The 57671-nt window shown below is 71.8% G+C and carries 47 protein-coding genes and 2 pseudogenes (1 of these 49 only partly in view); 25 read left to right on the plus strand and 24 right to left on the minus strand.

Going from position 1 to position 57671, the window contains the following annotated elements; all coding sequences use genetic code 11:
- Positions 1-160: 160 nt before the first annotated feature.
- On the minus strand, positions 161-1558 hold the full coding sequence (locus ACIBJH_RS45890; RefSeq protein WP_399122972.1) for an aminotransferase class V-fold PLP-dependent enzyme: 1398 nt from the start codon (positions 1556-1558) through the stop codon (positions 161-163).
- Positions 1559-1713: 155 nt separating this feature from the next.
- Here ACIBJH_RS45890 and ACIBJH_RS45895 point away from each other — a divergent pair, with 155 nt between their 5' ends.
- Complete coding sequence (locus tag ACIBJH_RS45895) at positions 1714-3630, plus strand: AMP-dependent synthetase/ligase (RefSeq protein WP_399122973.1); 1917 nt, start codon at positions 1714-1716, stop codon at positions 3628-3630.
- Positions 3631-3993: 363 nt separating this feature from the next.
- Here the strand turns inward: ACIBJH_RS45895 and ACIBJH_RS45900 are convergent, their stop codons facing one another.
- The gene (locus ACIBJH_RS45900; protein WP_399122974.1) at positions 3994-4818 is read right to left on the minus strand and encodes a methyltransferase domain-containing protein; all 825 of its coding nucleotides are present in this window, start codon (positions 4816-4818) and stop codon (positions 3994-3996) included.
- Between the two features lie 248 nt (positions 4819-5066).
- Here ACIBJH_RS45900 and ACIBJH_RS45905 point away from each other — a divergent pair, with 248 nt between their 5' ends.
- The 4 genes from ACIBJH_RS45905 (at position 5067) to ACIBJH_RS45920 (ending at position 9644) form a co-directional block, all read left to right on the plus strand.
- The gene (locus tag ACIBJH_RS45905) at positions 5067-6443 is read left to right on the plus strand and encodes an NAD(P)/FAD-dependent oxidoreductase (protein WP_399122975.1); all 1377 of its coding nucleotides are present in this window, start codon (positions 5067-5069) and stop codon (positions 6441-6443) included.
- Positions 6444-6490: 47 nt separating this feature from the next.
- Positions 6491-8734: an FUSC family protein gene (locus ACIBJH_RS45910; RefSeq protein ID WP_399122976.1), complete on the plus strand. Its 2244-nt coding sequence runs from the start codon at positions 6491-6493 to the stop codon at positions 8732-8734.
- A 29-nt stretch (positions 8735-8763) separates the two neighbouring features.
- A complete protein-coding gene (locus ACIBJH_RS45915; protein WP_093630992.1) occupies positions 8764-8943 on the plus strand; it encodes a hypothetical protein in 180 nt (59 codons plus the stop codon).
- A 251-nt stretch (positions 8944-9194) separates the two neighbouring features.
- Positions 9195-9644 (plus strand): cyclic nucleotide-binding domain-containing protein, encoded by a 450-nt coding sequence (locus ACIBJH_RS45920; RefSeq protein WP_399122977.1) that lies wholly within the window; start codon positions 9195-9197, stop codon positions 9642-9644.
- Between the two features lie 10 nt (positions 9645-9654).
- Here ACIBJH_RS45920 and ACIBJH_RS45925 read toward each other — a convergent pair whose 3' ends face one another.
- Together ACIBJH_RS45925 and ACIBJH_RS45930 are read right to left on the minus strand one after the other, a co-directional pair.
- Positions 9655-10965 carry an MFS transporter gene (locus tag ACIBJH_RS45925; protein ID WP_399122979.1) on the minus strand — a complete coding sequence of 437 codons (1311 nt, stop codon included), beginning with the start codon at positions 10963-10965 and terminating at the stop codon, positions 9655-9657.
- A gap of 80 nt (positions 10966-11045) precedes the next feature.
- Positions 11046-11657 carry a LysE/ArgO family amino acid transporter gene (locus ACIBJH_RS45930; protein WP_399122980.1) on the minus strand — a complete coding sequence of 204 codons (612 nt, stop codon included), beginning with the start codon at positions 11655-11657 and terminating at the stop codon, positions 11046-11048.
- A 69-nt stretch (positions 11658-11726) separates the two neighbouring features.
- On the opposite strand from ACIBJH_RS45930, the gene ACIBJH_RS45935 reads away from it, so the two are divergent.
- Positions 11727-12623 (plus strand): LysR family transcriptional regulator ArgP, encoded by an 897-nt coding sequence (locus tag ACIBJH_RS45935; protein WP_399123043.1) that lies wholly within the window; start codon positions 11727-11729, stop codon positions 12621-12623.
- 94 nt (positions 12624-12717) lie between these two features.
- Here ACIBJH_RS45935 and ACIBJH_RS45940 read toward each other — a convergent pair whose 3' ends face one another.
- A complete protein-coding gene (locus ACIBJH_RS45940) occupies positions 12718-13431 on the minus strand; it encodes a TetR/AcrR family transcriptional regulator (RefSeq protein WP_399122981.1) in 714 nt (237 codons plus the stop codon).
- A gap of 100 nt (positions 13432-13531) precedes the next feature.
- Here ACIBJH_RS45940 and ACIBJH_RS45945 point away from each other — a divergent pair, with 100 nt between their 5' ends.
- Positions 13532-14752: a saccharopine dehydrogenase family protein gene (locus ACIBJH_RS45945; protein WP_399122982.1), complete on the plus strand. Its 1221-nt coding sequence runs from the start codon at positions 13532-13534 to the stop codon at positions 14750-14752.
- Positions 14753-14758: 6 nt separating this feature from the next.
- Here the strand turns inward: ACIBJH_RS45945 and ACIBJH_RS45950 are convergent, their stop codons facing one another.
- The 9 genes from ACIBJH_RS45950 to ACIBJH_RS45990 form a co-directional block, all read right to left on the minus strand.
- On the minus strand, positions 14759-16585 hold the full coding sequence (locus tag ACIBJH_RS45950; protein WP_399122983.1) for a sensor histidine kinase: 1827 nt from the start codon (positions 16583-16585) through the stop codon (positions 14759-14761).
- On the minus strand, positions 16582-17280 hold the full coding sequence (locus tag ACIBJH_RS45955) for a response regulator (protein WP_399122984.1): 699 nt from the start codon (positions 17278-17280) through the stop codon (positions 16582-16584). Before ACIBJH_RS45955 ends, ACIBJH_RS45950 begins: the two co-directional genes overlap by 4 nt.
- Positions 17281-17298: 18 nt before the next feature.
- Positions 17299-18048, minus strand: coding sequence for a L,D-transpeptidase family protein (locus ACIBJH_RS45960; RefSeq protein ID WP_399122985.1), 750 nt, complete (start codon positions 18046-18048; stop codon positions 17299-17301).
- Between the two features lie 41 nt (positions 18049-18089).
- Complete coding sequence (locus ACIBJH_RS45965; RefSeq protein WP_399122987.1) at positions 18090-19514, minus strand: M1 family metallopeptidase; 1425 nt, start codon at positions 19512-19514, stop codon at positions 18090-18092.
- A gap of 165 nt (positions 19515-19679) precedes the next feature.
- Positions 19680-22049 (minus strand): glycoside hydrolase family 65 protein, encoded by a 2370-nt coding sequence (locus tag ACIBJH_RS45970; protein WP_399122988.1) that lies wholly within the window; start codon positions 22047-22049, stop codon positions 19680-19682.
- Positions 22046-22819 carry an HAD family hydrolase gene (locus ACIBJH_RS45975; protein WP_399122989.1) on the minus strand — a complete coding sequence of 258 codons (774 nt, stop codon included), beginning with the start codon at positions 22817-22819 and terminating at the stop codon, positions 22046-22048. Before ACIBJH_RS45975 ends, ACIBJH_RS45970 begins: the two co-directional genes overlap by 4 nt.
- Before the next feature lie 2 nt (positions 22820-22821).
- Entirely contained in the window at positions 22822-23697 is an 876-nt protein-coding gene (locus tag ACIBJH_RS45980) for a universal stress protein (protein ID WP_399122990.1), read from the minus strand.
- Positions 23698-24184: 487 nt separating this feature from the next.
- Positions 24185-24865 (minus strand): helix-turn-helix domain-containing protein, encoded by a 681-nt coding sequence (locus tag ACIBJH_RS45985; protein ID WP_399122991.1) that lies wholly within the window; start codon positions 24863-24865, stop codon positions 24185-24187.
- Positions 24866-24871: 6 nt separating this feature from the next.
- On the minus strand, positions 24872-25957 hold the full coding sequence (locus ACIBJH_RS45990) for a zinc-dependent alcohol dehydrogenase family protein (protein ID WP_399122992.1): 1086 nt from the start codon (positions 25955-25957) through the stop codon (positions 24872-24874).
- A 646-nt stretch (positions 25958-26603) separates the two neighbouring features.
- Here ACIBJH_RS45990 and ACIBJH_RS45995 point away from each other — a divergent pair.
- Entirely contained in the window at positions 26604-27119 is a 516-nt protein-coding gene (locus ACIBJH_RS45995) for a nitroreductase/quinone reductase family protein (RefSeq protein WP_399122993.1), read from the plus strand.
- Positions 27120-27393: 274 nt separating this feature from the next.
- On the opposite strand, the gene ACIBJH_RS46000 is transcribed toward ACIBJH_RS45995, so the two are convergent.
- Complete coding sequence (locus tag ACIBJH_RS46000; RefSeq protein ID WP_399122994.1) at positions 27394-28233, minus strand: universal stress protein; 840 nt, start codon at positions 28231-28233, stop codon at positions 27394-27396.
- Between the two features lie 193 nt (positions 28234-28426).
- Here ACIBJH_RS46000 and ACIBJH_RS46005 point away from each other — a divergent pair, with 193 nt between their 5' ends.
- The 3 genes from ACIBJH_RS46005 (at position 28427) to ACIBJH_RS46015 (ending at position 31039) form a co-directional block, all read left to right on the plus strand.
- Positions 28427-29329, plus strand: coding sequence for a universal stress protein (locus tag ACIBJH_RS46005; protein ID WP_399122995.1), 903 nt, complete (start codon positions 28427-28429; stop codon positions 29327-29329).
- Positions 29330-29372: 43 nt separating this feature from the next.
- Complete coding sequence (locus ACIBJH_RS46010) at positions 29373-30356, plus strand: Acg family FMN-binding oxidoreductase (RefSeq protein WP_399122996.1); 984 nt, start codon at positions 29373-29375, stop codon at positions 30354-30356.
- 425 nt (positions 30357-30781) lie between these two features.
- Positions 30782-31039, plus strand: coding sequence for a DUF1876 domain-containing protein (locus tag ACIBJH_RS46015; protein ID WP_399122997.1), 258 nt, complete (start codon positions 30782-30784; stop codon positions 31037-31039).
- A gap of 331 nt (positions 31040-31370) precedes the next feature.
- On the opposite strand, the gene ACIBJH_RS46020 is transcribed toward ACIBJH_RS46015, so the two are convergent.
- Positions 31371-34688, minus strand: a complete 3318-nt coding sequence (locus ACIBJH_RS46020; protein ID WP_399122998.1) for a glycosyltransferase — start codon at positions 34686-34688, stop codon at positions 31371-31373.
- Positions 34688-35320, minus strand: coding sequence for a hypothetical protein (locus ACIBJH_RS46025; RefSeq protein WP_399122999.1), 633 nt, complete (start codon positions 35318-35320; stop codon positions 34688-34690). The genes ACIBJH_RS46020 and ACIBJH_RS46025 overlap by 1 nt, the downstream gene beginning before the upstream one ends.
- Before the next feature lie 158 nt (positions 35321-35478).
- On the opposite strand from ACIBJH_RS46025, the pseudogene ACIBJH_RS46030 reads away from it, so the two are divergent.
- Positions 35479-36582: pseudogene (locus ACIBJH_RS46030) on the plus strand (ABC transporter ATP-binding protein); the annotation flags it as partial.
- 139 nt (positions 36583-36721) lie between these two features.
- Here ACIBJH_RS46030 and ACIBJH_RS46035 read toward each other — a convergent pair.
- Entirely contained in the window at positions 36722-37393 is a 672-nt protein-coding gene (locus ACIBJH_RS46035; RefSeq protein WP_399123001.1) for a CBS domain-containing protein, read from the minus strand.
- Positions 37394-37718: 325 nt separating this feature from the next.
- On the opposite strand from ACIBJH_RS46035, the gene ACIBJH_RS46040 reads away from it, so the two are divergent.
- The gene (locus ACIBJH_RS46040; RefSeq protein ID WP_399123002.1) at positions 37719-38069 is read left to right on the plus strand and encodes a DUF488 domain-containing protein; all 351 of its coding nucleotides are present in this window, start codon (positions 37719-37721) and stop codon (positions 38067-38069) included.
- Between the two features lie 30 nt (positions 38070-38099).
- On the opposite strand, the gene ACIBJH_RS46045 is transcribed toward ACIBJH_RS46040, so the two are convergent.
- Positions 38100-39773 (minus strand): FAD-binding dehydrogenase, encoded by a 1674-nt coding sequence (locus ACIBJH_RS46045; protein ID WP_399123003.1) that lies wholly within the window; start codon positions 39771-39773, stop codon positions 38100-38102.
- A 17-nt stretch (positions 39774-39790) separates the two neighbouring features.
- Positions 39791-40417 (minus strand): TetR/AcrR family transcriptional regulator, encoded by a 627-nt coding sequence (locus tag ACIBJH_RS46050; RefSeq protein ID WP_399123004.1) that lies wholly within the window; start codon positions 40415-40417, stop codon positions 39791-39793.
- Positions 40418-40519: 102 nt separating this feature from the next.
- Between ACIBJH_RS46050 and ACIBJH_RS46055 the strand changes: the two genes are divergently transcribed.
- From ACIBJH_RS46055 to ACIBJH_RS46070, 4 genes are all read left to right on the plus strand, one after another.
- Entirely contained in the window at positions 40520-40810 is a 291-nt protein-coding gene (locus ACIBJH_RS46055) for a hypothetical protein (RefSeq protein WP_399123006.1), read from the plus strand.
- Positions 40807-41436, plus strand: coding sequence for an alpha-ketoglutarate-dependent dioxygenase AlkB (locus ACIBJH_RS46060; RefSeq protein ID WP_399123007.1), 630 nt, complete (start codon positions 40807-40809; stop codon positions 41434-41436). Before ACIBJH_RS46055 ends, ACIBJH_RS46060 begins: the two co-directional genes overlap by 4 nt.
- Before the next feature lie 158 nt (positions 41437-41594).
- Entirely contained in the window at positions 41595-42344 is a 750-nt protein-coding gene (locus ACIBJH_RS46065; protein WP_399123008.1) for an MBL fold metallo-hydrolase, read from the plus strand.
- A 9-nt stretch (positions 42345-42353) separates the two neighbouring features.
- Positions 42354-43589: a DUF4032 domain-containing protein gene (locus ACIBJH_RS46070; protein WP_399123009.1), complete on the plus strand. Its 1236-nt coding sequence runs from the start codon at positions 42354-42356 to the stop codon at positions 43587-43589.
- 5 nt (positions 43590-43594) lie between these two features.
- Here the strand turns inward: ACIBJH_RS46070 and ACIBJH_RS46075 are convergent, their stop codons facing one another.
- Positions 43595-44626 (minus strand): LacI family DNA-binding transcriptional regulator, encoded by a 1032-nt coding sequence (locus tag ACIBJH_RS46075; RefSeq protein ID WP_399123010.1) that lies wholly within the window; start codon positions 44624-44626, stop codon positions 43595-43597.
- Positions 44627-44808: 182 nt separating this feature from the next.
- On the opposite strand from ACIBJH_RS46075, the gene ACIBJH_RS46080 reads away from it, so the two are divergent.
- From ACIBJH_RS46080 to ACIBJH_RS46090, 3 genes and pseudogenes are all read left to right on the plus strand, one after another.
- Positions 44809-45594, plus strand: a complete 786-nt coding sequence (locus ACIBJH_RS46080) for a TIM barrel protein (protein WP_399123011.1) — start codon at positions 44809-44811, stop codon at positions 45592-45594.
- Positions 45595-45714: 120 nt separating this feature from the next.
- A pseudogene (locus ACIBJH_RS46085) lies at positions 45715-45987 on the plus strand (Gfo/Idh/MocA family oxidoreductase); the annotation flags it as partial.
- Positions 45988-46217: 230 nt separating this feature from the next.
- Entirely contained in the window at positions 46218-46682 is a 465-nt protein-coding gene (locus ACIBJH_RS46090; RefSeq protein ID WP_399123044.1) for a Gfo/Idh/MocA family oxidoreductase, read from the plus strand.
- Between the two features lies 1 nt (position 46683).
- Here the strand turns inward: ACIBJH_RS46090 and ACIBJH_RS46095 are convergent, their stop codons facing one another.
- Positions 46684-47565 carry a universal stress protein gene (locus tag ACIBJH_RS46095; protein WP_399123012.1) on the minus strand — a complete coding sequence of 294 codons (882 nt, stop codon included), beginning with the start codon at positions 47563-47565 and terminating at the stop codon, positions 46684-46686.
- 176 nt (positions 47566-47741) lie between these two features.
- Between ACIBJH_RS46095 and ACIBJH_RS46100 the strand changes: the two genes are divergently transcribed.
- The 5 genes from ACIBJH_RS46100 to ACIBJH_RS46120 all read left to right on the plus strand — a co-directional run bounded on the left by ACIBJH_RS46100 (position 47742) and on the right by ACIBJH_RS46120 (position 54969).
- Positions 47742-48275 (plus strand): RICIN domain-containing protein, encoded by a 534-nt coding sequence (locus ACIBJH_RS46100; protein ID WP_399123013.1) that lies wholly within the window; start codon positions 47742-47744, stop codon positions 48273-48275.
- Positions 48276-48430: 155 nt separating this feature from the next.
- On the plus strand, positions 48431-50107 hold the full coding sequence (locus ACIBJH_RS46105; protein ID WP_399123014.1) for an FAD-dependent oxidoreductase: 1677 nt from the start codon (positions 48431-48433) through the stop codon (positions 50105-50107).
- Positions 50104-51561 carry an ATP-binding protein gene (locus tag ACIBJH_RS46110; RefSeq protein ID WP_399123015.1) on the plus strand — a complete coding sequence of 486 codons (1458 nt, stop codon included), beginning with the start codon at positions 50104-50106 and terminating at the stop codon, positions 51559-51561. The genes ACIBJH_RS46105 and ACIBJH_RS46110 overlap by 4 nt, the downstream gene beginning before the upstream one ends.
- A complete protein-coding gene (locus ACIBJH_RS46115) occupies positions 51558-51908 on the plus strand; it encodes a UBP-type zinc finger domain-containing protein (protein WP_399123016.1) in 351 nt (116 codons plus the stop codon). The genes ACIBJH_RS46110 and ACIBJH_RS46115 overlap by 4 nt, the downstream gene beginning before the upstream one ends.
- 88 nt (positions 51909-51996) lie before the next feature.
- On the plus strand, positions 51997-54969 hold the full coding sequence (locus tag ACIBJH_RS46120) for an AAA family ATPase (RefSeq protein ID WP_399123018.1): 2973 nt from the start codon (positions 51997-51999) through the stop codon (positions 54967-54969).
- A 3-nt stretch (positions 54970-54972) separates the two neighbouring features.
- Here ACIBJH_RS46120 and ACIBJH_RS46125 read toward each other — a convergent pair whose 3' ends face one another.
- Both ACIBJH_RS46125 and ACIBJH_RS46130 read right to left on the minus strand, forming a co-directional pair.
- Entirely contained in the window at positions 54973-56160 is a 1188-nt protein-coding gene (locus tag ACIBJH_RS46125) for an SGNH/GDSL hydrolase family protein (protein ID WP_399123019.1), read from the minus strand.
- A 41-nt stretch (positions 56161-56201) separates the two neighbouring features.
- A protein-coding gene (locus tag ACIBJH_RS46130) for a glycosyl hydrolase family 95 catalytic domain-containing protein (RefSeq protein ID WP_399123020.1) crosses the window boundary here: on the minus strand, positions 56202-57671 show its 3' portion. The gene runs 897 nt beyond the window's last position; only the last 1470 of its 2367 coding nucleotides appear in the window; the start codon falls outside the window, past its right edge; the stop codon is at positions 56202-56204.

Genomic DNA, 57671 nt, shown 5'->3' on the forward strand with positions numbered 1-57671 from the left:
CGGCTCGGCGGCTCGGCGGCTCGGCGGCTCGGCGGCTCGGCGGCTCGGCGGCTCGGCGGCTCGGCGGCTCGGCGGCTCGGCGGCTCGGCGGCTCGGCGGCTCGGCAAGCTACCGGTCCGTCGTCCCGCTCTGCCTCCCAGCCATCACGCCGTCACCTCACTCAGCACCCCGCCCGGTCGGCGAGGCCTGCCGCCGTCGGTACGCGGTCGCGGTAGGTGTCCGCGACGAACTCCAGAAACGTTTCGACGTCCCTGGGCTGCGAGGAGACACCCACCGAGACCCGTACGGCGCCCGCGGACGGCAGGCCCAGCAGGTCGAGGTACTCCTCCAGTGAGCGCATCGGTGTGCGGGCCGCCGAGCGCAGGCTGCGCAGAGGGAGGGCGAAGGCGGCCTCTCCGGCGCCCGGGTTGCAGAAGCAGCCGAAGCGGAGCGAGATGCGGCGCTCGGCGCTGTCCTGGGCGACGACGCGTTCGTCGATCACCCGGCCGTCCGCGCCGAGCAGGTTGAGGGCGACGGTGCCGCCGCGTGCGGGGCCGCTGTCGGTGGGGCCGTAGACCCGGGCCATCGGGGAGCCGTCGCTGTGCCGTAACTTCGCGATGCCCGCGAGGAGTTGGCCGGTGAGCCGGGCGACGTGGTCGTGCACGCGGTCCATTCCGATGGCGTCGATCCACTCCAGGCCTGCCGTGATGTCCGGTATGGAGAGGAAGTTGACGGTGCCGTCCTCGAAGGCGGCCTCGCCGTCCGCGAGGACGTGCCACTGCGCCTGGGCGCTCGCGGCGTAGATGGTGCCGCCGGAGAACCAGGGCCTGCGCAGCCGGGCGAGGGCCTCGCGGCGGACGATGAGGCTGCCTATGCCGGTCGGGTAGCCGAACACCTTGTACCAGCTGACCACGGTGAAGTCCGGGTGGTAGCGGAACAGGTCGAGGGGGTTGGCGGGGACGAACGCGGCGGCGTCGAGCAGGACGTCGTAGCCGTGTTCCCGCGCGGTGGCGATCCAGTCCAGGGAGTGCCGTACCCCGGTGAAGTTGCTCTGCGCGGGATAGGCGAGGAGTCCGCGGCGGCGGGTGCGGGCCGTGAGTGCGGTGTGCAGTCGGTCCTCGTCGACGGCCAAGTCCTGGCCGTGGACCGGAACGTACTCGGTCCTGGCGCCGGCGGCGCGGGCGTACTCCCGAAGCCCGTTCACCGAGTTGTGGTTGTCGAGGAGCATCACCAGTCGGCTGCCCGGCGCGAAGGGGTAGGACTCGCCGACCAGGCGCAGCGCGGCCGTCGCGTTGGCGGTGAACACCACGGTGTATTCGGCCGGGTCGGCCGAGAAGTGCCGCAGCACCGCCGCGCGGGCCTCGGCCAGCAGGTCGCCGGAGGCGCGGGAGGCGGGGCTCTCCGAGTGCGGGTTGCCGTAGACGCCTCGGGTGATCCGGGCGGCGCTGGCCAGAACCAGTGAGCTGGGGGCGAGTCCCGCGCCCGTGCAGTCGAGATAGGTGTGTCCCTCGGCGTCCAGATAGCCGAAGTCGTGCGCCCTCAACTCGTCGAGATCCACCGTGCCCACGTCCTCGTACACCCCGCTTTGTCAGGTCGGTTCCACTCAACCACCAAACTCCGTAAGGCCACTTCCCTGTTCCCCTCACCAATCGCTCACACCTGGGCTACATTCGAGCACCGTCGATAACAGCAATGATCGGCAGAGTCACGCCCCGTACAACCCAGGAGCAGCGCATGCGCGACTTCGCCGTCGCTCCACCCCCCACCTCCGCCCTGTCCACCCTCACCGGCGGCCTCGCCGACAGCGTCTTCGAGACCGCGGCCGTCAATCCCACCCTTCCGCTGATCGCGCGCAGGCCCGACCCCTCCTCCCCCGTGTGGGAGGAAGTGACGGCGGTCGAGCTGCGGGACGAAGTCGTCGACGTGGCCAAGGGGTTGATCGCCTCCGGGATCTCGCCGGGCAGCCGGGTCGCGATCATGGCCCGCACCCGTTACGAGTGGACGGTGCTCAGCCACGCCCTGTGGGCCGTCGGCGCCGAGGTGGTGCCGGTCCATCCGACGTCCTCGCGCGAGCAGGTCGAGTGGATCCTGCGGGACGCCAACTGCGTGGCCGTGGTGGTGGAGGACGAGCAGGGCATCATGACGGTCGGCACGGTGTGCGCCGCGCTGCCGCTGCTGCGGCACGTCTGGCAGCTGGACTCCGGGGCGCTGCCCCAACTCGTGGAGCGGGGCACGTACATCCCGCAGACCACGGTGGACTCGCTGCGCCGGATCGTGATGCCGGACTCGACCGCGGTCGTCGCCTACACCTCGGGCACCTCGGGCCGCCCGATGGGCTGCGCGCTGAGCCATCGGAGCCTGGCCAGCCCCTGCGACACGCTGCTCTCGGGCTGGCCGAACACGGCTGCGTCTCCGGGGGAACAGCCGGCCGTGCTGGCCTTCCTGCCCTTCTCCCATGTGTACGGCCTGATGATCCAGGGGCTGTGCACGCGCGGCGGCTGGCTGATGGCCCACGAGCCGGAGATGACCGAGGCGGCGCTGGTGTCGGGGCTGCGCTCCTTCCGGCCCACCTACCTCTACGCCGTGCCGTCGGTCTTCGAGAAGATCTACAAGAACATGCTGCGGACGGCCCAACAGCTGGGCCGCGGCGCGCTGTTCGAGCGGGCCGCGGCGACCGCGCGGGAGTTCGCGGCGGCCGAGGAGCGGCTGAGACTCGGCCGGGGCTCGGGCCCCGGACTCGATCTGCGGCTGCAACACGCCGTGTACGAGCGGACGGTGTACCGCAAGCTGCGCGCGGGCCTGGGCGGCCGGGTGGTCGGCGGCACGTCGGGCGGCTCTCCGCTCAACCGTGAACTGTCCCTGTTCTACGCGGGCATCGGCATCATGGTGCACGACGGCTACGGGCTCACGGAGACCGCAGGCGGGATCACCATGCAGCCGGCCGGCCGGGAGAAGATCGGCACGGTCGGGCAGGCACTCCCCGGCACCGAGATCCGGGTCGCGGAGGACGGCGAGATCCTGGTGCACGGCCCTTCGGTGTTCCAGGGCTACATCAACGACGAGCGGGCGACCCGGGCGACCATGCACGCGGGCTGGCTCGCGACCGGGGACATCGGGCGGCTGGACACCGAGGGGTATCTCACGATCACCGGCCGCAAGAAGGACATCATCATCACCAGCAGCGGCAAGAGCGTGGCGCCTGCCGCGCTGGAGAACCGGCTGCGCATGCATCCCTTGATCCATCAGGCGGTGGTCGTCGGCGACGACCGTCCTTGTGTGGGGGCGCTGCTGACCCTGGACCCGGAGTTCGTGGCGCACTGGCAGGCCGGTCTCGCGATGCAGAGCGACGCGCGGGGCCGGGAGGCGCGTGAGGAGAACGCGCTGCGGGAGGAGATCACGCGGGCCGTGGCGGCCGCCAACAGCCCGGTGGGGCGCGCCGAGTCGATCCGGGTGTTCCGGGTGCTCCCGCAGCCGTTCGACGTCGCGGGCGGGCTGCTGACGCCGTCGATGAAGCTGCGCAGGGACGCGATCGTGCGGAAGTACGCGTTCGAGATCGACGCGATGTACCAGGCACGCGCGCGTGCCCCGCGCCTGCCTACGGCGGACGAGCAGGTCACGGGGTGGGAGGACGCGGACAACGTGTTCCGGTGAGGTCACCGGAACACGGGGGCACTCGGGGCGGTGAGCCCGCCGGTAGCGCGAAGCCAGGACTGCGAGCATCGGTGACCGGCGACAACTCGGCTGGGCCGCCACGCCTCAGGGCCTGAGCCGGGCCCCGCGTCCACGACGGGCCCCGCCGGACAGCCCCCGGGTCACCGACCTGCGGTCACTCCGGACGGTGGGCGACGACCGCGACCGTGGCGCTGCGGCTGCCAGGCGGACAAGGGCGGCGACACGCTGGAGGCGTCGGTGTCCGACGACACCGCGCCGGAACCCCCGCACCTTTGGGATCCGCGCCACGCCCCGCGTCCACGACGGACCCCGCCGAACGGGCGCCAGGTCACCGACCGCAGGTCACTCCGGGCGGTGGGCGACGACCGCGAACATCGTCACGGACATGTGCAGCGCGCCCTGTTCGGCGGCCTCGGTGAGGTCGGCGTAGGCGCGGTCGCGCTGGGCCTCGGTGAGCGCGCCGCGGCGCACGGCGGACTCGCCGAGCATGCGGATCAGGGGCCAGACGACCGAGCGGTGGTCCTGGAGCAGTGCCTGCGAGCCGCGGTCGTCGACGACGAATCCGGCCGCGCTGAGCTGGCCGACGAGCCGGCGTCCCGCGTAGGGGTTGGCCGCGCCGGTGAGGGCGCCCGAGGTGAGCGCGGCCATGATCTCCGGGTCGCCGGGGTGCAGGATCGTGGTCGCCCAGTCGGTGTCGAGGAGGGCCACGCGCCCGCCGGGGCGCAGTACTCGGGCCATCTCGGCGACGGCCTTGTCCGGTTCGGCGAGGTGCTGGAGGACCCGTTCGCACCAGACGACGTCCACGGAGGCGTCCGGCACGGGCAGGGACAGTGCGTCGCCGTCCGTGAAGCGGGCCGGGTTGCCGGCCTCGGCGGCGCGTTCCTGGGCGATCGTCCGCAGTCCGGGGTTGGGTTCGACACCGAGCGCCGAGCCGCTGTCCCCGACCGCGGCGGCCAGTTCGCGGGTCGTCGAGCCGGTGCCGGACCCGATGTCGAGGGCGCGTTCCCCGGCACGCGGGTCGAGTGCCTCGTGCGCCCAGGCCCGCAGCCGTCGTACGCCGGGATTGGTCTCCTGTATGTCGAGCGCGGCCACCAGCCGCGTCACGTTGCCGGGGTCGATGTTCTGGGTGCGGAAGCCGGACCCCGGCTCGGGCTGAGTGTGCGACATGGCGTGCACTCTACGGTCCGAAGCGGTCGCCCAAGAGCGGGTCGAGACCGGTTCACGTACGCCATTTGTTCACGCGCCCGGGGCGTACGCCGGGCGTCGGCGGGGCATGCTGGTGCCCACGCGTTCGTCTGCCTGCCGCGCTCAGCTGGCGGAACGGCTCCCGGCACGATGGGATCGATGTGGTGCGAAGCAGCGATCCAGGGGCAGGCGGACGACGTCGAGGCAGACCGCCTGGAGCCGCAGAAGGGATGAACACCGTGACACGACCGAGGATCCTGGTGGTTGGCGCAGGCTTCGCAGGAGTCGAGTGCGTTCGCCGTCTGGAACGGAAACTGAACACCGACGAGGCTGACGTCGCCCTGGTGACGCCGTTCTCCTACCAGCTCTATCTTCCCCTGCTGCCGCAGGTCGCCTCCGGCGTCCTGACCCCGCAGTCGATCGCCGTCTCGCTGCGCCGCAGCAAGAAGTACCGCACCCGGATCATCCCGGGCGGTGCCATCGGTGTGGACCTCAAGGCCAAGGTCTGTGTGATCCGCACGATCAACGACGAGATCGTCAACGAGCCCTACGACTACATCGTGCTGTCCCCCGGCAGCATCACGCGCACCTTCGACATCCCCGGGCTGACGGATAACGCCTTCGGGATGAAGACCCTCGCCGAGGCCGCCTACATCCGCGACCACGTGATCACGCAGCTCGACCTCGCGGACGCGAGCGACGACCCGGCGGAGAAGGCCTCGCGGCTGCAGTTCGTGGTGGTGGGCGGCGGATACGCCGGCACCGAGACGGCCGCCTGTCTGCAGAAGCTGACGCACGCCGCGGTCAAGCGCTACCCCCGGATCGACCCGGGGCTGATCAAGTGGCACCTCATCGACATCGCGCCGAAGCTGATGCCCGAGCTGGGCGACAAGCTCGGCAAGAGCGCGCAGGAGATCCTGACCAGGCGCGGGATCGACATCTCGCTGGGTGTCTCGATCGCCAAGGCCGGGCCGGAGGAGGTCACCTTCACCGATGGGCGCGTGGTGCCGACCCGGACACTGATCTGGACGGCGGGTGTGGTCGCCAGTCCGCTGATCGCCACGCTCGGTGCGGAAACGATTCGGGGGCGGCTCGCGGTCACCGCCGACATGAGCCTCCCCGGGCACGACGGGGTGTTCGCGCTCGGCGACTCCGGCGCGGTGCCGGACGAGGCCAAGGGCGGGGAGGGCGCGATCTGTCCGCCGACCGCTCAGCACGCGATGCGCCAGGGCAAGGTGGTCGCCGACAACGTGATCGCGACCCTGCGCAACCAACCGCTGAAGCCGTACGTCCACAAGGACCTCGGGCTGGTCGTGGACCTCGGCGGCAGGGACGCGGTGTCCAAGCCGCTCGGCATCGAACTGCGCGGCCTGCCCGCCCAGTTCGCCGCCCGCGGCTATCACTGGGCGGCGCTGCGCACCAACGTGGCCAAGGTCCGCGTCGCGACGAACTGGACGCTGAACGCGCTGGCCGGCGACGACTTCGTGCGCACCGGCTTCCAGGCCCGCAAACCGGCCACGCTGAAGGACTTCGAGTACACCGACTCGTATCTCTCGCCGGAGCAGGTGCGGGACCAGGTCGAAGGGGCCGGGACCCAGGAGCCGTAGCATCGGTGGTACGGATCTTGAGATGACCCCGGGGAGAGTACGGCGGCGTGAGGGCAGCGGGACGGGCGGCGTGGGCACGGGTGCGGTATCGCGTCGCGGCGTCCGATCCCGGACTGCTGCGGCTGACGGCCGGGCTGCGGACGGTGGCCTCGATCGCGCTCACGCTGACCGTGCTCTCCCTGCTGCACGCCTCGGTGCCGCATCTGGTGGCCGGGGCGATGTCGGCGATGGTCTCCACGTTCGCCATCCGCGAGAAGCAGCGCGCGGGGCAGGCGGTGACGCTCGCGCTCGGTCTGCCGGTGGCGCTGGCCTCGGTGTCATTGAGCGCGCTGCTGAACTCCCGGGTGGTCGCCGGTGACGTCTTCTTCGTCCTGCTGATCTTCGGCGCGGTCTACAGCCGCCGCTTCGGCGACCGCGGCACCGCGCTCGGCCTGATCGGCTTCCAGATCTACTTCCTGTCCCTGTTCATCGGCGCGACCGTCTCCACTCTGCCCCGGCTGTACGGCGTGATCGGCGTGGCCTTCGTGTGCAGCGCGCTGGTGCGGTTCGCGCTGGTGCCGGAGACCCCGACGGGGACGCTGGACCGGCTGCGGCGGGCGTTCCGGGCCCGGTTCGCCCAACTGGTCACCGCGCAGCTCGCGTTGCTCGACGCCGGTCCGGACGACATGGAGAAGGCCCTCGACCACGTACGGGAAGGGACCGCGCGGCTGCACGAGACGGCGCTGCTGATCCAGGGGCGACTGGAGGACGGGACCTCCGACGAGGCGGTGGCCCGGCTGGTGCAGCGGCGGATCGCCGACGCGGAGATCGCCGCCGAGCGGCTTGGTCTCCTGCTGCTGACCGCGCGCAGCGCCGAGCGGGGGCACACCCTGACCCTGCATCTGCCGGGCGCGCCCGTCCCGTCGACCGGCCGACTGCCGGTGCGGGACGGGACGACCGACACGCTGCGCCGCGAGCTGGAGGCGCTGCGCCTGCTGGTGCTGCGGCCCGTGGGCGCGGACTCGGGCACCGGACTGGCCCAGGTGCGCAACCGGCTGCTGGGCTATCGCGAGGAGGAGAACCTGCCGTCGGCCTCCGATGCCGTGCAGGACGTGTTCCGGGGCATCGGCGAGGCCGCGCGTGCCGTGCTGGGGCTGCGGATCGCCGTGGACGGGCCGCAGGACGAGTCCGAGGACACGCCCGCCACGACCCGCTCGCGCGAGGAGCTGGACGCGGAGGACGTCGCCATCGCGAGCAGCGAGGAGGCGGAGGACGCGGAGCGCACGGGGTTGCGGCGGCCTACGACACGGGCGGCCGTGCAGGTCGCCGTCGGGTCGTCGCTGGCGATCATCGGCGGCGAGTTCCTGTCCAGTCAGCGCTGGTACTGGGCGGTGCTGACCTGCTGGATCGTGTTCCTCAACACCTCGTCCACGGGCGAGATCCTCGTCAAGGGCTACCGGCGGCTGCTCGGCACGGTCCTCGGTGTGGTCGCCGGTATCGGGCTGGCGGGCCTGGTCGGGCATCACACGTGGACGGCGTTCGCGCTGGTGCTGCTGTTCATCTTCGCGATGTTCTACACGGCACCGCTGTCGTACACCCTGATGTCCTTCTTCGTCACCGCGATGCTGGGCCTGCTCTACACGCTGCTGCACACCTACAGCGCGTCGGTGCTGGTGCTGCGGGTGGAGGAGACGGCGCTCGGAGCGGCCTGCGGGGTGGTCGCGGCGGCGCTGGTGCTGCCGGTGCACACGGACCGTCGTACGAACGAACTCCTCGGGACCGTGCTGGCTCGGCTCACTGACGTCACCGAGGCGGCCGTCGACCAGCTCAGCGGTGGCGCCCCGGCCGAACTCCTCGACAAGGCAAGGGACTTGGACCAGGCCCTGGCCGACCTGAGCGCCTCGACGCAGCCGCTGACGCACCCGATCACGCCGTTGCGGGCACGCCGGGACACGGCCCGGTTCGTCGTCGCGCTGCTGGAGACCTGCGCCTATCACGCACGGTATCTGGCGGCGACCGCCGAGCTGCTGCCGACGCATCCGTCGATCGCGGCCGATCCCCGGCTGCGGGAGGCGGGGCACCGGATCGTGCACAACATCGGGGTCATCGGCGCGCATGTCGCGGACGGGGACGCAGTGGGCCTGATCGAGACCGGGCCGAGCATCGCGTCCCTGCTGCGGCCCGGCACCCCCGGGACCCCGCGCTACGGCCGGGTCACCGACCGCGTGCTGCGGCATCTGCAGCGCCTCGACGAGGCCGTGGTCGGTCTGGCGCGCCCGCTCGGTGTGCCGATTCCGGCGCCGGCGAAGTGAACTCCGCGCGCCGGGGGTAGACGTTCGGCATGACTGATGTCGTGGACTCGGGTGAATTGTTGCGGCGCATCCAACGGGCCCGGGCCTTCGCCGCCCAGGAGGCGCACTCGTGGTCGGAACAGGGTGACCCCGTGCGGGAGGTCGCCTACGAGGCCGTTCTGCGGGTGCTGGACGAGATCGTGGCCCCCGGCCGGCATGCCGCGAAGTGAAACCGGTCACGCGACCGGTTCAGCTGGGTACGAAATGCCCGCTGATGGTTTACGGTTCATTCATACGTGGTCACGGAGTCGACCGTACCGTCCTCCGCCGCCACCGCTTAACGGCCCTGGCTGGTCTCCCCCGTCCAGCCAGGGCTTTTTCATGCCCCGATTCCGTCCCCCGAGGTGCCCGGGACGTCGACAGCGGCTGAAATGGGCGTAGGGAGAATTCCGGAACCGCTGCCGGCGAGGAGCCCCGAGCCATGACCAAAGCGATAAAACTGCTGACCGCCCTGCCCCAGACCCAGCGCGAACGGCTGATGGAGCTCGCGCAGGAGGTGTCGTTCGCCGAGGACTCCAGGATCTTCGAGGCGGGCGGCACGGCCGACCGTTTCTGGGTGATCCGCTCCGGCGCGGTCTCGCTCGACCAGCGGGTGACACCCCAGCAGCGGGTGACCGTGGGCACTCTCGGGGCGGGCGACCTGCTCGGCTGGTCGTGGCTGTTCCCGCCCTACCAGTGGGACTTCGGCGCGGAGGCGTTCAGTGCCGTGCGGGCGTACGAGTTCGACGCGGCGGCCGTGCTCGCGCTGTGCGTGGAGGATCCGCTGCTAGGGCTCTCCCTGGTGCGGATCGTCGCGGAGATCCTCGCGCACCGGCTGGAGCTGACCCGGGGCAAGCTGATGGAGCACTACACGCTCCACGGGCACGTCTGAACGCGCGGCCTCAGATGCGGTAGCGGCGCAGCGCCGGGACCGCGAAGGCCAGGGTCAGCATGATGACCACGACCAGGATGCCGCCGCCGGCGACCGCCGTGCGGGGGCCGAAGGCCGAGCCCGCCGTGCCGTGCAGGACGTCGGCGAGGCGAGGCCCGCCCGCCACCACGACGGTGAAGACGCCCTGCATACGGCCGCGCATCTCGTCGGTGGCGGCGGACAGCAGGATCGCCCCGCGGAACACCATGGACACCATGTCGGCGACCCCGGCGGCGGCCAGGAACGCCACACCGATCCACAGGTTGCTGCTCAGCCCGAACCCGGTGATGGCCGCGCCCCAGGCGACGACCGCGCCGATCACCATCCAGCCGTGCCGCCGCGCCCGCGAGAACGTGCCGGAGAACAGCCCGCCGACCACCGCCCCGATCGGGATCGCCGCGAACAGCATGCCGAGCGCGAGGCCCTCGCCGTAGGGCGCGTAGGTCTGAGCGGCGAGCTGCGGGAACAGGGCGCGGGGCATGCCGAAGACCATCGCGACGATGTCGGCGAGGAAGGACAGCAGCAGCACCTTGTGCAGCGAGATGTAGCGGAACCCGGCGACGACCTCGCGCCAGCCCGCGCGGCGCGGTGTCGCGGACTCCAGGGGCGGCAGCGAGGGCAGCCGGACGACCGCCCAGAGGGTGACGCACAGGGCCAGCGCGTCGATGAGATACAGCTCGGGCAGGCCGATGACCGGGATGAGGGCGCCCGCGAGGAGCGGTCCGACGACCTGGCCGGTCTGCATGACGGTCGAGCCGAGGGCGTTGGCGGCGGCCAGCTGCTCGGCGGGGACCAGACGGGCGATGGAGGCGTTGCGGGCGGGCGCGTTGAGACCCCAGAAGGCCTGCTGCATCGCGAGCAGCAGCAGCAGCGCGGCCACCGATTCGAGGCCGGTGACGGCCTGGAGCCAGAACAGCACCGAGGTGACGGCTATCCCGCTGTTGGTGATCAGCAGCAGCTTGCGGCGGTCCATGCTGTCGGCGAGCGAGCCGCCCCACAGCGCGAACACGATGAGCGGCAGCAGGCCGGCCATGCTGGCGGCGCCGACCCAGGCGGAGGAGCCGGTGATGTCGTAGATCTGCTTGGGTACGGCGACGGCGGTGAGCTGGCTGCCGACGGCCGTGACGATGGTCGAGGACCACAGGCGGCGGTAGGCGGGGATGCGCAGCGGGCGGGTGTCCATCGCCCAGCGGCGCCAGCCACGCCGGGGTGTTGTGGCGGGTTCCGTGTCCTTCTGGGCCTCGGGTTCGGTGCCGCTGTCGGTGCTCTCGCTGGTGTCCACTGGCTTCCTGGTTGCTCGCTACATCTAATCGACCAGGGTTCACTATCGCAGCACCGGTTGTGGCTGCCGAATCCGTGATCTCACGTTCCGGCGACGAGAGTTGCGCCGAGACCGATCATCGTGGCGGCGACCAGACCGTCCAGGACCCGCCAGGCCGAGGGCTTGGCGAGGAAGCGGCTGAGCAGGCGGGCCCCGAACCCGAGCGCGGTGAACCAGCACGCGCTGGCGCACACCGCGCCGAGTCCGAAGGTCCAGCGCAGCGGGCCGCGGTCGGCGGCGATCGAGCCGAGCAGGAAGACGGTGTCGAGGTAGACGTGCGGGTTGAGCCAGGTCATCGCCAGGCAGGTGAGGACGGCCCGGCGGCGCGAGACGGTCGCCCCGCCCTCGGCGTGCAGGGCGGCGGGGCGGAAGATCCGGCGGGCGGCGAGGACGCCGTAGACGAGCAGGAACGCTCCGCCGATCAGGCCGACCGCCCTGAGCGCGCCCGGCCAGGCGACCACGACCGCGCCGACTCCGCCGACGCCCAGCGCGATGAGGAGGGCGTCGGACAGGGCGCAGATGCCGACCACGGCGAGGACGGCCTCGCGGCGGATGCCCTGGCGCAGGACGAAGGCGTTCTGGGCGCCGATGGCGACGATGAGCGAGAGGCCGGTGCCGAAGCCGGCGGCTGCTGCGGAGAAGGCGTTGGTCACGCCCTCGACGCTAGAGAGGTCGGCATCGGGAGTACAGCTAAAGATTCTTACGTAACATTAGCGATCGTGATGATTTCGGAGCTGCCCCTCGATCAGGTGCGGACGCTGCTCGCGGTGGTCGACGAGGGCACGTTCGACGCGGCGGCCACCGCCCTGCATGTGACGCCCTCGGCGGTCAGCCAGCGGGTGAAGGCCCTGGAGCAGCGCACGGGCCGGGTCCTGTTGCTGCGCACCAAGCCGGTGCGGACGACCGAGTCCGGCGAGGTGGTCGTGCGGTTCGCCCGCCAACTGGCCCGCCTGGAGCGGGACGCGCGCGCCGAGCTGGGGATGAGTGGGGCCGGCGAACCGACCCGGGTGTCGATCGCGGTCAACGCGGACTCGCTCGCCACCTGGTTCCTGGGCGCGCTCACCCGCGTCCCGCGCGATGTGCCGGTCTGCTTCGAACTCCGCCGCGAGGACGAGGACCATACGGCGGCCCTGCTGCGCGAGGGGCTGGTGATGGCGGCGGTGACCTCGTCGCCGGACGCGGTGCCGGGCTGTTCGGTGCGGGCGCTGGGGCGGATGCGTTATCTCCCGGTCGCGAGCCCGGAGTTCAGGGAGACATGGCTCGCGGGTCCGTTGCGGGACGCGCTGCCCGAGGCACCGGTGGTGACCTTCGACCGGCTGGACGACTTCCAGGACACCTTCGTACGGCGGCTGCGGCGCGGGCCGGGCGGGGCGAGCGCGGTACGGCATCTCGTGCCGACCTCGGAGGGGTTCGTCGCGTCCGTCGCCGCGGGGCTGGGGTGGGGCATGGTTCCGGAGATGCAGGCCGAACCGCTGCTGCGTGCGGGCGAGTTGGTGAACCTCGCGCCCTCGCGGGCGGTCGATGTACCGCTGTACTGGCAGCAGTGGAAGCTGGATTCGCCGGCGTTGGCGGCGTTGGCCGATGCGGTGGCCGCCAGAGCGGCGGGGACGCTGCGCTAGCTGGGCCAGGTGCGGTCGTCTGTCGTCTGCTGCGCCGTCGTGGCTGGGCGCGCCCACGCGGCGGAGCCGCATATCGACACAGCCCCGCGCCCCTTCAGGGCGTCTGTCGAACCGGTGACAATTGGGCTGCCACGCTGTCCAGCAGCATCTCCAGGGCCGTTGGGTAGGCGCTCTGGACCATACGGGTCGCCAGGAGCGGTGCCGCCTCCGCGATGCGCGGGTGCGTGCTGCGCGGCAGGCGGGCGTAGGTCGAGCGCCACATGTCCTCGTCCGCGCGGAGCGAGGCGCTCGGCAGGGCCAGGGACGCGGCGTCCAGGGCGGCGAAGGCCAGGGTCTGGTCGATGAACGCGTGGTAGATCCGGACGGTGTCCGGCAGTGGGAGGCCGGCCGAGCGCAGGACGTCCAACACTGCCTCGTCGGCGGCGAGTTCATTGGCACGGCCGGTGACGCGGCTCGCCGTGAGCTGGGCGGCCTGCGGGTGGGCGACGTACGCGGCGTGGATGCGCAGGCCGACGGCACGCAGGTCCGCCCGCCACTCCCCCGTCGGCTCCCAGCCCCGCAGCGCCTGTCCGACGAGGGCGTCGCCGATGGCCAGGGTCAGTTCGTCCATGCCCCGGAAGTAGCGGTAGAGGGTGCTGGGGTCGGCGTCCAGTGCGAGGCCGAGGCGGCGGGCGGTCAGTCCGGCGCTGCCGTGTTCGCGGAGCATGCGCAGGGCCGTGTCGACGATCAGTCGCTCGGACAGGACGGTGCCGCTCTTGGTGGGACGGCGCCGCCGCCGTTTCTCCTCCGGCACCACCGGTTTCGGCATCCCGGCCTCCTCATACGTCCTTATGCCAACGCCATTGACCTTATCCCGACGACCGGCGTTGTATCTCCGGAGAGATATCGGCACTGAAGGAGTTCTTGCCATGCGTGTACTGCTCGTGGGAGCCGGTGGTGTGGGTGGTGCGATCACCCGGATCGCGGCCCGGCGTCCGTTCTTCGACGCGATGGTGGTCGCCGACTACGACCTGACGCGAGCGGAAGCGGCGGTCGCCGCGCTCGGGGACGCCGGCGCCCGGTTCCGTGCCGAGCGGCTGGACGCGAACGACGAGGAGGCCGTCGTGGCGGCGCTGCGCGCGCACGAGTGCGACGTGCTGCTGAACGCGACCGACCCGCGCTTCGTCCTCCCCCTGTTCCGTGCGGCGCGGGCCGCCGGGGCGAACTACCTCGACATGGCGATGTCGCTGTCCCGGCCGCATCCGGACCGGCCGTACGAGGAGTGCGGGGTCAAGCTCGGGGACGCGCAGTTCGAGGACGCGGCCGAGTGGGAGAAGGCGGGTGCGCTCGCCCTCGTCGGGATGGGGGTGGAGCCGGGGCTCTCGGACGTGTTCGCTCGGTACGCCGCCGATGAACTCTTCGACGAGATCGAGGAGATCGGCATCCGCGACGGCGCGAACCTCACCGTCGACGGCTACGACTTCGCGCCCTCCTTCTCCATCTGGACCACGATCGAGGAGTGCCTGAACCCGCCGGTCGTCTACGAGGCCGGCCGCGGCTGGTTCACCACGGAACCGTTCAGCGAGCCCGAGGTGTTCGACTTCCCCGAGGGCATCGGCCCGGTGGAGTGCGTGAACGTGGAGCACGAGGAGGTGCTGCTGGTTCCGCGCCGGGTCGACGCGAAGCGGGTCACCTTCAAGTACGGGCTCGGCAACGAGTTCATCGAGACGCTGAAGACCCTGCACCTGCTGGGGCTCGACCGCACCGAGCCGGTGACCGTGGCGAGCGCCTCTGGACCGGTCGCCGTGTCGCCGCGCGATGTCGTCGCCGCCTGTCTGCCCGATCCGGCGACGCTGGGCGACCGTATGCGCGGCAAGACCTGCGCGGGGACGTGGGTGCGTGGCACGAAGGACGGGGCGCCGCGCGAGGTGTACCTCTACCACGTGGTCGACAACGAGTGGTCGATGACGGAGTACGGCTCCCAGGCCGTGGTGTGGCAGACCGCGATCAACCCGGTGATCGCCCTGGAGTTGCTGGCAACGGGAGCGTGGACCGGCTCGGGTGTGCTGGGCCCGGAGGCGTTCCCGGCCGGCCCGTTCCTGGACCTGCTGACGGCGTACGGCTCGCCGTGGGGTCTGCGGGAGCAGTGACCCGGCTCAACTTCCCTCCGGCGAGGGCGAGTCGGGAAGCCTCAGGGTGAACGTGGAGCCGGAGCCGGGCGTGCTCGCCGCCTCGACCGTGCCGCTGTGGGCGGCGATCAGGTCGCGGACGATGGACAGGCCCAGGCCGCTGCCCCCGGTGCGGCGGCTGCGGGACTGGTCGGCGCGCCAGAAGCGTTCGAAGACGTGCGGAAGGGCCTCGGGCGCGATGCCCGTACCGGTGTCGGTGACGGTCAGGACGGCCCGGTCGCCCTCGCGCCACGCGGTGAGGCTCACCGTGCCGTCGGCCGGTGTGTGGCGCAGCGCGTTGGACACGAGGTTGCCGAGCACCTGGCGCATGCGTACCGGGTCGGCGTCGAGCCAGAGGGTGCGGTCCGCCTTGGTGAGCAGGACGACACCGGCCGTGGCGGCGGTGACCCGGTACGCGGCGGCGACCTGGTCGAAGAGGTCCTCGACGCGCACGGGTTCGCAGTGCAGCCGCAGGGTCCCTGCGTCGGCCGCCGCGAGGTCCTGGAGGTCGTCGATGACGCGCTGGAGGACCATCGCCTCCTCGTGCAGCGAGCCGAGGAGCGCCGGGTCGGGTTCCACGAAGCCGTCCCGGGTGACCTCCAGCCAGCCCCGGATGTTGGTGAGCGGGCTGCGCAGTTCATGGGCGATGTCGCTGACCATGGCCTTGCGCTGGGCCTCCATGCGTTCGCGGCGATCGGCGAGGTCGTTGAAGGCCTCGGCCAGGATGCCGGTCTCGTCCCGGGTCCGCACCGGCACCCGGACGTGCAGCTCCGGCGGCTGCTGGGCCGCCTCGGTCAGCGCGCGCAGGGGACGTACGAGCCTCGTGGCGACGACCGCCGTCACCAGGACCGTGAGCGCCAGTACGGCCGCAGCCGCGCCGACGACCTTCGCCTTGTTCGCCGGGGAGACGTCGAAGCGGGGGGCGGTGGTGTCGCCGCCACCCAGGAACAGTTCGGCCACCGGCGCTACGTAGGGGTCGAGTTGGGCGCGGCGGGCGCTGTCGGTGCAGGCCTCCGCCTTTCGTATGTCGGCCGAGTCGCCCAGCTTGGAGTACGCGCCCGTGGTGTAGCGGGAGCCGAGGCTCTTGTCGAAGACGTCGACGCCGAAGTACGGGACCGTGAGGCTCAGGCCTTTCTGCAGCAAGCAGGGCTGGGCGCTCACGATCAGTTTCTTCAGCGCCTTGCTCTCGGTGACGGTCGGGGTGTTGAGCTTCCCGTCGGCGCACGGCGTGGGCACATTGTCGTTGGCGTCCTTGCCGTCCGCGTCGGTGAGGACGGGACGGCCGCTCGGCGTCATCGTGATGGTGGTGTCGATTCCGTTCTGTTTGAAGCACGCCTGACGGTCCTTGGCCAGCACCGCCAGCCGGGCCCGCTCCTTCGCGGTCAGCCGGTACGGTCCGACGACGCGGGGGTCGAGACCACTCAGCTGTGCGCCCGGTTCCGTGTACGTGTCGGTGTGCAGCGGGTCGACGTTCGCGGCGGCGCGGGGCGGCAGTGAGGTGCCGTGCGCCGCAGAGTCGGCGATGAGGGTGCGGTCGGTGGCGGTGAGGGCGATACGGCGGCCCATCTTCTTCGACAGTGCGCGGACGGTGGGGGCGACGCCCTTCCAGTCGGGGTGGGTCGCGGCGTATCCGCTGAGCTGCGCGAGGATGCGCATGTCGTCGGCGAGGTCCTGGCCCTGTTCCTCCTGGATGGCCCGGGTGGTGGTCTCCACCGCGAGCCAGGCCGTCGCCCCGACCGAGCAGAGGGCGATCAGCACGGTGGCGACGAGCAGCCGGACCAACAGCCGCTTGCGCAGCGGTATCCGGGGCCTCACGCGCGACCGCCGCGCAGCTTGTAGCCGACACCGAACACGGTCAGCAGCCGGGCCGGCCGGCGCGGGTCGGCCTCGATCTTCTTGCGCAGGTTCATGATGTGGACGTCGACGGCCCGTTCCGTGGACGCCCGGTCCAGGCCCCTGGTGTACTGCAGCAACTGCCGCCGGGAGAAGACCCGTTCGGGCTCGGCGGTCATCGCGAGCAGGATCTCGAACTCGGCCGGTGTGCAGTCCACCGGTGTCCCGTCGCAGCGCACCTCGTGCCGCGCGGGATCGACGGAGAGCCCCGCCGCCCGTACGACGGTGTCCTCCTGTCTGCCCTCGGTGGTACGGCCACTGCGCCGCAGGACCGTGCGGATGCGGGCCATCAGTTCGCGCGGGCTGTAGGGCTTGGTCATGTAGTCGTCGGCGCCGAGTTCCAGGCCGAGCAGGACGTCGTCCTCGGTGGAGCGGGCGGTCAGCATCAGGACGGGGATGTCGTCCTCACCGCGCAGGGCCCGGCACACGCCGAAGCCGTCGATCACGGGCAGCATGAGGTCGAGCACCACGAGGTCGGGCCGGAGTTTCCTGGCCGCGGTGATGGCGGCGGCCCCGTCGTGGACCACGGTCGCGGTGTGGCCTTCGGTCAGCAGGGAGCGTCGTATCAGCTCGGCCTGCATCTCGTCGTCCTCGGCGACCAGCACATGTGCGCACATTGGGCGGATCCTAGGCGGTCAGTGCGACAGGGAAGCGGCGTCGCCCATGACGACGACGGGATGCCGGGCGGGGTCCAGGGTGCGCAGCAGTTCCTTCATGTGGTCCTCGGCGATGCTGACACAGCCGTGGGTGGGGCCGCCGTGGTCGACGTGGATCCAGATGCCGCCGCCCCGCGAGGCGCCGAGGGGGCGGGTCCAGTCGAGGGGTGAAGTGCCGGGCTGCCGGTTGTAGTTGATGGCGATCACGTAGTCGAAGGACCCGGCGAGCGACTCGCCCTCGAAGCCGGTGCCTGGCGAGACGAAGCCCGAGCCCTGGTCGTACGTCAGCTTGGTGCCGGGGTCCTTGAGGAGTCCGCCCGCGTCCGTGAGCGAGTACACACCGATCGGTGAGTGCAGGTCTCCCGCCATGTGGTGGTCCGACCAGCCTCTGAGCGCGTTGTGCGCGGCCCAGCTCGCGGTCCGCTGCCAGCCGTCGTCGGTGCGCTCGTAGAGGGCGAGGGTGGAGACGGAGGAGTTGGCGCCACGGCCGGTGACCAGGACGACCTGCTCGGTGGCGGCGGGTATTCGGGCGAGCATCTTGGGCCCCACGCCCGGGAGTTGGCGGGGTGCGGCCTCGGCGGATATCGCGGAGGAGGGCGAGGCCGGAGGTGTGGAGGCGGGCGCGGAGGTGGCGGGCGGGTGGTCCGTGGCCGCCACCGCACCGCCGCCGCATCCCGTGAGAAGCAGGGACACGGCGACGAGTGCGACCGGGGACATACGAGTGATCATGAGTCGACGATGACCGACACATGTGAGGAACTCGTCAGCGCCTACGGCTTGGCCGGCTTGCCTTTCGTGTAGAGCCAGGTGTGGAACAGAACGTCCAGCTTCTTCCCCGACTTCTGTTCCGCAAGGCTGATGAACTGTGCGGTGGTGCCGTGCCCGTAGCGGTGTCCGCCCGCCCAGGCCCGCAGGATCGCGAGGAAGGTCTTGTCGCCGACGGCCAGGCGCAGTTCGTGCAGTGCCATGGCGCCGCGGGCGTACACGGGCGTGCCGAAGATGTTGGCGCCGCTGCCCGGGTCGCCGGGCGGGAACGCCCACAGGTCGTCGGTCGCCGCGCGGGCGTACAGCGCGTCGAAGGTCTGCTGGGCGGTCTTGCCGCCGTGCTGCTCGCTGTAGAGCCACTCCGCGTAGGTGGCGAAGCCCTCGTTGAGCCAGATGTCCTTCCAGGAGGTCAGCGAGACGGAGTCGCCGAACCACTGGTGGGCGTTCTCGTGCACGAGGGTGCTGAGGTCCGGCGCCGAGTCGTAGACCGGCCGCCCCTGCGTCTCCAGGGCGTAGCCGACGTCCGGGGCGTGGTCGACGATCGACCCGGCCGAGCGGAAGGGGTACGGGCCGAACAGCTTGCTCTCCCACTCCAGGACGGAGGGCAGCTTCTTCAGCACGGGTGCGGCGGCGGTGGCCTCGCGGGGGTCGACGGCGTTGTACACCTTGACCCCGTCCCGGGTGGTGTACTGCTCGACCTTGAACTTCCCGACCGTCGCGGTGGCGAGGTAGGCGGCCATCGGCTCCGGTGCGTGCCAGCGGAACGTGGTCTTCCCGTGAGCCGTGTTCTGGCTCTGGAGAACGCCGTTGGCGACCGCGGTGCGCCCCTGCGGGACGGTGATCGTGAAGTCGTAGGACGACTTGTCCTTGGGGTGGCTGTTCGCCGGGAACCACGTCATCGCGCCCTGCGGCTCGCCCGCCACGAAGGCGCCGTCGTCGGTGGCGATCCAGCCGTCCGCCGAACCGTCCGGGTCGGTGACCTGCTTGGGGACGCCGTTGTAGGTGACGGCGATCTGGAACTCCTGCCCCTTGCGCAGGGCCCTGCGCGGGGTGACGACGAGTTCCTGTCCGTCGCGGCGGAAGCCGGCCTTGACGTGGTCGACGGTCAGGCCGGTGATCGTCAGGCCCTTGAAGTCGAGGTCGAAGCGGGTGAGCTTCTCGGTGGCGCGGGCGGTGAGGACCGCCTTGCCGTCGAGGCGGCGGCTCGCCGGGTCGTAACGGAGCGTCAGACCGTAGTGGGCGACGTGGTAGCCGCCGTTGCCGGAGAGCGGGAAGTACGGGTCGCCCACGCCGGACGAGCCGATCGTGGTGGCTCCGGCCGGCGCTGCGGCGGCGAGGAGGGCCGCGACGGCGACGGGGACGGTGGCCACGACGGCGCTGCGGCGGAGGACGGCGGTGCGTCTTGTGGACGGCTGCCGGAGGTGCGTCACATGCGCTCCTACAGAGTGAGGGGGGTGATCATTCGTCTCAGAGACTAGGCCGCCCGCTCCCTCGGAATCCCTCTTGTAGAGGCAAAGTCGTACAACCGCCGTGTCCCGCCCGCCCGGACCGACTGGGCACCCGGCGCGTGCCGGTCCTCCTCCCGGCGGTGACGGTCAGTCGCCGAGTACGAGCCGGCCCGTCTCCCCCGGCTGAAGGCAGACCGCGCGGCCGGGCAGCCGCACGTCGATCGGCGAGGCCTCGGAGGACGGTACGTCGATGTCCAGCCGCCCCCGCTCCAGCCGCAGCCGCACGCCCCAGTGGCCCTGATAACGCAGGGCGAATCCGTACGACGACAGTTCGGGCAGCGGCACCGGATCGAGCCACAGCGCCCCGCTGCGGGTCTCCAGTCCGGTCAGGCCCCGCTGCACAAGGTCGAGGGTGCCCGCCATGGCGCCCAGGTGGATGCCCTCGCCCGTCGTGCCGCCCTGCACGTCCGCGATGTCACCCCGCAGGGCCTCCTGGCAGAACTTCCACGCCTCGGCCCGCCTCGCCCGCGCCAGCACCCAGCCGTGGACGAGTCCGCTGAGGGTGGAGCCGTGGCTCGTGCGGCCCAGGTAGTGGTCGACCGTGCGCCGCCAGGTGTCCTCGTCCAGCCGGAGTCCCAACCGGCCGAACAGGCCCTGGAGTTCGGCCGGGGAGAACAGATAGCCGAGCATCAGGACGTCGGCCTGTTTGGAGGCCCGGTAGCGGTTGACGGTGTCGCCCTCGGCCTCCAGGATCCGGTCGAGGCGCCGGATGTCGCCGTACCGCCGCCGGTATCCCTCCCAGTCGAGTTCCTCCAGGTCGCCGTAGCCCTCGAACTGGCTGATGACGCCGTCGTGGAAGGGGACGTGGAGGGTACGGGAGACGTCCTCCCACTGCTCCGTCTCCCCGCCGTCCAGGCCGGTGCGCTCTACGAGTTCGCGTTGCCGCGGCTCGGGCAGGGACCGGAGCAGCTCCAGCGTGCGGGTCAGTACCCAGGCGGCGGTGACGTTGGTGTACGCGTTGTCGTCGAGTCCGGGCGCCGCCGCACCGGGATACGCGTCGTGGTACTCGTCGGGTCCGACCACGCCTTTGATCCGATGGCGCCCCATGGCCTCGTCGTAGACGGCCGCGTCCGCCCAGAAGCGGGCGATCTGCAGCAGCATCTCGGCGCCCTTGGTGTGCAGGAACTCGGTGTCGCCGCTGGCCTCGCAGTACTGCCAGACGTTGTAGGCGATCGCGGAGCCCACGTGGTGCTGGAGGTGTGAGTGGTCGGGCAGCCAGCGGCCGGAGTTGGGGTTGAGGTGGAGTCGCTGGGTCTCCTCGCGTCCGTCGCTGCCGCTCTGCCAGGGGTACATGGCGCCCTTGTGCCCCGCTTCCCGGGCGGCGGTGCAGGCCTGTTCGAGGCGCCGGTGGCGGTAGCGGAGCAGGGCGCGGGAGACCTCGGGGAAGTGCAGGTTGAGGTAGGGCAGGACGAACAGTTCGTCCCAGAAGACATGCCCGCGGTAGGCCTCGCCGTGCAGTCCCCGGGCCGGTACGCCGACGTCGAGGTCGGCGGTGTGCGGGGACAGGGTCTGCAGGACGTGGAAGAGGTGCAGTCGCAGGATGTGGCCGGCCTCGCCGTCCACGTCGAGGGCGGAGCGGCGCCAGAGCTGGTCCCAGGCCGTCAGATGGTCGTCGAGCAGATCGTCGAAGCCGGGTGCCCGGCCGACCCGGTCGACCGCGGCACGCAGCGGATCGCTGATCGCGGGGTCGCGGGAGGTGTGCAGCACGATCGTCTTGTCCACGGTGACCGTCCGGCCGTCCGCCAGGCTCAGACACACGTGCTGTGAGGCGCGCGGGCCCTCGTGGGTGGCCGTCACGGGCGCGTCGGCGTTCAGCCGGGCCGCCATGGCGAGCCTGATGTCCGAGGCGCGGGTGCGGCAGCGCAGCCACACCGTGTCCGGGGCGGCGGTTCCGGTGTGCACGTGGGTGAGATGACGCCCGTCCAGATCCCGGTAGCGCGCCACGCCCGCGTTGGTGACGCCGCCGTCCAGTGCCGCCTCCACGTCGAGATCGCCGGAGAAGCCCTCGGCGGTGAACTCGGAGCGCAGCGCGGCCACATGGGGGTCGCCCATGTGCACGAGCCGCTGCTGCCTTACGGACAAGATCCGTTCCCCGCCGAGGTCGAAGCGTGTCCGCCGCTCCAGCAGCCCGGAGGCCAGGTGGAGGCACTGACGGTGCTCGATCACCGGTGCGGTGTCCGGGGTGAGCCACGGCCCGCCGCGCAGCCGGAACCGCAGGGGCAGCCAGTTCGGCACGTTGACCATGTCCTCGTTCTCGACCCGGCGGCCGGCCACGTCCGAGGTGAGCCGGTTGTAGCACCCCGCCACATACGTGCCCGGGTAGTGCACCTCGTCCGCGTCGCACTCCGGAAGAGCGCCGCGGGTGGCGAAGTAGCCGTTGCCCAGCGTGCACAGCGACTCCCGCAGACGCTCGTCGGCGGGAACGTACCCCTCGTACTCCCAGGTCCAGTCCGTCACTTCGCCGATTCCTCCGTGCAGAGCTCTCCGAGATCCCGCACAACGATGTCGGCGCCGTGCCTCAGCAGCCTCTCGCCCGTGGCCCGGTCGGCCGCGCGGTCCACGCCGACGACGAGGGCGAACCCACCGAGGCGGGCCGCCTCCACGCCGGCCACGGCATCCTCGACGACGGCGGCACGAGAGGCGGGGACGCCGAGGCGGCGAACCGCCTCCAGGAAGAGGTCGGGCCGCGGCTTGCCCGGCAGGCCCAGCCGGGCCGCCTCGCCGCCGTCCACCAGCACGTCGAAAAGGTCCAGCACCCCGGCCCGGGTGAGCAGTTCGCGGGCGTGCCGGGACGCGGAGGCCGCGGCACGGGGAACACCGGCCCGGCGCAGGGCGCGCACCAGCCGCACGGTTCCGGGATACGCGTCGACCCCGTGCCTGCTCAACTGCTCGGTGAACAGGCGCTCCTTGTCGTCGGCGACCTCCCGCACCGTCTGCGGCGACGGCTCGATGCCTCGCGAGGCGAGGAACGCGGCGGCGCCGTCGGAGCGGGACTTGCCGTCCACGTGACGGAGGTAGTCGTCGCGCACGTCGAACGGCCCGCGCAGGGCCGGATCCTCGGGCGGGTGCTCGCGCAGGAAGGCGTCGAGCGCCGTCTTCCAGGCCGCGGCATGCACCCGGGCCGAATCGGTGATCACTCCGTCGGTGTCGAAGACGACGGCCCGCACGTCCCTCAGCACGGGGGACGGCAGGTCCTGGCACGTGGGGGCGGTGGGTCGGCGGCCCATCGTCACACCGCCTGCGGTACGACGGCCACCGGGCAGTCCGCATGGTGCAGCAACGTGTGTGCCACGCGGCCCAGTTGGAGGCCGAAGTGACCGGTCCGGCGCCTGGCTCCGACGATCACGAGGTCGGCGGCGGCCGTCCGGTTCAGCAGCACCCTGCGGGCCGAGCCCTCCACCGTGCCGCGGCGCACCCGCACACCGGGATGGTCCGCCGCGGGGTCGTGCAGCAGGGCGTCGAGCAGGGCGGACGCCCGCTCCTCGTGGTGGTGCGCCGGGTCCTCGGCCAGCCGCGGGTCGTCGGCGGTCTCGTGCGCCGGGCAGCGCCAGGCGCGTACGACGTCGAGGGTGCACTTGCGGGCCTCCGCCTCGCGGAAGGCGAAACGCACCGCTTCTCCGCCGGTCGCGGGTTCACCGGCACCGAGCAGGATCCGTTCGTGCGTGCTCTCCAGACCGGCCCTGTCACCGCGGACGACGATCACGCGGCAGTGAGCGCGGGCGGCCACCGCCAGGCTGACCGAACCGAGGAGCAGACCTGCCACTTCGCCACGTCCGCGCACTCCGGTGACGAGCGCGTACGCGTTGTGGCCTTCGCGTACCAGGGTGCTCGCCGCCTCGTCGGGGACCACCTCCGTGGACACCTTCACCTCGGGACGGCGTCGGTGGGCGCGTTCCGCCGCCGATCCGACGGTGTTGTCCGCCATGACCTGCCGGGAGGGGCGCTCTCGGCCGCCCGACGACACCACGCTCTCGTAGCGCTCCCACAGGGATGCGTACACCAGCCGAAGCGGCAGCCCGAGCCGGGCCGCTTCGTCCACCGCCCAGTCGACCGCGAGCAGGCTCCCGTCCGATCCGTCGACACCCACGACCAGGGGCAGTTCCATCGTCCTCGCCGCCTTTCGCCGGGCTGCGCAGCCGCACAGCAGAACGGTTCCGCTGCCCAGCGTCGCACCCCCCGTCCTGTCGTAGCAGGGGCGCTTCGGCCCCGGAAGTGACCGTTCGGCCCATGTGAGGTGCCCGCTCCACGGGTGATGACCACCGTGGCCGCGACGTTCCTCCCTCGGATTCGGGACCGATCGGCCCTCGCGCGGGACTGGCCCGTGTGTTGTGCCGAAGGTGACGGGAAGGGCCCGCAGAGGGACGCGGAGAGGCGGTCTTCGAGCCGCGCACCGCGCAATCAGGATCCGCGAGAAGCGGATGGACCCTTCCCGCCCCTTCGTGAACCCCGCCCATCTCCGTGTCCGTTGCACTGGACACAGAGATGGGCCGACCGGCCGCGCCTGTGCTCGGCCAAGTCCGGCAGCGGCTCGCGCGGGCCTGTCGACGGCACAGACTTTCCGGCGTCGGCGTACGCCGGGTACAACCCGTACGTCAGACGTCCACTGCTATCCGCCGCCCGGTCATGGCGTCCGGTCGGACGGACACCCACAACTCGCGCTGCCCGCCCGCCCACGGTGAGCTGTACGCCAGCTCCGTCAGCCTGCGGACGGCGTCGGGCTCCGTCACAGCCGTCGCCCTCCCTCGGACGAGTACGCTCCAGCCGGTGCTGAACGCGTCGTCGATCCGGTCGACCTCGAAGGCCACGCGACAACCGGGCGCCCGGGACGTGACGCTGCCGGGATCGGTGCGGAAGACGATGAGGTCGTCGACGACGCTGTAGTTGACGGGAACGATCACGGGCCCGTCCTCGACGGGTATCGCCACTCGTCCCACACCGTGCGTGGACAGCAGGGTGCGGCACTCCTGCGTGCTCAGCTCGACGAATTCGGCATGGCGGTCGGCCTGTTCCGGGCCCGGCGGCAACTCGACGTCACCGCCCGTCAGATGCGCCAGCGTGGTGTCCAGAACACCCGCGAGACGGAGCAGGACGCCGGTGCCGGGCGCGGCGCCATGATGCTCCTCCAGGTATCGCAGATAGCTCGGGGCCACTCCCGCCCGGTCGGCCGTCTCCTTCCGGGTCAGGCCGCACTCCGTACGTCGCTGAACGAGGCGACGCCCCAGGTCGCCCACTGGTGGTCGGTGGGTCGTGTCCGGCACAGCTCGGTGGCTCATGGTCTGTCATGTCCTCTCGTCGGGCGGCCCAACCACAACGACTTCCTCGTGCCGCGCCCCGCCGAGGACGACCTTGAGGGCGCCGGTGTCGGCGGCCTTGGCGAAGACGTCGTACGCCTCCTCCATGAGCTCCAGCGGGAAGGTGTGGGTGACCAACGCCCCGGTGGGCAGCCGGCCGGCTGCCGCCATCCGCAGCAGGGTGGGGGTGGAGTGGGTGTCGACCAGGCCGGTGGTGATGGTGATGTTCTTGATCCACAGGTCTTCGAGGTGCAGGGTCGCGGGCCTGCCGTGCACGCCGACGTTGGCGACATGACCGCCGGGCCGCACCATGCGCGTGCACAGTTCGAAGGTCTCCGGCACGCCGACCGCCTCGATGACGACGTCCGCTCCCATCCCGTCGGTCAGATCGGCGATGAGCTGCTCAGGGGCTTCACGGGCGTCCACGACGGCGTCGGCGCCGAACCGCTTCGCCGCGTCCAGTCGGGCGGCGGCCAGGTCCACGGCGACGACGCGCTCGGGCGAGAACAGCCGGGCCGTGGCGATCGCGGCCAGACCCACCGGACCGGCACCGACGACGGCGACCGTGTCGCCGGGGCGCACCTGTCCGTTGAGCACACCCACCTCGTACCCGGTGGGGAAGATGTCCGCCAGCAGCACCGCGTCCCTGGCATCCAGGCTGCTGGGCAGCGGATGGACGGAGAGGTCGGCGTGCGGGACGCGCACGTACTCGGCCTGCGTGCCGTCGATGAGGTGGCCGAGGATCCAGCCCCCGCCGTCGCGGCACTGGCCGTACATGGCCTTGCGGCAGTAGGCGCAGCGCCCGCAGGCGGTGATGCAGGAGACCAGGACCCGGTCCCCGGGCCGTACGGTCCGCACGTCGGAGCCCGCTTCCACGACCTCGCCGACCGCCTCGTGGCCGAGGACCGTGCCGGGGCGCACCTCGGGCACATCGCCCTTGAGGATGTGCAGGTCCGTCCCGCAGATGGTGACGGCGTCGACGCGCACGATCACATCGGTGGGATCCTCGATGCCCGGATCCGGCACGTCGTCCCAGGAGGACTGTCCCGGACCGTGGAAGACGTAGCCCTTCATGACGCTCCTTCCCTTCTCCGGCTCCCCGAAAGGCCGGCCTCCGGTCACAGGGACGCGGGCGGCTTCCCCAGAGGCGCACGCGATAACCGAAATGCCCATCACGTCCAGCTTGCCGCGCGTTCCCGCCCGGCGCTTGGGCCGGTCGGCCTCGATCGGCTCGCCGCTCGTCGTCACGGCGTGGTCCCGGATACGGCCGTGGACTCGGGCCTCGCGGCCGGGCCGGGCCCGCTGACGTCGAAGGGGTCGGCATACCTGCGGCCATGTACTCATCGTGGAGTCCGTCGTTCCGGGTCGCATGTCCGGCACCCGGGATCACGTACGGTGCCCGCTGCGGCACATACGCGGCGCCCCCAGGAATCGGTGGCTCCCCGGATCACGGACGCGGGCAGCCGCAGTCGCCGCGTGTGAGCGGTGGTACAGGGGCTCGGCCGACGCCGGGCTCGGATGCCCGCGTCCGGGGACCGACCGGCCCTGGCGGACGAGCCGGGAACGGGCGGAGTTTGGTGGACGAGGGGGGTGCACCGTCCGCCCCCGGCGCAGAGAGGGGACGACCGTGCTCGCGACGAGGCAGGCCGCATCACAGCTCCTCACCGGAAGGCGTGCCGCCCCACAGGGGTGCGGTGGCGTGCCGAGGGGGGTGTGAGCCATGGGCCACGACGACTCGGTCCGCCGGCTGCACCGGATCTACCGGTGGCTGTACCGCGGCGGTCGTCCGGGACGCCTGGCACGCGTGATGAACCGCCAGTCGGCGCTTGCCACTTCGGCGGGTCTGGGGCCTCGGCGCCTGGTCGCCCTGGAGGTGCCCGGGCGCCGTACCGGACGACTTGTCTCGCTGCCTCTGGTGGTCGCGGACCACGAGGGCGAGCGGTATCTGGTCTCGATGCTCGGCCCGGACGCGAACTGGGTGCGCAATGTCCGGGCGGCCGGCGGGCGGGCGGTGCTGCGGCACGGCCGGCGCGAGGCGGTACGTCTCGAAGAGGTCGAGGTCGGCGACCGGGCACCTGTCCTGCGCCGCTATCTCGCACTGGCGCCGGGAGCCCGGCCGCATCTGCCGGTGGACCGGCGGGCCCCACTGGAGGAGTTCGCCCGGATCGCCGACCGGGTCCCGGTCTTCCGGGTCCTGCCCGACCGGCCCGAGGCGGGTGACGGAAGCCGTTCCTGACCACCGCGTCCGTCACCGCAGGAAGCCCGGCCGCCGCTCGCGAGCACGCGTCGCCGTCTCCCTTCTCGCGGGTGGTGACGAGGTTCGGGCCAGGCTGGCCATCTGGAACGGCAACCTGCCGGGACTGCGTCACCTGACCCGCGCGCCGACGGCGAACCGCCCCGCTTCGACGTCGAGACCGACCACGCCGGCGAGGGCGAGGGCAAGGCCGTGGAGCGTCTCACCGCGTGCGCACGTCACCGCGGCTGTGCCTGGACGGTTCGGCCGGCTCTCCTCACCCGGGCACGACGACCACCGGGCATCCGGCCTGCTCGACCAGCCACTTCAGCGCGGAGCCGAACCTGTTCTCCCGTCGCCCCGCCACCAGCAGCTCCGCCCGGCCGGAAGCCCGTACGAGTGCCTCACCGGCACCGAAGTGCACGACGTCCTCCAGTACCCGCACACGCGGGTACTTCTCGCGCCACGGGCGCAGCACATCGGACAGGAGCCGCATGTTCTCGTCCTCCCGGGCCGCCCGGTCCCTGCACCGCGCGACGAACGGGAGCGCGGAGGCGCCGGACTCCGGCATCGTCCAGGCGTGCACCACGCGCAGGCGGGCGTTCACGCGGCTCGCCCTGTCGAAGGCGAAGCCGATGGCCGGCTCGTCCGGCCGCCGCGCGTCCACGCCCAGCACGACCTTGTCCGTACGCCATCCCGTGCCCGCGCAGGCGGGTCCGCCCGGGACGAGGACCACGGGCCGGGCGGAGCGCTCGGCCACCGCGCCCGCCACCGAACCGACCGGCAGCCCCGCGCACCCTCCGGCGCCACGCATCCCGAGCACGAGCAGTTCGGCCGAGGCGCCCAGGGCGAGCAGCCGGGCTGCCGGCTCACCGTCGACCCGGATCTCATGGACCGTCAACTCGGAGGGCGAGGACATCAGTTCGCGTTCCGCCAGGCCGGGCAGCGGTTCCCCGAGGCCGGAACGCGGAGGCCCGGACGGCCCCGTCCCCGGCCCCTCCGACACATGGACCACCTGCAGAATCAGGCCGCACCGCAGGGCCTCCCGGGCCGCCCAGTCCGCCGCCACTCCGCTTCGCACGGAGCCGTCCACTCCGACGACGATCGTCCGTCCCATGCCGGTTCGCCTCCTGCCTGCTTGCGGCACGCCTGTCTGCGTGTCCCACGGTCGTCCCGGGCGGGGAGCTCCGGGCAGGGGTCGTACGGACCAAAGTCCGGGACCGGTGGCCCCTCCACCGCGCGGTTGTCCGGCACGACGATGGGGACAGGGCCGAGAAGGACCCACCGGGCGAGAGCCAGGGAGGTGCCCCATGTCACGACCGGTCGTCGTCGGAGTCGACGGATCTCCGGAGAGCCTGGCCGCCGCCGAGTGGGGTGCCCGGGAGGCGGTGCGTCGCGGCCTGCGACTGCACCTGGTGCACACCTCCGGCCGGGGCCCGGACCAGGCGCTCTCTCCTGCTGCGAGCGCGATGCGGCACCGTCTGGGCCGGGGTGTCCTGCGCACGGTCGAGGACCGCGTCGCGCGGACCTGCCCGGAGGCGCTGCTCACCGACGAGCACATCGAGGGTCCGGCGGCTGCCGTACTCCTGCACGCCGCGCGGAACGCCGAGTTGCTGGTGCTCGGTTCGCGCGGGCTGAGCGGCTTCACCGGATTCCTCGTCGGGTCGGTGGCCCAGGCCGTCGTCGCCCGGGCCGTCCGTCCGGTCGTCCTGGTCGAGGCCGGGCAGCGGTCCGCGGACGAGCATCTTCTGAACGGGGACGGCTACGCGTCGCCGTTCACGCCGTACCGTGACGTCGTTCTCGGCGTCGATCTGGGTGAGGCGTGCGACGAGGTGGTCGGGTTCGCCTTCGGGGCAGCCGCGCTGCGCGGGGCGCCGTTGCGCGTGCTCCATGCCTGGGACACCTCGTCTGCCGCTCCCCCCGGCCCCGGAGACCCCGGACCCGGTGAAGGGCCCCGGCGCGAGGAGGAGTTGCTCGGCCTCCTGGCCGGAGTCCTCCAGAACTGGCGGGACAAATACCCGGGCGTCGAGGTCACCTCCACGGTCGTCAGGGGCAGGGCAGGAGCACACCTGGTCCGCGCCGCATCGGACGCCGGACTCCTCGTCGTCGGCCGCCATCTGCGCGACCGCCGCCCCGGTCCGCACACCGGTCCGGTCACCCGCACCGTGATCCACCGCGCGCGCTGCCCCGTCGCCGTCGTGGCGCACGGCTGAGTTCCGCGCCCGCAGAAGTCAACGACGAACGGCGGTGCCCACCATGGAGACAGTCTCCGCTCAGGTCGACCACGCGGCCCACCACCTGGTCCGCGCGGCCGTCAGCGCGCCCTCGATACACAACACCCAGCCCTGGCTGTTCGTCGGCCGGGACACCGACCTCGACGTGTACGCGGACCCCACGCGGCGGCTCCTGCTCACCGACCCGGACGGACGGGAGCAGCTCATCAGCGGCGGCGCGGCCCTGTTCAACGTGCGTGTCGCCATGCGGCACCTGGGCTTCCAGCCCGTCGTACAGCTGCTCCCCACTCCCTGGAACCCGGCCCATCTCGCCCGCGTCGCCTGGGGGCCGTACGCCAGGCCGAGCACCGGCGAGAACCTGATGTACCGCGCCCTGTGGCAACGGCACACGCACCGCGGCCCCTTCCAGCAGTCGCCGCTTCCGCAGCCGCTGATCGGGGAGTTGCGTGAGCACGCCCGTGCGGAGGGTGCCGCTCTGTACGCAGTGGAATCCCGTGTCGCACGGCGTCAGCTCGCTGAGCTGGTCCGGTCCGCGGAGGCCGTCCACCGCAACGACCCCGGTCACATCGCCGAGTTGGTCCACTGGACGCGGGCCGCCCGGGACCGACGTCCGGACGGCGTCCCCCTGGACGTCTGTGTCCGTCCCCCGGACCGCACCGGTCTCGTCGGCCGCGACTTCCTGGGGCTCACCCGCGCCCTGCCGGACGTGCCCGAGGTCTGGCCGCCGGAGACGGGGCTGACCCTCGTCCTCACCACGCGGCACGACACCCGGGAGGACTGGCTGCACGCGGGGCAGGCCCTCCAGCGGGTCCTGCTGCACGCCACCACCCGCTGGTCCGTGGCCGCCTTCCACACCCAGCCCCTCGAAGTCCCGTGGCTGCGCGCCCAGGTCCGCACGACGCTCACGCGCGGAGAGTTCCCGCAGATGATCCTGCGCCTCGGCCACGCCCCTCGCAGCCGCCCGACCCCACGGCGAGGACCCGACACGGTCCTCAGCGCGGAGTGACGAGGCACCCCCCAAGGCAAGGGAGCGCGGCGCTCGTGCGAGCGCACATCCGCGATCAGCTCATCGCCGGAAGCCCTGCCACCCGCGCGACCGGGCGTGACGGCGAGACCGCCGGACCGCACCACGAAGCCGGAGCGCCGCCCTGTGACATCCGCCGGTCGGACTCGGACAGGGTGGCACTCGGGCGCCGCGTACCTGACGCCTCAGCCGGCCGGCACGCGGACGCCCGCGCAGCAGGCCTTGTCCGATCGCGACACGCCCGACGAAGCCTGCCCGCTGGGCCGTTCGGCCCTGGACCGGCTCCGCGGAGAGGCGCAGGCTGAGAAGTGGAGGCAGAAGCCGTCGCGCTCCCCCGCAGTCCCGCTCCGGGTCCCTGCGGGTCTGCCCGCTCGGCCCTCGTACCCCTCCGCCCGGGAGTGATCACGATGGAAGCCAAGCAGTGGACCGTACAGATCTACATCACCGAGGACGGCGACGACACTCACGCACGGGCCGTCCTGCGCACCCGGGACACGTCGACGGTCACCGGGCGTGGCGTGGCCCGGCGCAACCCTGTCGACCGTGCCGTTCCGGAGATCGGTGACGAGCTCGCCGCCAGCCGTGCTCTGGAGGACCTGGCCATTCGGCTCCACGACGTCTACTCCGACGACTTCGTGGCGCTGGCCGGCCCCGCCGAGCCGTGACGGCCTGCCGCGCCACCGGCCGCCGCAACCAGCCGAACGGCCCCCGACGGGAGCCGTTCGGCACACCTTCCCCACAGATCCGCGATGGACACTGAAAGTGGCGCGGAGGCAGTTCCCCCCGACGCCCCGCGCCGGGAACGCCCCGACGGGTCGGTCCATCGGGACGGCATCCGCCTTGCGCTGGAGCGGGTGGATGCGTGCCCGCCGGTACGACCGACCGAGCCGTGCGGGCACCTTCCCCGACAGTCCAGGGGGAGGAGTGGACCTGCACGTCCGTCCGCGGGCGGACTACCCCCTCCCCCGCCTCGTCCGCCCCGCACGACCGCCCGTCTCACGCCCCTTCGGTCTGCCGAACCGGCCGTGGCCACAGTCGTGCCGGACGTTTCGCCGCGCGGTCCTCCGCCCACCCGACCAGCAGTACCGCGACGGCGATGAGAGGCCAGGCGACGAGATACAGGAACCAAGTGGCGCCGAGCGGCAGGGAGTTCTCCAGCGCGGGGACCCGCCACATGCGGTCGATGAGCACCACCCCGAGGACCAGCGCCACCTCGTGCCACAGATAGACCGTGACAGCACGGGCGTTGAGCAGCACCACGGTGTCGTGCAGCGGCCGGTGGCGCCGCACCCAGCGGTCGCTCCGCGGGCCGAGCCGCAGAAGCAGCAGGACGAAACCGAAGGACCAGAGGGCCTGTCCGAGCGGGATCGAGCCGAGGTCGTAGCCCTCCTCGGTCCGGTGCGTCAGCGCGAACCAGCCGCCCACCGCCATGACGGCCGCGGCCACCGCCCACACCCGGGGCGCCGGCAACCGCCGTACGAGTCCGTCGTGGTGGGCGAAGCCCAGGAGCCAGCAGGCGGCGAACGTGGCCAGGTCGGTGAACGGCTCCTCGACCCGGGCCGGCAACGGCAGCAGCTCGAACTGTGCCAGCGCCGCGAGGACCAGTCCCGTCACCACGGCCGTCCAGGGCGCTCTGCGGAACGCCCGCAGCAGCAGCGGCGAGAGGATCACGAACAGCAGGTAGGCGCGGATGTACCAGAGCGGCGCGACGATCTGCGCGGCCCAGTCGGTGTGGGCGAAGGGCGGCTCGCTCACCGGCACGATCCAGAACACCATCCGCGCCCATCCGGACGCACGCCCGCCGCCGCTCTCGTCCGGCCGCCAGCCCGTCAGCAGCATCGCGACGACCACGACGAGGCCGAACAGCCACACCGGCGGCAGCAGTCGGCGCATGCGCGCCCGCACCACGGCCGCCGGAGTGCGGTCGTGGCGGTCGAGCGAACGGGCCATCAACGAGCCGGCCAGCGCGAACATGACGCCCATCGCCGGGAAGGCCAGGGTCAGCCAGGCCCAGTTGAAGGTGTGGTAGGTCACCACGCGGACCAGGGCCACGGCGCGCAGGAAGTCCAGATACAGGTTCCGGCCGCCGTTCTTACGGGCCGCTGTCGGTGGGGCGGCCGTTGTGGCGGCGGGCGGTGGGGCGGCGGCCGTCGGCACCACTTCCTGCGTCGGCAGCCCGGGCGCGTTCACCTGGCCCGTGCGACGCAGCTTGTGCCAGCGCAGCCGGGCGCCGGTGAGCGCCGTGGTGCACGACTGGAGGAGCACCGTGTAGAGGAACTGGCGGTAGAAGAGCTGCTGCAGCGGCAGCGCCCACAGCGACCGCTGCTTCTCGCCGTCGAGCCGCAACGCGTAGGCGGCGCAAAGCAGTTGCACGGCGAGCAGTGCGCCCCAGGCGGCCGCGGTGCGCACCGGGTCCTGGAAGAGCAGTCCGTACAGGAGGAACAGGTCGATCAGGGGAGCCAGCAGCGGGGTGAGCACCGTGAACAGCACCACCAGCGCGAGTCCGTAGCGGCCGAAGTGTCCCGCGTGGCCCCGCTCGACGACCGCGTGGCGGTGCTTCCACATCGACTGGAGGGTGCCGTAGCTCCACCGGTAGCGCTGGCGCCACAACTGGCCGACGGTCACCGGTGCTTCGGTCCAGGCGCGGGCGCGCTCCTCGTACACCACGTGCCAGCCGCCCCGGTGCAGCGCCATGGTGAGGTCGGTGTCCTCGGCGAGGGTGTCGTCGCTCAGGCCGCCGACATGGCGCAGGGCGGTGCGCCGGAACGCACCGGCGGCCCCCGGTACGGTGGGGATGCAGCCGAGTTCGTCGTACATGCGGCGGTCGAGGTTGAGGCCCATCACGTATTCGAGATGCTGCCAAGTACCCAGCAGGCTCCCCCGGTTGCCGACCTTGGTGTTGCCGGCCACCGCCCCCACCCGTCGGTCGGCGAAGGGCTGTACCAGCCGGTGCACGGTGTCCGGCTCGAAGACGGTGTCGCCGTCCATCATCACGATCAGCGGGTACGAGGCCCGGGCCATACCTGTGTTGAGCGCGGCCGGCTTGCCGCGGTTGGCCTGTCGTACGACGGTGACGCCGGGCAGCGCGAGTGCCTCCACCGTCTCGGCCGTGCCGTCCGTGGAACCGTCGTCCACGACGACGATCTCCACGGGGTGCTCGCTCTTGGCCACGGACTGCACCGTGTGGGCTATGCACTTGCGCTCGTTGTAGGCGGGGATCACCACACTGACGGGTTCGGTGACCTCCGGTCCCCAGGAGAAGCCCGGATCGCGGCGCCGCCGCGCGTGGCGGCGGGCGAACACCAGCATTGCCGCGAAGCGCAGCAGCATCAGCCCGCCCACCAGGGCCATCAGCGTCGCCAGCGCGGGCACGAGCCATTCGCCGACGGCCACGGCTGCCACGAAGACCCGGCCGCTCCACAACTCGGCCCCGGAGACCGGGTGATGGGCGCTGCCCGCGCCCAGCCCGCCGGTGACGGTGGTGAACCGGTAGCCCCGGCCGAGGAGTTCGGGGATCAGGGTGTCTAGTGCGCGGACGGTCCGGGAGCGGTCGCCGCCGGCGTCGTGCAGCAGCACCACGGCGCCCCGACCGTTCAGTCGATCGGTGACGCTGTCCGCGATGGCCGTCGCGCCGGGCCGGCGCCAGTCCTCGGTGTCGATGTCGACGAGGGCGGTGATGTACCCCTTCTTGCCCAACTGCCGGACCACGGGCCAGGAGAGGTCGTCCAGGTCCGCCGCGTGGGCCGAGTAGGGCGGGCGGACGAGCGAGCTGTGGATGCCGGCCGCTCCCGCCAACGCGAGCTGGGTCTGCGCCAGTTCGCGGTCCGTCCGGGACGCCGACTGGTACACGAGGTCGGGGTGGGTGAAGGTGTGCACGCCGACCTCGTCCCCGGAGGCCACCATCCGCCGTACGAGGCCGGGCTCCCGGGCGGTCGCCGCGCCGGTCACGAAGAAGGTGCCCTTGACGCCGTAGCGGTCGAGCACGTCCAGGATCTTCGGGGTCCAGGTCGGGTCCGGGCCGTCGTCGAAGGTCAGGGCGACGGTGCGGTCCGGCATCCGGTGGCTGCGCGTGACGGTGCCGGTGGTGTCGATCACGGGGCCGCCGTGCAGCACCTTCGCCGGCACCCGGTCGGCCGCCACCGGCGGGTGCACCCGGTGGTCGGCGGCGAACTCGCCGTGCGTGTAGCCGTTCAGCAGCAGGATGCCCGTCATCACGGCCAGGACCACCAACAGGGACACGATCCGCGGGCGGGAGGCGGTGCCCCGGCGGGTCCCCCGTGTGCCGGTGCCCAGCCCCGGCTGCCGCGCGCTCATCAGGTCCCCGCCGGGACGCTGGAGGTGCCGGGTGACTCCCCGCCGGTGCCCGGCGACCCGTTGGGCGTACTGCCGGAGCTCCCTGGGCCGGCGCTCGACGTACCGCCCGAGGTCGTGGGACCGGAGCCGGACGGGCTGCCGGAGTCCGTCGGGCCGGTCGCGGGCGAAGAGCCGGTCGGTGAGGAACTCGCCGTGGGCGCGGGCGAGGTGACGGGGCCGGTCACCGGGGTGGAGGGGCTGCCGCCCGAGGGCGAAACCGTGGGCAGGGCGGACGGTGACGTCGACGCGCCACCGGACGAGGGGGCCACGGACTCACCCGGCAGATCGCCGCGCGGGGTCTCGGTCACGGCACCGGGCTTCTCGGAGGGCAGTCCCGGTACGGGCAGTACGGTGCGCGGGGCGAACGGCGTCGCGCCCATGAAACTGAGCGCGAGTACGCCGGTGTACGCGGCACACAGCGCGCCGGCCGCATAGGCGACGCGCCGGATGCGCCGCCCGCGGCGCCCGCTGGAGTCGACGAAGACGGGGGCGGAGCCCTCCTCCCCCGTGCTCGGGCGGGCCGCCGGGATCAGCGGCACCGTGTCGGTGTTCGGGTGCCTGGGCCGGGACGGCCCCACCCGCGACCGGAACATGTCTCCCCCCTTCCGCCTCCGTCAGACCAAGCCTTGCGGGGCAACTGGCCGCGCCCAATGGGCCGATCGGCACCACAGAGAGGTCGTCCGGGTCCTGCCGTACCGCCGACTCCCGTTCCAGCCTGGGTGTGGGGAGATGTTCCCGGGAGGAGAAGATCATGGCGTCCGTCAGCTTCGACCACGCGTCCCGGTGCTTCGCGGGCATGGACCACCCGGCCGTCAGCGACCTCGATCTGGAGATCGCCGACGGCGAGTTCATGGTCCTGGTGGGACCCTCGGGCTGCGGCAAGTCGACCAGCCTGCGCATGCTCGCCGGGCTTGAGGAGGTCGACTCCGGGTCGATCCGTATCGGCGACCGCGACGTGACCCATCTGCCCCCCAAGGACCGCGACATCGCGATGGTGTTCCAGAACTACGCGCTGTACCCGCACATGACCACAGCCGCCAACATGGGCTTCGCGCTCAAGATCGCGCGCATGCCCAAGCCCCGCGTCCAGCAGCGCGTCCAGGAGGCCGCGGCCATCCTGGACCTGGCGGAGTACCTCGATCGCAAGCCCAAGTCCCTCTCCGGCGGCCAGCGGCAGCGGGTGGCGATGGGGCGCGCCATCGTGCGCGAACCCCGGGTGTTCCTGATGGACGAGCCGCTGTCCAACCTGGACGCCAAGCTGCGCGTCCAGACCCGCACCCAGATCGCCGTGCTGCAGCGCCGCCTGGGCACCACCACCGTGTACGTCACCCACGACCAGGTCGAGGCGATGACGATGGGCGACCGCCTCGCCGTCATGAAGGACGGCGTACTGCAACAGGTGGGCACCCCCAAGGAGGTCTTCGGGCATCCCGCCAACACCTTCGTCGCCGGCTTCATCGGCTCTCCCGCGATGAACCTCTTCCGGCTGCCGCTCACCGCGGACGGGGCCCAACTGGGCGGGCTGGCCGTGCCCTTGACCCGTACCGCGCTCAACGCCGCATCCGCCGACGGCGGTACCGAGATCACGCTCGGCATCCGGCCCGAGCATCTCCAGGTGCTGTCCCCCGACGACCTGGAGACCCCGGCGCTGGACCTGGTCATCGACGCGGTCGAGGACACCGGGGCCATCGCGTACCTCCACGCGACCGCGAAGCTCGGCCAGGACCTCGTCCCGGTCGTCGTCCGGCTCCCCGGTCGCCCCACCCAGAGCAAGGGATCCGCACTCCGCGTCGCGGTGCACGGCGACGCCGACGCGGTGCACTGCTTCTCATCCGTGACCGGCCTGCGGCTCGCCGGGGACACGGAGTCGGTCCCCGCGGATGCGCACACCCCCGGACAGACCGTCTCGGCGGACGGCCCAAGCCCTCAGGACATGGCCTCCGTTCACCAGGCCGGGTCGCCGGCGCAGTCCACACCGGCGTCCGAGGAGGCCCCTACGGTCTGAGCCCGTCCGATTCGTAGGTGAGGTGGTCCGTGATGGCGACGACGCCGTCCACCTGTCCGGCGATCCGCGCCGCGAGCTGGGCGTCGCCGCGTCGCGCCAGGTGTCCCCGCAGCGTCACCACCCCGTCGGCGACGGCGGCGTCCACCTCGTACCGGGGGCAGGCGATCCCCCGGACCACCCGGTCGACGACGTCCCGGCCGATCTCCGCGTCCGGACGCAGGAAGAGCTTCAGCAGGTTGCCCCTGGTGACGATGCCGACCAGTCGGTCCTCGTCGTCCACCACGGGCAGCCGCGCCACATGGTGCCGATCCATCATCGACGCGGCGTCCGTCACCTGCTGCTCCGGGGCGACGATGAACGCGGGTCGTGTCATGAGCTGCTCCGCGGTCCTGGCCCAGGCCTTGGCCGTGGCCGAGCGCGCGGAACGGGTCGGCCGCAGCACGTGGAAACGCCTGTGCCGGCGGTCCGGATCCTGCCGCCCCTGGTGGTACAGCAGGTCGGTCTCGGAGATCACCCCGACGACCTTCTCCTGGTCGTCCACCACCGGCAGTCCGCTGATGCGGTGTTCCGCCAGCAGCCGGGCGACTTCCTTGAACGGTGTGTCGCGGCGGGCGCGCACGACCTCCCGGGTCATGACTTCCTTGACCCTGAACTCACCCATGGCCGTTTCCTCCCGCTCTCTTCGGTCGGCTCTGCTTCGCTCCGCCGACAGCACCAGCGTCGTCGAAGCACAGCCCACGCCGCTTGGGCCCCGTGGGGCGCCAGTGAGGACCATCAGCCCATCCCCCACCGGAGTCGACACACCCCACTCCTGTCACGGCCCTCCGCGTCCGGGTGTGAGGACCGGTCGGCAAGACCTTCCGTTTCTTCGCGACGGCCGCCCAGTCGTCCTCGACGACTTCCGTTCCACCGGCGAGCGGCTGCGCGACCCGTGCCTGCCCGGACGTAGGCTCACGGCATCACCGCCACCCGAGGGAGCCCCGCCCGTGACCGTACGCGTGCGCCGTGTCTACGATCCGCCCGAGCCGGAGGACGGCGTCCGCGTCCTGATCGACCGGCTGTGGCCGCGCGGCCTGTCCAAGGACGCGGCCCGCGTCGACGAGTGGCCCAAGGCCCTCACCCCGTCGAACGAACTGCGCCGGTGGTACCACGCGGGCGAGGGGTCCTACGACGAGTTCGCCGGCCGGTACGAGGCGGAGCTCGCCGAGCCGGAGGCGGCCCAACTCCTGCACACCCTGCGGAACTTGGTCCGCATGGGGCCGGTGACCCTGCTGACGGCGGTGAAGTCGCCGCAGGAGAGTCACGCGGCGGTGCTGGCCCGCCTCCTCGGCAGCTGATCGGCTGAGGAGACGGGCCGTGGCCTCCGGTCAGGCGGTCTGCTTGGCCGCCGCGCGTCCCGCGGCCCGGCCGGAGAAGAGGCAGCCGCCGAGGAAGGTGCCTTCGAGGGCGTTGTAGCCGTGCACACCACCGCCGCCGAAGCCGGCCACCTCGCCCGCCGCGTACAGTCCGCCGATCGGCTCTCCGTCGGCACCCAGGGCGCGTGAGTCGAGGTCGGTCTGGATGCCGCCGAGGGTCTTGCGGGTCAGGACGTGCAACTTGACGCCGATGAGGGGGCCGGCGGCCGGGTCGAGGATGCGGTGCGGGGTGGCCACGCGGCCCAGGCGGTCGCCGATGTAGCGGCGGGCGTTGCGGATGCCCTGGATCTGGGAGTCCTTGCTGTACGGGTTGGCCATCTGGAGGTCGCGGGCCTCGATCTGGCGGCGCACCACGGCTGCGTCGAGAAGCGGTTTGTCGGTCAACTGGTTCATTTTCTCCACCAGTTGCTCCAGGTTGCCGGCGGTCACGAAGTCCGCGCCCTTGCGCAGGAAGGCGTCCACCGGGCCGGGCGCGCCCTTGCCGAGCAGCCGGTCGCGCAGCACCGCCTTCTTGTCCTTGGCGGTGATGTCGGGGTTCTGCTCGGAGCCCGAGAGCGCGAACTCCTTCTCGATGATCTTCTGGGTGAGGATGAACCAGGAGTGGTCGTGGTCCGCCAAGTCCGCTGTCGTCCGCAGGTACTTGAGGGTGCTGAGGGTGTCGTAGCCCGGCAGGCACGGGTCGGGCAGGCGGCGGCCGAGGGCGTCGAACCACAGGGAGGACGGGCCGGGCAGGATGCGGATGCCGTGGCCGGGCCAGACCGGGTTCCAGTTCTGCAGGCCCTCGGTGTAGTGCCACATGCGGTCGCGGTTGACCAGTCGTACGCCCGCCTCGGCGCTGATGTCGAGCATCCGGCCGTCGACGTAGGCGGGGACGCCGGTGACCATCTCGGCGGGCGGGGTGCCGAGGCGTTCGGGCCAGTAGCGGCGGACGATGTCGTGGTTGGCGCCGATGCCGCCGGTGGTCACGACGACGGCCTGCGCGGTGAGTTCGAACGCGCCGATCGCCTCACGGCTGGAGGAGACTCCGCGCGCCGAGTCGTCCTCGGCGAGGACCGTGCCGCGTACGCCGCGCGCTTCGCCCTCCTCGACGACCAACTCGTCCACCTGGTGGCGGTAGTAGAAGGTGAGCAGTCCGTCGCGGGCGGCCTGCTTGGCGTAGTTCACGAAGGGTTCGACGACTCCGGTGCCGGTGCCCCAGGTGACGTGGAAGCGCGGGACCGAGTTGCCGTGTCCGTGGGCGCGCAGGTCGCCGCGTTCCGCCCAGCCGACGGTGGGCAGCAGCTTGATGCCGTGGCTCTCCAGCCAGGTCCGCTTCTCGCCGGCCGCGAACTCGACGTAGGCGCGCGCCCAGCGCACCGCCCAGGAGTCCTCGTCGTCGACACGGTCGAAGCCGGCGCTGCCCTGCCAGTCGTTCCAGGCCAGGTCGAAGGAGTCCTTGATGCCGAGGCGGCGCTGTTCCGGGGAGTCGACGAGGAACAGCCCGCCGAAGGACCAGAACGCCTGCCCGCCGAGGTTGGCGGCGTTCTCCTGGTCGACGAGCGCCACCCGGCGTCCTCGGCTGGTCAGTTCATGGGCCGCGACCAGACCGGCCAGACCGGCTCCGACGACGATGACGTCCGCATCCATGGCGACCGTTGCCTTTCTCATTCGGGGGCGCGGCTGCCGTCGGTCAGCAGCGCGGTGAGCAGTTGCTTGAGCCAGACGCGGGCGTGCTCCACGTCCTTGTCCAGCAGAAGTTGGGTGGTGACGCCGTCGTACGCGGCGACCACGGCGTACGCCGCCGCGTCCAAGTCGCCGAGCACGGAGGGGAGTTCGGCGAGACCCCGGGCGCGGGCGAGGCGGTGCGCGATCGCCCCGCGCAGCCGGGCCCGGTGTCCCAGCAGGGTCTGCGCCACGGCGGGGTCGCGGGCCGCGTGCACCAGGAAGTCGGTCTTGACCAGGAGCCAGTCCAGGTCGAGGAGCAGCACGTCGGTGACCCGGTCCACGGCGGCCGGGACGTTGAGGTCGGGGCCGTCGAGAGCGAGTGCGCCGGCCACCTGCTCGGCGATCAGGTCGGCGCGCTCCTGGTAGAGCGCGAAGAACAACCCGTCCAGGCTGACGAAGTTCGAGTAGAAGGCGCCCCTGCTGTAGCCGGCCGCCTCGCAGACCTCCTCGATGGAGACCCGCCCGAAACCCTTCGCGGCGAACACGGCGAACGCGGCGTCCAGCAGATTGGCGCGCGTACGCACCCGGCGCCTGGTCACCCGCTTGGCCGTCGCCTCCGCCACCATGCCCGGACCTCCGCGTCCCGATGTTCGATACGCGAATGTATCCGATACACGAGTGTATCCAAAGAGCGGGTCGCTTCAGATGACGATCCTCGCCTTGATCACGTGCCGCAGGTGCTGTTCGGGGCGGGTGAGTACGTGGAGGTCGTCGAGGGGATCGCTGTCGCCGACGAGCAGATCGCCGTGGGCTCCGACGGCCAGGCGCCGTACGCAACACGGTCTACGGCAACGCCATCGCCCAGCCCCCTGCGGGTGCTCGGCGGCTACGCGGTCCTGGGCACCGCCGTGGCGATCACCGCGTCCGCCCTGCGCCTCCGCCGCGATCAGCGCCTGGCCGACGCACTCCGGAACCGGATGGGAACAGATATTCGAATAGGGAGTACGCTGGTCCCATGACCGCGCACCATCTCCAGGGCTCCCTCTTCGACCAGACCGACCGGCTCCGCGTCGGCCCCCTCCACGGGATCCGCCGCACCACGCTGGGTCTCGGCGCCTGGATCGACGTGCTGCCCGGGTGGCTGAGCGGCGCCGACGCCCTGTTCGAGGAGCTGGCCGCCGACGTGCCGTGGCGCGCCGAGCGCCGTCAGATGTACGACCAGGTCGTGGCCGTACCCCGGCTGCTGGCCTTCTACGGCGCGGACGACGCGCTGCCCCACCCGGTGCTGACCGAGGCCCGGGACGCGCTATCGGCTTACTACGCGCGGGAGTTGGGCGAGCCCTTCACCACGTCCGGGCTGTGCTACTACCGGGACGGCCGGGACAGTGTCGCCTGGCACGGCGACCGGATCGGGCGGGGTGCCCGCGTGGACACGATGGTGGCGATCCTCTCCGTGGGCGCACCCCGCGACCTGCTGCTGCGTCCGCTGCGCGGCGGCGCTTCGGTGCGGCACGCCCTGGGGCACGGCGATCTGATCGTGATGGGCGGCTCCTGCCAGCGGACCTGGGAGCACTGCGTCCCCAAGACCACCCGAGCCGCGGGACCGCGCATCAGCGTGCAGTTCCGCCCGTACGGCGTGCGCTGAGGCGGAGAGGCGGCCGCTTCGGACGCACGCGGGGGCCGCCTCCGGCGGACGGTGCCGGAGGCGGCTTCCCCCGCGCACGCCAGGACTTTACGCGTCTGGTTGGCTGGATCCTGGATGATTGGCCGGATCCGAACAGCACCACCACGCAAGGAACGATCATGCGGGCAGAAGTACGCCAAGTCGCCGACGCCGTCTATCTCGTGCACGGCAGCAACACCAACTGGGTGATCCTCACGGACGGCAGCGCGGCCACCCTGGTGGACACCGGGTATCCCGGAGACCGTGGGCTCGTGCTCGACTCCCTTGAGCAGGTGGGGAGTTCGGCGAAGGAGGTCACGGCGGTGCTCCTCACCCACGCCCACAACGACCACCTCGGTTCGGCGGAGTACCTGCACAGCGCCCACGGCACACCCGTCTACGCGCACGAGGCCGAAGTGCCGCACGCCCGCCGGGAGTTCCTGCAGCAGGTGACCCTGGGCGACGTGCTGAGGAACGTCTGGCGTCCCGGCGTACTGCCGTGGGCGGTGCACACGATCCGCTCCGGAGGCATGGAGCAGCATCCGGTCGCCGCGGCCGAGGCGTTCCCGGCCGGGGACGGCCCGCTCGACCTGCCCGGCCGGCCCGTCCCCGTGCACACCCCCGGCCACACGGGCGGGCACTGCGTGTTCCATCTCCCGGACAGCGGGATCGTGATCTCCGGGGACGCCCTGGTCAGCGGCCATCCGACCTCGCGGATCAAGGGCCCGCAGCTGCTGCCCGGCATGTTCCACCATGAGCGCGAGCGTGCCGTCGCCTCGCTGGACGTCCTCGAAGCGCTCGACGCGGACACTCTGCTGCCCGGCCACGGCCCCGTGCACACCGGTCCGATCCGTGAGGCGGCCCGACGCGCCCGCGAACACACGCTCTAGGGTCGCCTCATGGCACTGCAGATCAACGCGACCAACCCCGAGCATCCGGTGCTCCTGCTGGAACTGCCCTGGGACGTTCCGCTGGAGGAGTGGCCCGACGAATACCTGGTGCCGCTGCCGCGCGGCATCTCCCGGCACGTCGTGCGCTACGCCCGCGCCGGCAGCGAGGTCATAGCCGTCAAGGAGCTGGCGGAACGCCCGGCGCTGCGCGAGTACGAGCTGCTGCGCGACCTGGACCGGCTCGGCATCCCCGCCGTCGACCCCCTCGCCGTGGTCACCGGACGCGCCGACACGGCCGGCGAGCCACTGGAACCGGTCCTGATCACCCGCCACTTGGGCGGTTCGATGCCGTACCGCTCGATGTTCGAGACGACGCTGCGGCCGGCCACCATGCACCGGCTGATGGACGCGCTGGCCGTGCTGTTGGTGCGGCTGCACCTGGCCGGGTTCGCGTGGGGCGACTGCTCGCTGTCCAACACCCTGTTCCGGCGCGACGCGGGCGCCTACGCCGCGTATCTCGTGGACGCCGAGACCGGCGACCTGCACGCCCGGCTGAGCGACGGGCAGCGGGAGTACGACCTCGATCTCGCCCGCGTCAACATCAGCGGGGAACTGCTCGACCTGGAGGCGTCCGGGGCGCTGCACCCCTCCGTCGACCCGATCGAGTTCGGCATGGAGATCTGCGCCCGCTACCAGGGTCTGTGGGAGGAGCTGACCCGCGTCTCGGTGTATCCGGCGGGCAAGTACCACTTCATCGAACGCCGCATCCGGCGCCTGAACGAACTCGGCTTCGACGTGGCCGAGATGCAGATCGAGCACTCCTCGAACGGCGACACCGTCACCTTCGTGCCGAAGGTCGTCGACGCGGGCCACCACCAGCGCCAACTGCTGCGCCTGACCGGCCTGGACGCCGAGGAGAACCAGGCGCGGCGGCTGCTCAACGACCTGGAGTCCTGGATGGCCACCCAGGACGACTACGCCCCGGGCGATCCGCTTGCCGCCCGGCCCGAGGTGCTCGCGCACCGGTGGGTGCGGGACGTGTTCCGGCCCACCGTGCGGGCCGTACCGCTGGAGCTGCGCGGGTCCATGGACCCGGCCGAGATCTACCACGAGCTGCTCGAACACCGCTGGTACCTGGCCGAACGGGCGCAGCACGACATCGATCTGGACACGGTGGTCGAGGACTACGTCACCAACATCCTGCCGAAGGTGCGCGAGAGTCTGGAGCCGGCCTCGGCGGAGTAGCGGGATCAGCCCGTGCCGGGCGCGGCCGTCGTCCCCCGGACCACGAGTCGCGGTGCGACGACCTGCTCGCCGTCCGGTACGGCCTCGCCGTCGAGGCGGGCGATGGCGCGGCCGACGGCGAGTTCCGCGAGGCGGGGGATGTCCTGGGCGACGGTGGTGAGGTCGATGTGGGCGAGCCGCGACAGGCTGGTGTCGTCGAAGCCGACCACGGAGATCTCGCCGGGGACGGCGACACCGGCCCGCAGGAAGGTGTCGAGGACGCCCGTGGCGCAGCGGTCGTTGAAGGCGAGGACCGCGCTGGGGCGGGCTTTCTCCGCGAGCAGGGTGCGGGCGGCGCGCGCGCCGTCGTCCTCGGTGAGCCCGCCGGGCAGGACCCGGACATGCTCGTCGAGGCCGTGGCGGTGCATCGCGGTGCGGTAGCCGCGGCGGCGGTCGGCGGCGCCGGGCGCCCGGCCGCCGTCGATGTGGGCGATGGCCCGGTGGCCGAGCGCCACCAGGTGGTCGACGGCCTTGCGGGCGCCCTCGTCGTCGGCGGTGCGGACGACGTCCACGGCGGGCGGGGCGGGCCGCAGCCGCCGGGCCACCGAGACGACCGGGACCTGCGTGGCGAGGTGCGCGAGGCGGGTGGCCGGGACCTCGGGGCCGAGCAGGACCAGGGCCTCGCAGCGGTCGGCGAGCAGCGCCTCCACGGCCTGCCGCTCACCGCGCGTGGGCGCGACCGCGCTGAGGGCGATCTGGTAGCCGGCGGGCTCGGCGGCGGCGTAGATACCCTCGACCAGGTCGGTGTGGAAGGGATGGCGCAGCCCGAACTGCACGCCGAGGAGGCGTGAGCGGTTGCTGCGGAGCACCCTGGCCCTGGTGTCGGGCCGGTAGCCGAGCTCCTCGGCGGCCTTGAGCACCCGCTCGCGGGAGGCGGCACTCGCGCCGTAGGCCCCGCGCATCACGATCGAGACCAGCGCGACGGAGACGCCCGCCCGGGCCGCGACATGGGCCAGGGTGGGCCGCTTGCCGTCGGGGACCTCGGGGGTGGCGGGCACGGATGTCCTTCCGGTCGAGGGGCACGGTCGAGGGGTCGTCGCCTGCCGAGATCCTAGCTGCTCGACAGGGTTCTGCAACGTTCTAGAAGCATCCCGGGCGAAGGCTTGACACACGCATCCGGTAGTGGCGTACTACTGCAATCTAGAACGTTCTAGATCCGCAGTTGGAAGGGCGAGCGATCATGTACACGTTGGCGGTCTGTGCCGAGATGGTCTTCCGGGACCTGCCGATCCACGAGCGGGCGCGGCGCATTCACGAAGCCGGTTTCCAGGTCGAGATCTGGGACTGGACCCGGCACGACCTGGACGCGCTCACCCGCACCCCGGCCGAGTTCTCGTCGATGACCGGCTACATCCGGGGCAGCCTCACCGACGAGGCGGGCGCCGCCGAACTCCTGCGCACCGCCGAGGAGTCGGTCAAGGCCTCCGACCAACTGGGCTGCCCTCGCCTCAACTTGCACGGCACAGGGCTGAACTCCGAGGGCCTGCCGGTGGTTCCGGTGCGCGGTGAGCCCACGGGCCCGATGTGGATCGCCGCCCATCGCACCCTGACCCGCGTCGCCGAGCTGGGCGAGAGCGCCGGGGTCACCTTCACGCTGGAGAACCTCAACTCCGCGGTCGACCACCCGGGCGTCCCGTTCGCGACGGCCGCCGACACCCTGGCCCTGGTCAAGGCGGTGGACCGCCCCGGTCTGCGGATGAACCTGGACCTGTACCACGCGCAGATCGGCGAGGGGAACCTCATCGAACTCGTCCGCAGGGCACACCGTCTGGGCCTGATCGGCGAGATCCAGGTGGCGGACGTACCCGGCCGCCAGGAGCCCGGCACCGGTGAGATCAACTACCCCGCGATCGCCCGCGCCCTCGCCGACATCGGCTACGACGGCACGGTCGCGATGGAGGCCTGGGCCTCGGACGACGACAGCGAACGCGCCCTGGACCGCTTCCGCACCGCGTTCACGGTCTGAGCCGGCCCCGCCCCCACACCGCGTTCACGATCTGCCCCGCCACCGCTTCCCACGGCCTCACGGAGGCCCCGCATGACCACCCAACTCCCCCTCTCCGTCGGCCTCGTGGGGGCGGGCCGCATGGGCTCCTTCCATGCCGATACCCTCGCCCGCCGACTGCCCGGCGTCCGCCTCGCCGCCGTCGCCGACCCGGCCCCGGGGGCTGCGCGGAAGCTGGCCGACCGGCTCGGCTGCCCCACCGCGTATGCCGAGTTCGGCGACCTGTTCGCGAACCCGGCGGTCGACGCGGTGGTGATCGCGACACCGGCCCGCACCCACGCCGACCTGGTCGTGGCGGCGGCACGCGCGGGCAAGGCCGTCTACTGCGAGAAGCCGATGGCGACCACCCTCGCGGACGCCGACCGCGCCATCGCTGCCGCCGCCGAGGCGGGCGTACCGCTCCAGGTCGGCTTCAACCGCCGCTACGACGCCGGGTTCCGGGCCGCGCACGACAAGGTGGCCGCCGGCGCCATCGGCACCCCGCAGCTCCTGCGCTCGCTCACCCGCGACCCGAAACTGGCGGACCCCTCCCCATCCCGCCGTGGACGATCTTCCTCGAAACCCTCATCCACGACTTCGACACCCTGCGCTACCTCAACCCGGGCTCCGAACCGGTCGAGGTCTTCGCCATGGCCGACGCCCTGGTCCGCCCCGACTTCAAGGACCGCGGCCTGCTCGACACGGCCGTGGTCACGATCCGCTTCGACAATGGCGCCCTCGCCACCGCGGAGGCCAACTTCCAGGCGGTGTACGGCTATGACGTGCGCGGCGAGGTCTTCGGCTCGGCGGGCATGCTGACGATGGGCGACATCCGGCACACCCATCTGACGTCCTACGGCGCCGACGGCATCGCGGCCGAGACGATCACCTACGACCAGGACCTGTTCCACGAGGCGTACGTCGACGAGCTGGCCGACTTCGCCGACAGTGTCCGCACGGGGCGTACCTCGTCGGCCACCGGCGCCGACGCCCGCGCCGCGCTGACGATCGCGCTGGCGGCCATCGGGTCGGTGGAGAAGGGCGTCCCGGTCCGCATCGAGGACATCTGAGTCAGGAAGCCTCCTGCGACGGCACCACGGCCACCGGGCACTCCGCATGGTGCAGCACCCCGTGCGCCACGGAGCCGATCCGGGCGCCCACCGCCGTACGGTGGGCGCGCCGCCCCACGACCATCAACTGCGCCCGCCCCGCCACCGACAGCAGCACCTGCCCGGCGCTGCCCATCTCGATGTGCTCGACGACGGGCACGTCGGGGAAGCGCTCCCGCCAAGGCTCCAGGGCCTCGGCGAGGGCCTTCTTCTCGTACGGTTCCAGGCCGCCGGCCTCGTCGAGGAGCTTCATGGAGCCCGGGCTGTAGGCGAACACGGGCGGCAGGGTCCACGCCCGCACGGCCCGCACGGTGGCGCCGCGTGACGCCGCCGTCTCGAAGGCGAAGCCGAGCGCGGCGGCGCTGTCCTCGGCGTCTCCCTGCTGCCCCACGACGATCTCGCGCCCGCCGGCCTCCCCGGAGGCCTCGTCCCCGGCGCGCACGAGCACGACGGGCCGTACGGCATCGGCTATCACCTGCTGCCCTACGGAACCGAGCAGAAAGCCGACGACCGGCCCGTGCCCGCGCGAGCCGAGCACCAGCAGCTCGGACTCGGCAGCGGCGGCGGTCAGGGTATCGACGGGATCCCCCTCCAGGACGTCGGTGGTCACGTCCAGGCCCGGGTGGCGCTCGGCGAGCGTCCGGGCGGCCTCGGACGCCGCGTCCCGCACCCAGCGGTTCTGCGTGTCCCGGTCCCCCGTGTCGAGGACATGGTGCTCCTCGTACCGCCAGACATGCGTCACGCGCAGCGCCAGCCCCCGCCGTACGGCCTCCCGGCCCGCCCAGGCGAGCGCGGCGAGACTCTCCGCCGATCCGTCGACCCCTGCCGTGATCGGGCGTGTCATGCGGTGGCCTCCCTGTGGTGCGGTCACATCTGTCGGACCCAGTGTTCACCACGTGCCGCCATGACGGTGATCGAGAGGGGTCGGCCTCTCCGTTCCGATGAACGGAACAGAAGGTGACATCCCGCCCACTGCGGGTCACACTCCACGCGTCCAGAACAGCCTGTATGGGGGGAAACATGACCAATACCCGAAAGCACACGAGAGTACTGCTGGCCGCCCTGGTGGCCGTGGTGATCAGTTGCTGGGGCACCGCCGACGTCCACGCCGCCGACGCCCCGTCGCCGTCCGGCCTGGCCGCTCCGGCGGTGGCCGGCTCGTATTTCAAGGTGGTCAACCGGTCCAGCGGCAAGTGCATGGACATCAGGCGGGAGGACCCCGCGCTCGGGGCCCACGTCCAGCAGTACGACTGCACCGGAACGGACAACCAGTTGTGGACGGCGGTCGCCACCGGTGACGGCTACTACTTCCTGGTGAGCAAGCAGAGCGGCCTGTGCATGGCCCAGTTCGCCGGCGTCCTGTGGATGCTCAACTGCAACGGCGTGACCAGTCAGCAGTGGAGCGCCGTGGCCGCGGGCTTCGAGTGGAACGAGCTTCACCATCGCAGCAGCGGTCAGTGCGCGTACGTGACCGGCACGAACAACCTCTCGCTGGTCCAGTTGACACCCTGCTCCGGCTCGTTCAGCCAGCACTGGCAGTTCGTCACCGTGTGACCAGGTGAGCCGCGCCGCGCTCCCGGCGCCGCCGCGGCCCCGGTATCGGGTGTACCGGAGCGAAGCGGGGCGATCGAACATACGATGGTCGGGAGCCGGCGCGGTGACAACGGCGCCGCCGTGCCGTGAAGCCGACCACTCGGGGTGGGAGACGTATGGCACAGGCCGCCGAATCCGCGCGGACCGTCATTTTGACCGTGGACGACGATCCGGGAGTTTCCCGTGCCGTCGCCCGTGACCTGCGGCGGCGCTACGGCGAGTCGTACCGGATCGTGCGGGCGGAGTCCGGTGAGTCCGCGCTGGACGCGCTGCGCGAGCTGAAGCTGCGCGGGGATCTCGTCGCCGTGATCCTGGCCGACTACCGCATGCCGCAGATGAACGGCATCGAGTTCCTGGAGCAGGCCCTCGATGTGTATCCCGGTGCGCGTCGGGTGCTGCTGACCGCGTACGCGGACACGGACGCGGCGATCGACGCGATCAACGTCGTGGACCTCGACCACTATCTGCTGAAGCCCTGGGACCCGCCCGAGGAGAAGCTCTACCCGGTCCTCGACGACCTCCTGGAGGCGTGGCGGAACAGCGACTACCGGCCTGTTCCCGCCACGAAGGTGGTCGGGCACCGCTGGTCGGCGCGCTCCTCGGACGTGCGGGAGTTCCTGGCCCGCAACCAGGTGCCGTACCGCTGGTACTCGGCGGACAGCCCGGAGGGGCTGCGGCTGCTGTCGGCCGCCGGGCAGGACGGGCAGCGGCTGCCGCTCGTCATCACCGCCGACGGGTCGGTACTGGTCGAGCCGGAGGCGCCCGAGCTGGCCGCCGAGGTGGGGCTCGCGACCACGCCCACGGCCGACTTCTACGACCTCGTCGTCATCGGCGGCGGACCGGCCGGGCTGGGCGCGGCCGTGTACGGGGCCTCGGAAGGGCTGCGGACCGTCCTCGTGGAGCGGTCGGCGACCGGCGGGCAGGCCGGGCAGAGTTCGCGGATCGAGAACTACCTCGGCTTCCCGGACGGCGTGTCCGGGGCTCAACTCACCGACCGGGCAAGGCGGCAGGCCTCGAAGTTCGGTGCCGAGATCCTCACCGCGCGTGAGGTGACGGGGCTGGAGGCCAACGGGTCGGCGCGGGTCGTGCGTTTCGCGGACGGTTCGGCGGTTGCCGCGCACGCCGTGATCCTGGCGACCGGTGTGTCGTACCGGCAGCTGGAGGCGCCCGGCACGCCCGATCTGACGGGCTGCGGGGTCTACTACGGCTCGGCGCTGACCGAGGCCGCCTCCTGCCAGGGGCACGACGTGTACATCGTCGGCGGCGCCAACTCGGCGGGGCAGGCGGCGATGTACCTGGCCCGGGGAGCCAAGTCGGTGACCCTGCTGGTCCGTGGGCCCTCGCTGGCCGCGTCGATGTCGTACTACCTGATCCAGCAGATCAACGAGGCGGAGAACATCTCCGTGCGCACCGGCACCGTCGTCGACGCGGCGCACGGTTCCGACCATCTGGAGCAGCTCACCCTGCGCGACACGGAGACCGGGGCGACCGAACTCGTCGACGCGCAGTGGATGTTCGTGTTCATCGGCGCGGCCCCGCTGACCGACTGGCTGGACGGCGCGGTGCTGCGCGACGAGCGCGGCTTCATCCTCGCCGGACCCGACCTCAGCGCGGACGGAAAGCCGCCCGCGGGCTGGGAGTTGGACCGGTCGCCGTACCACCTGGAGACCAACATTCCCGGCGTGTTCGTGGCGGGCGACGCGCGCGCCGAGTCCGCGAAACGCGTCGCGTCCGCCGTCGGAGAGGGAGCCATGGCCGTGATGCTCGTCCACCGCTACCTGGAGCAGTCATGAGCGGGCAGGTGCTGCCGTGCAGCCCGCAGGAGATCGGCACGCTGTTCCTGTTCGAGAAGCTGACGCCGGAGCAGCTCGGCAGGCTGTGCTGCGACGGGCAGGTGGAGCAGTTCGAGGCCGGGCCCGTCTACACCGAGGGTGATCCCGCCACCTGCTTCTACGTGATGATCGAGGGCACCGTGGTGCTGTCGCGCCGCGTGGGCGAGGACGACGTGGAGGTCGCCCGCACCTCCCAACGCGGCGTCTACACGGGCGCGATGCAGGCCTACATCGGGGACCGGGTGCAGCAGGTGTACCTCAACTCGATGCGGGTGACGGAGACTACGCGGTTCTTCGTGCTGCCCGCCGAGACCTTCGCGGCCATCATGAGCGAGTGGTTCCCGATGGCGGTCCATCTGCTGGAGGGGCTCTTCTTCGGGCAGAAGAGCAGCCAGTTGGCGATCAGCCAGCGCGAACGGCTGCTGGCGCTGGGCTCGTTGTCGGCCGGGCTCACGCACGAGCTCAACAACCCCGCCGCCGCTGCCGTCCGGGCCACCTCGACGCTGCGCGAGCGGGTGGCGAAGATGCGGCACAAACTCCGCGTCATCTCCTCCGGGCCGTACTCGCGGGAGGACCTCGCCAACCTCATCGACATCCAGGAGCGCACGGCCGAACGGGTCGCCAAGGCACAGACGTTGAGCCCGCTGGAGGCCTCGGACCGCGAGGACCAGCTCACGGACTGGCTCGACGACCACGGTGTCACGGAGTCCTGGCAGATCGCGCCGACGTTCGTGCAGGCCGGTCTCGACGTCGAGTGGCTCGACCAGGTCGCGGCGGCCGTGGACGAGGAGATCCTGCCTGGCGCGATCGGCTGGCTCAACTACACGGTCGAGACAGAGCTGTTGATGACGGAGATCGAGGACTCCACGACCCGCATCTCCAACCTCGTGGGCGCCGCCAAGCAGTACTCGCAGCTGGACCGCGCGCCCTACCAGGTCGCCGATGTGCACGAACTCCTCGACAGCACCCTGCTGATGCTCGGCGGGAAGGTCGGCGACCGCATCAAGGTCGTCAAGGAGTACGACCGTACGCTCCCGAAGATCCCGGCCTATCCGGCGGAGCTGAACCAGGTGTGGACGAACCTGATCGACAACGCGGTCTCCGCCATGAACAGCACGGGCGGGGAAGGCACGTTGACCGTGCGGACGGCGCTGGTGCGCGATCAGCTGATGGTGGAGTTCCGTGACACAGGGCCCGGTGTGCCGCAGGAGATCCGGAGCCGTATCTTCGATCCGTTCTTCACCACCAAGCCGGTGGGCGAGGGCACGGGTCTCGGTCTGGACATCTCCTGGCGGATCGTCGTCAACAAGCACCACGGCACGCTCCAGGTGGAGTCGGTACCGGGCGACACCCGCTTCCAGGTCCTGCTCCCCCTCACCGCCACGGACAACGAGACGCCCGAGGAGTCCGCATGAACGACATCACCGGAATCGACCCCAGTGTCCCGCCGAGCGGCACGGGCTGCGTGGAGTGCGACGCGGCCCAGGGCTGGTGGTTCCACCTCCGGCGGTGCGCGCAGTGCGGTCACGTCGGCTGTTGCGACGACTCCCCCGCCAAGCACGCCACGGCCCACTACCAGTCCACGGGCCACCCGTTCATCCAGAGCTACGAGCCGCGCGAGGACTGGTTCTGGAACTTCACCACCTCCGAGCTGTACGACTCCGGTCCTGAACTCGCCGCCCCGGTGAGCCACCCGGCGGACCAGCCGGTGCCCGGTCCCGCGGGACGCGTTCCGGCGAACTGGGCCGAGACCCTCCGCTGAACCCGGCGCTGAACCGGACCGCCGGGCGGGAGTCGGCTCCTGCCCGGTGGCCAGGTGCGTTGTCAGTGGCGCGTGCCAGGATGGGGGCGTGTCGCAATCCGTAGCAGCAGCGCCGCTCATCGGCCGGGACGAGGAAGTCGCCCGCCTCGCCGGTGTGCTGGAGCGTGCCCGCGCGGGCACGGCCGGGGCGGTGCTGATCGCCGGGGACGCGGGCGTCGGCAAGACCCGGGTCCTGGACGAGATCGCCGGGCGGGCCGCCGACGCCGGGACGACCGTCCTCACCGGGCACTGCGTGGACCTCGGTGACGTGGGGCTGCCCTATCTGCCGTTCACCGAGATCCTCGGAGCGCTCGCCGGCGACGACCGTTTCGCCGCCGCCCTGGCCGCGCATCCGGCGGTCGACCGGCTGCTCGGCGCCGGCACGGACGCGGCCCGGGACGCGGGCGGCCGACTGCGCCTCTTCGAGGGCATCGCCGGACTGCTCGCCGACCTCGCCGACATCGCTCCCCTGCTGCTGGTCCTGGAGGACCTGCACTGGGCCGACCAGTCCTCCCGCGACCTGCTCCGCTTCCTGCTCAGCCGGGGCATCCTCCAGCGCCCGGCGGGCGGCGCGCCCACCCACCGCCTCGCGGTCTTCGCGTCGTACCGCGCGGACGACCTCCACCGCCGCCATCCCCTACGGCCTCTGCTCGCCGAGCTGGTCCGGCTGCCCGCCGTGGAGCGCCTGGAGCTGCGGCCCATGGGGGACGCGGAGGTCGCCCGGCTGGTGCGCGCGCTGCGCACGGGCCCGGTGCCGGACGGCACGGTCCGCCGGATCGTCGAGCGCGCCGAGGGAAACGCCTTCTACGCCGAGGAGTTGCTCGCGGCCACCGACATGGAGGCGGGCGGTGTGCCCAGCGGTCTGGCCGATGTCCTGCTGATCCGCTTCGAGCAACTCTCCGACACCGCCCAGCAGGTGCTGCGCACCGCCGCCGTCGCGGGCCGCCGCGTCGAGTACGACCTGCTGCGGGACGCGGTCCAACTCCCCGAGGACGAACTGGAGTCGGCGCTGCGGGAGGCCGTCGAGCGGCAGCTCCTGGTCCCCTGGCACGGCGACACGTACTCCTTCCGGCACGCCCTCGCCCGCGAGGCGGTGTACGCGGATCTGCTGCCCGGCGAGCGCTCCCGGCTGCACGGCTCGTTCGCCCGCCTGCTCGCCGGGCGCGGTCACCCCGCCGAGAGCGCGGCCGAGCGCGCCCACCACTACCGCGAGAGCCACGACCTGGCCGAGGCCCTGGCCGCCTCCCTGGAAGCGGCCGACCACGCCGAGCGGGTGGGCGCGCCCGCCGAGGAGCTACGGCATCTCGAAACCGCCCTCGACCTGTGGCGGTCGGTCGACCCGGCGGCCCGGCCCTCCGGCGAGGGCATCGACAGCGTGACCCTCACGCTGCGGGCCTCCGCCGCGGCGGCGCACGCGGGGGACGCGCACCGCGCGGTGTCCCTCACCCGGTCCGCGCTCGCCGGGATCGGCCAGGACACCGACTCCGAGCTGGCCGCCCGGGTCCGCTACACCCTGGCCGGCAATCTCATGGGCGTCGACAGCCTCACCGCCGCGTTCGCCTACAGCAGCGAGGCCCTCGCGATGATCCCCGCCGAACCGCCCTCGCGGACCTGGGTGTGGGCGGCGGCCACCCATGTGCTGACGGCACGTCAGGTCGGTGAGGACGAGATCGCCCTCCGGGTCGCCCGGCAGGCTCTGCGCATCGCCGAGGAACTCCAACTGGTCGACGCCCGGGCAGATCTGCTGATCTCACTGGCCACTCTCGAAAAGGGCGGCCGGCGCACGAAGGAGGGCCGCGAGCGGCTCGCCCAGGCCCGCGAGCTGGCTCGCCAGGCCGGGCACGCGCCCGTGGAGATGCGCGCCCTGTTCCATCTGGCCATCGGCAACTTCGAGTCCGGGCACCTGGAGGAGTCCCTGCCCTGGCTCACCGAGGGGCTGGACCGGGCCCGTCGCGCCGGGCTGCTGTCCTCGCCGTACCCGCTGGAGATGCGCTACCTCCAACTCCTGGTGCTGTACACACTCGGTCGCTGGGACGAGTGCGAGACGGTCGCCACGAGCGACGCGAAGGTGTTGCCGCGGATGGGCGGCTTCACCATGGGACCGGCACTGTATGTGGCGCTGGCGCGCGGCGACTTGAGGGCCGCCGACCGGGCGCGTGCCCTGCTGGAGGGGCCGTTCGACTGGATGGCCTCCATGGTGGCGGGCATCGCGCTGACCGACGCCGGCGGCCTGCGGGACGATCCGGAGGCGGCCGTGGAGGCGATGCGCTCGGCGGTCGCGTCGCTCACCGATGATTCCGGCCGACGTCCCGACCTGACGGTCCGGCTGGCCGCTCTCGCCCTCGCCCCGGTCGCCGACCGGGCCGCCGCACTGCGGCTGACGGGCGACGAGGCGGGGGCGCGCCGCTGGACGGAGACCGCGACGGAACTCGTCGAGCTGGCCCGGGCCGTGGCGGAGGAGGGCGACGGCCGCAAGCCGCAGGGACCCGAGGGCATGGCGTGGCTGGCGCGCGCCGAGGCGGAGTGGACGCGGGCGACCACGGGACCGGACGCGGCGGCCTGGGAGAAGGCGGTGACCGCGTTCGACTACGGCGATGTCTATGAGAGGGCGCGCTGTCAATTCCGGTTCGCCGAAGCCCTGTTGGCGGCCGACCGGCGTGAGGAGGCCGCCGTCCAGGCACGTGCGGCCCGGGAGACGGCGGCCCTGCTCGGTGCCGCGCCCCTGCTCGCGCGGCTGGACGCGCTCGTCCGCCGTGGCCGCCTGGGCGACCCGGCGGCGGACGGCGGGGACGCCGGGGAGCGCCCCTCGCCGCTGACGGCCCGCGAGCAGGACGTGCTGCGGCTGCTCGCGCTGGGCCGCAGCAACCGCCAGATCGGCGAGGAGCTGTTCATCACCGGCAAGACGGCGAGCGTCCATGTCTCCAACATCCTCGCGAAGCTGGGCGCCGCGAGCCGTACGGAGGCGGTGGCGATCGCCTACCGGCAGGGGCTGATCACCCCGGAGGCGACGGCGTCCGGCTGAGGTTCACCGGCCGCAGTCGAGACCGGCGAGGTCGACCGCGTCGGCCATGGCCTGCATCCCCTTGTCGTTGGGGTGCAGATGGTCGCCGCTGTCGAAGAAGGGCAGCATCCTTTCGTGGTCGTAGGGGCTGCGGAGGATGTGGTCGAAGTCGTTGACGGCGTCGAACTCCCCGCTGTCCCTGATGAATTGGTTGACCTCCTGGCGTACCGCCTCACCCGCCTGGTCCCATTCGGACCAGCCCTCGTACGGTCCGACCGTGGCGCCGACGACACACTTCCCGGCCGCGTGCGCCCGGGCGATGATCTCGCGGTAGCCGGCGATCAGGTCCTGGGCGGTGACACCGCTGTGGGCCTTGATGTCGTTGACGCCTTCGAACAGGAACACCGTGCGGACACCGGGCTGCGACAGGACATCCCGCTGCAGCCGGTTGAGGGCGCTCTGCCCGGCGCCGTCCGAGAGCACCTTGTTGCCGGAGATCCCTTCGTTCGCCACGCCCTTGACGGCCGTGTCGGCGCGCTGGAGCCGTCGGGCCAGGTAGTCGGGCCAGCGCCGGTTCTGGTCCGTCGTGCTCGCCCAGCCGTCCGTGATGGAGTCGCCGAGGGCGACCACGGCGCTGGTGTCCGCGGCCGTCCGTACGGTGACGGCGTCGAGGTAGTACCAGGCGCCGATGGTGTCGGTCCAGGCGGTACCGCTCTCCTCGGACGTGTGATCGCCCTGGGTCGCGTACGACGTCTGCATGGCGAGTCCGTGACCGGTGGCCGGGCCCGCCGCGTCCGGGCTGTGGATGCTGACCACCAGATTGGTGGCGGCCGGCAGCACGCCGGTCAGCGGGTCGCTGTAGACGGTCGCCCCGGCGGGGAGGGTGACCGACCCTCCGCCGCCGAAGGTGAGCCGCCGGTTGGAACGGGGCACCAGCGTGGCGCCCTCCTTCTGCACGCCCGCGTAGACGCTGTCGAAGGTCACCGGCCGGTCGCCGAAGGCGTTGGAGAGCCGGATCCGCAGCTCGCCGCCCGCGACACTGGTGTGCACGACCAGGCGGTAGCTGCGGCCGGCCACTCCGTCGCCCGTGCGGTCTGCGCTCGCTCCCCAGGTGACGACGGTGTGCGAACCGCCCGAGGCCGTCACCGATGTCTGGGCGGTGGGCTCCGGCCGTGCCTGCGCGGGCACGGCCTGGAGAGCCACGGCCATCATGAGGAGAGCCAGCCCACGGCTTAACCGTGCTCGTCCGGCCGTCACCGGGCGAAGTCCCGCAGCGTGACGGACGAGCCCGGCGTCAGCCGCACCGTCTGCGTGCTGGTGCCGAACGCCACCGTCGTGGTCCGGCCGTTGACGCTGCGGATCTTCACCTCGGTCGGCTTCCCGTTCTTCCAGTGGAGGTCCACGACGAAGCCGCCGCGCGCGCCGACACCGGTGACGGACCCGGACGCGGCCCACGCGTCGGGGAGGGCGGGGAGGAGTTCCAGATGCCCGGGGCGGGAGTAGAGGAGCATCTCGATCATCGCCGCGGGGGTGCCGAAGTTGGCCTCGATCTGGAAGATCCCGCGGCCCGCCTCGACCTGGTAGATGTCGAAGAGGTTGGAGGCGGTGCCGTTGCTGCCGTTGGTCGACGGGCGAAGGTTGTTGACGACCAACTGGTAGGCCTTGTCGGCGTTCTTGAGCCGCGACCAGCACAGGCTGCGCCAGGCGTTGGCCCAGCCGAAACTCTCCATGCCACGGGCGGTGAGCAGGGCGGTGGCGCCGTCGACGATGTCCTTCGGGGTGGAGCCGTCGGGGCGGATGCGGTCACCGGGGAAGAGTCCGATGAGCGGGGACAGGTGCCGGTGGGTGGTCTCGCCGAGGTTGTCCGGGGACATCCACTCCTCCAGCCAGCCCGTCTTGGGGCTGACCACGGGGAGGTACAGCTTCTTGCGGAGCCCGGCGATCGTGCCCGCGTAGCCGGTGTCCTTCTTCAACTCGGCTGCCGCGACGCAGTAGTTGCCGAACAGCGCCCACACCAGTTCCTGGGCGTAGGTGATGCCCTTCGCGTCGAGCGGGCCCTGTTCGGGCGACCAGTCGCTGTCGGCGATCAGCACTTCCTTCGAGCTGCCGGGCAGCGTCGTGGTCAGCAGCCGCGCCTCCCAGAACTCGACGGCGCCCTTGAGGAGCGGGTAGATCTTCGCGAGGTGGGCTCGTGAGCCCGTGAACTCGTAGTGCTCCCAGAGGGTGTTGCTCAGCCAGGCGTTACCGGCCGGGTGCCACCACCAACCTCCGCCGCCGTAGGGGTTGGTGGAGATGGCGACGGTCCAACCGGCGTTCTTCCCGCTGGAGTTGCGGTAGCGGTTGCGGGGGTCGTTGAAGAGTCTGCGGGTGACGTCGGTCCAGTCGGGGAGCTGGGCGACGCAGTAGTCGGTGAACGCGTCGAAGCACTGGGAGAGTCCGGCGCGGTCGGCCATCCAGTAGTTCATCTGGATGTTGATGTCGGTGTGGTAGTCCCCCATCCAGTCCGGGTCGTTGCCGTCGAGCCAGTTCCCCTGGAGGCCCATCGGCAGGCTCCCCCGGGAGCCGGCGATCATCAGATAGCGGCCGAACTGGAGGTAGGAGGCTTCGAGTTCGGGGTCGGGCTCGCCGTCGCGTGCCCGGGCCTGGATGCGCTCCCAGGTGTCCAGCGCGCGCTGGTCGGCGGACGAGGTGCCGAGCGAGATGCCCAACTGCCCGAACAGCGC

The sequence above is a fragment of the Streptomyces sp. NPDC050548 genome, from assembly GCF_044457385.1.
Classification (GTDB): domain Bacteria; phylum Actinomycetota; class Actinomycetes; order Streptomycetales; family Streptomycetaceae; genus Streptomyces.

Coding starts and splice junctions, on each gene's coding strand:
- ACIBJH_RS46035 (WP_399123001.1), bottom strand. CDS start 37,393: ATGGGTGAGTTCAGGGTCAAGGAAGTCATGACCCGGGAGGTCGTGCGC.
- ACIBJH_RS45985 (WP_399122991.1), bottom strand. CDS start 24,865: ATGAGCCACCGAGCTGTGCCGGACACGACCCACCGACCACCAGTGGGC.
- ACIBJH_RS46015 (WP_399122997.1), top strand. CDS start 30,782: ATGGAAGCCAAGCAGTGGACCGTACAGATCTACATCACCGAGGACGGC.
- ACIBJH_RS45940 (WP_399122981.1), bottom strand. CDS start 13,431: ATGCCGAAACCGGTGGTGCCGGAGGAGAAACGGCGGCGGCGCCGTCCC.
- ACIBJH_RS46005 (WP_399122995.1), top strand. CDS start 28,427: ATGTCACGACCGGTCGTCGTCGGAGTCGACGGATCTCCGGAGAGCCTG.
- ACIBJH_RS45920 (WP_399122977.1), top strand. CDS start 9,195: ATGACCAAAGCGATAAAACTGCTGACCGCCCTGCCCCAGACCCAGCGC.
- ACIBJH_RS46000 (WP_399122994.1), bottom strand. CDS start 28,233: ATGGGACGGACGATCGTCGTCGGAGTGGACGGCTCCGTGCGAAGCGGA.
- ACIBJH_RS45975 (WP_399122989.1), bottom strand. CDS start 22,819: ATGGGCCGCCGACCCACCGCCCCCACGTGCCAGGACCTGCCGTCCCCC.
- ACIBJH_RS46110 (WP_399123015.1), top strand. CDS start 50,104: ATGAGCGGGCAGGTGCTGCCGTGCAGCCCGCAGGAGATCGGCACGCTG.
- ACIBJH_RS45960 (WP_399122985.1), bottom strand. CDS start 18,048: ATGATCACTCGTATGTCCCCGGTCGCACTCGTCGCCGTGTCCCTGCTT.
- ACIBJH_RS46095 (WP_399123012.1), bottom strand. CDS start 47,565: ATGACACGCCCGATCACGGCAGGGGTCGACGGATCGGCGGAGAGTCTC.
- ACIBJH_RS45995 (WP_399122993.1), top strand. CDS start 26,604: ATGGGCCACGACGACTCGGTCCGCCGGCTGCACCGGATCTACCGGTGG.
- ACIBJH_RS45935 (WP_399123043.1), top strand. CDS start 11,727: ATGATTTCGGAGCTGCCCCTCGATCAGGTGCGGACGCTGCTCGCGGTG.
- ACIBJH_RS46060 (WP_399123007.1), top strand. CDS start 40,807: ATGACCGCGCACCATCTCCAGGGCTCCCTCTTCGACCAGACCGACCGG.
- ACIBJH_RS46070 (WP_399123009.1), top strand. CDS start 42,354: ATGGCACTGCAGATCAACGCGACCAACCCCGAGCATCCGGTGCTCCTG.
- ACIBJH_RS45955 (WP_399122984.1), bottom strand. CDS start 17,280: ATGTGCGCACATGTGCTGGTCGCCGAGGACGACGAGATGCAGGCCGAG.
- ACIBJH_RS46050 (WP_399123004.1), bottom strand. CDS start 40,417: ATGGTGGCGGAGGCGACGGCCAAGCGGGTGACCAGGCGCCGGGTGCGT.
- ACIBJH_RS46100 (WP_399123013.1), top strand. CDS start 47,742: ATGACCAATACCCGAAAGCACACGAGAGTACTGCTGGCCGCCCTGGTG.
- ACIBJH_RS46020 (WP_399122998.1), bottom strand. CDS start 34,688: ATGAGCGCGCGGCAGCCGGGGCTGGGCACCGGCACACGGGGGACCCGC.
- ACIBJH_RS46045 (WP_399123003.1), bottom strand. CDS start 39,773: ATGGATGCGGACGTCATCGTCGTCGGAGCCGGTCTGGCCGGTCTGGTC.
- ACIBJH_RS45980 (WP_399122990.1), bottom strand. CDS start 23,697: ATGGAACTGCCCCTGGTCGTGGGTGTCGACGGATCGGACGGGAGCCTG.
- ACIBJH_RS46115 (WP_399123016.1), top strand. CDS start 51,558: ATGAACGACATCACCGGAATCGACCCCAGTGTCCCGCCGAGCGGCACG.
- ACIBJH_RS46065 (WP_399123008.1), top strand. CDS start 41,595: ATGCGGGCAGAAGTACGCCAAGTCGCCGACGCCGTCTATCTCGTGCAC.
- ACIBJH_RS45915 (WP_093630992.1), top strand. CDS start 8,764: ATGACTGATGTCGTGGACTCGGGTGAATTGTTGCGGCGCATCCAACGG.
- ACIBJH_RS46125 (WP_399123019.1), bottom strand. CDS start 56,160: ATGATGGCCGTGGCTCTCCAGGCCGTGCCCGCGCAGGCACGGCCGGAG.
- ACIBJH_RS45945 (WP_399122982.1), top strand. CDS start 13,532: ATGCGTGTACTGCTCGTGGGAGCCGGTGGTGTGGGTGGTGCGATCACC.
- ACIBJH_RS46010 (WP_399122996.1), top strand. CDS start 29,373: ATGGAGACAGTCTCCGCTCAGGTCGACCACGCGGCCCACCACCTGGTC.
- ACIBJH_RS45990 (WP_399122992.1), bottom strand. CDS start 25,957: ATGAAGGGCTACGTCTTCCACGGTCCGGGACAGTCCTCCTGGGACGAC.
- ACIBJH_RS45900 (WP_399122974.1), bottom strand. CDS start 4,818: ATGTCGCACACTCAGCCCGAGCCGGGGTCCGGCTTCCGCACCCAGAAC.
- ACIBJH_RS45895 (WP_399122973.1), top strand. CDS start 1,714: ATGCGCGACTTCGCCGTCGCTCCACCCCCCACCTCCGCCCTGTCCACC.
- ACIBJH_RS46025 (WP_399122999.1), bottom strand. CDS start 35,320: ATGTTCCGGTCGCGGGTGGGGCCGTCCCGGCCCAGGCACCCGAACACC.
- ACIBJH_RS45905 (WP_399122975.1), top strand. CDS start 5,067: ATGAACACCGTGACACGACCGAGGATCCTGGTGGTTGGCGCAGGCTTC.
- ACIBJH_RS46105 (WP_399123014.1), top strand. CDS start 48,431: ATGGCACAGGCCGCCGAATCCGCGCGGACCGTCATTTTGACCGTGGAC.
- ACIBJH_RS46080 (WP_399123011.1), top strand. CDS start 44,809: ATGTACACGTTGGCGGTCTGTGCCGAGATGGTCTTCCGGGACCTGCCG.